47 protein-coding genes and 1 pseudogene (1 of these 48 only partly in view) are annotated in these 54,776 nt (G+C 37.3%); 34 read left to right on the forward strand and 14 right to left on the reverse strand.

Annotated elements, in window-relative coordinates; genetic code table 11:
* Positions 1–343, reverse strand: partial view of a MerR family transcriptional regulator gene (locus tag GHT08_RS11115; protein WP_163581480.1) — the beginning only. Its footprint begins 353 nt before the window's first position; 343 of the gene's 696 nt are visible here — the first part of the coding sequence; it begins with the start codon at positions 341–343; the stop codon falls past the left edge of the window.
* Between the two features lie 428 nt (positions 344–771).
* Here GHT08_RS11115 and GHT08_RS11120 point away from each other — a divergent pair, with 428 nt between their 5' ends.
* The 5 genes from GHT08_RS11120 (at position 772) to GHT08_RS11140 (ending at position 6,697) form a co-directional block, all read left to right on the forward strand.
* Positions 772–2,823 (forward strand): bifunctional metallophosphatase/5'-nucleotidase, encoded by a 2,052-nt coding sequence (locus GHT08_RS11120; RefSeq protein WP_163581481.1) that lies wholly within the window; start codon positions 772–774, stop codon positions 2,821–2,823.
* Between the two features lie 226 nt (positions 2,824–3,049).
* Positions 3,050–4,114 (forward strand): NAD(P)H-dependent flavin oxidoreductase, encoded by a 1,065-nt coding sequence (locus GHT08_RS11125; RefSeq protein WP_163581482.1) that lies wholly within the window; start codon positions 3,050–3,052, stop codon positions 4,112–4,114.
* Positions 4,115–4,309: 195 nt separating this feature from the next.
* Entirely contained in the window at positions 4,310–5,113 is an 804-nt protein-coding gene (locus GHT08_RS11130; protein WP_163581524.1) for a pentapeptide repeat-containing protein, read from the forward strand.
* Positions 5,114–5,183: 70 nt separating this feature from the next.
* Complete coding sequence (locus GHT08_RS11135) at positions 5,184–6,116, forward strand: D-2-hydroxyacid dehydrogenase (protein WP_163581483.1); 933 nt, start codon at positions 5,184–5,186, stop codon at positions 6,114–6,116.
* A gap of 155 nt (positions 6,117–6,271) precedes the next feature.
* Positions 6,272–6,697 carry an ester cyclase gene (locus tag GHT08_RS11140; RefSeq protein WP_163581484.1) on the forward strand — a complete coding sequence of 142 codons (426 nt, stop codon included), beginning with the start codon at positions 6,272–6,274 and terminating at the stop codon, positions 6,695–6,697.
* 171 nt (positions 6,698–6,868) lie between these two features.
* Here GHT08_RS11140 and GHT08_RS11145 read toward each other — a convergent pair whose 3' ends face one another.
* Positions 6,869–7,996, reverse strand: coding sequence for a hypothetical protein (locus GHT08_RS11145; protein ID WP_163581485.1), 1,128 nt, complete (start codon positions 7,994–7,996; stop codon positions 6,869–6,871).
* Positions 7,997–8,075: 79 nt separating this feature from the next.
* On the opposite strand from GHT08_RS11145, the gene GHT08_RS11150 reads away from it, so the two are divergent.
* From GHT08_RS11150 to ppsA, 4 genes are all read left to right on the forward strand, one after another.
* Positions 8,076–8,627 (forward strand): hypothetical protein, encoded by a 552-nt coding sequence (locus tag GHT08_RS11150; RefSeq protein WP_163581486.1) that lies wholly within the window; start codon positions 8,076–8,078, stop codon positions 8,625–8,627.
* Positions 8,628–8,779: 152 nt separating this feature from the next.
* Positions 8,780–9,010, forward strand: coding sequence for a hypothetical protein (locus tag GHT08_RS11155; RefSeq protein ID WP_153834984.1), 231 nt, complete (start codon positions 8,780–8,782; stop codon positions 9,008–9,010).
* A 74-nt stretch (positions 9,011–9,084) separates the two neighbouring features.
* Positions 9,085–9,858, forward strand: a complete 774-nt coding sequence (locus GHT08_RS11160) for a DUF2935 domain-containing protein (protein ID WP_163581487.1) — start codon at positions 9,085–9,087, stop codon at positions 9,856–9,858.
* Positions 9,859–10,103: 245 nt separating this feature from the next.
* Entirely contained in the window at positions 10,104–12,713 is a 2,610-nt protein-coding gene (ppsA, locus tag GHT08_RS11165) for a phosphoenolpyruvate synthase (RefSeq protein WP_163581488.1), read from the forward strand.
* 75 nt (positions 12,714–12,788) lie between these two features.
* Here the strand turns inward: ppsA and GHT08_RS11170 are convergent, their stop codons facing one another.
* Positions 12,789–13,358 carry a GNAT family N-acetyltransferase gene (locus tag GHT08_RS11170; protein ID WP_163581489.1) on the reverse strand — a complete coding sequence of 190 codons (570 nt, stop codon included), beginning with the start codon at positions 13,356–13,358 and terminating at the stop codon, positions 12,789–12,791.
* A gap of 20 nt (positions 13,359–13,378) precedes the next feature.
* On the reverse strand, positions 13,379–13,729 hold the full coding sequence (locus GHT08_RS11175) for a VOC family protein (RefSeq protein ID WP_163581490.1): 351 nt from the start codon (positions 13,727–13,729) through the stop codon (positions 13,379–13,381).
* Between the two features lie 139 nt (positions 13,730–13,868).
* Here GHT08_RS11175 and GHT08_RS11180 point away from each other — a divergent pair, with 139 nt between their 5' ends.
* The 3 genes from GHT08_RS11180 (at position 13,869) to GHT08_RS11190 (ending at position 19,010) form a co-directional block, all read left to right on the forward strand.
* On the forward strand, positions 13,869–14,345 hold the full coding sequence (locus tag GHT08_RS11180) for an SRPBCC domain-containing protein (RefSeq protein WP_163581491.1): 477 nt from the start codon (positions 13,869–13,871) through the stop codon (positions 14,343–14,345).
* A gap of 413 nt (positions 14,346–14,758) precedes the next feature.
* The gene (locus tag GHT08_RS11185; protein ID WP_238343553.1) at positions 14,759–17,494 is read left to right on the forward strand and encodes a glycoside hydrolase family 3 protein; all 2,736 of its coding nucleotides are present in this window, start codon (positions 14,759–14,761) and stop codon (positions 17,492–17,494) included.
* Positions 17,495–17,552: 58 nt separating this feature from the next.
* Positions 17,553–19,010, forward strand: a complete 1,458-nt coding sequence (locus GHT08_RS11190; RefSeq protein ID WP_163581493.1) for a glycoside hydrolase family 30 protein — start codon at positions 17,553–17,555, stop codon at positions 19,008–19,010.
* A gap of 50 nt (positions 19,011–19,060) precedes the next feature.
* Here GHT08_RS11190 and GHT08_RS11195 read toward each other — a convergent pair whose 3' ends face one another.
* The 4 genes from GHT08_RS11195 to GHT08_RS11210 form a co-directional block, all read right to left on the reverse strand.
* A complete protein-coding gene (locus GHT08_RS11195; protein WP_163581494.1) occupies positions 19,061–19,255 on the reverse strand; it encodes a DUF6366 family protein in 195 nt (64 codons plus the stop codon).
* Positions 19,256–19,743: 488 nt separating this feature from the next.
* Complete coding sequence (locus GHT08_RS11200; protein WP_163581495.1) at positions 19,744–21,384, reverse strand: methyl-accepting chemotaxis protein; 1,641 nt, start codon at positions 21,382–21,384, stop codon at positions 19,744–19,746.
* A gap of 18 nt (positions 21,385–21,402) precedes the next feature.
* Positions 21,403–22,380, reverse strand: a complete 978-nt coding sequence (locus GHT08_RS11205) for a BMP family lipoprotein (RefSeq protein WP_163581496.1) — start codon at positions 22,378–22,380, stop codon at positions 21,403–21,405.
* Between the two features lie 200 nt (positions 22,381–22,580).
* On the reverse strand, positions 22,581–23,147 hold the full coding sequence (locus tag GHT08_RS11210; RefSeq protein ID WP_163581497.1) for a Maf family protein: 567 nt from the start codon (positions 23,145–23,147) through the stop codon (positions 22,581–22,583).
* Between the two features lie 123 nt (positions 23,148–23,270).
* Here GHT08_RS11210 and GHT08_RS11215 point away from each other — a divergent pair, with 123 nt between their 5' ends.
* The 13 genes from GHT08_RS11215 (at position 23,271) to GHT08_RS11275 (ending at position 39,902) form a co-directional block, all read left to right on the forward strand.
* Positions 23,271–24,197: a hypothetical protein gene (locus GHT08_RS11215; protein WP_163581498.1), complete on the forward strand. Its 927-nt coding sequence runs from the start codon at positions 23,271–23,273 to the stop codon at positions 24,195–24,197.
* Complete coding sequence (locus GHT08_RS11220; RefSeq protein WP_163581499.1) at positions 24,198–24,578, forward strand: MazG nucleotide pyrophosphohydrolase domain-containing protein; 381 nt, start codon at positions 24,198–24,200, stop codon at positions 24,576–24,578.
* 153 nt (positions 24,579–24,731) lie between these two features.
* On the forward strand, positions 24,732–27,116 hold the full coding sequence (locus GHT08_RS11225; RefSeq protein ID WP_163581500.1) for a type 1 glutamine amidotransferase family protein: 2,385 nt from the start codon (positions 24,732–24,734) through the stop codon (positions 27,114–27,116).
* Positions 27,113–28,045 (forward strand): ABC transporter ATP-binding protein, encoded by a 933-nt coding sequence (locus tag GHT08_RS11230; protein ID WP_163581501.1) that lies wholly within the window; start codon positions 27,113–27,115, stop codon positions 28,043–28,045. Before GHT08_RS11225 ends, GHT08_RS11230 begins: the two co-directional genes overlap by 4 nt.
* Positions 28,046–28,927, forward strand: a complete 882-nt coding sequence (locus GHT08_RS11235; protein ID WP_153835000.1) for an ABC transporter permease — start codon at positions 28,046–28,048, stop codon at positions 28,925–28,927.
* 3 nt (positions 28,928–28,930) lie between these two features.
* Positions 28,931–30,532 carry a GumC domain-containing protein gene (locus tag GHT08_RS11240; protein WP_163581502.1) on the forward strand — a complete coding sequence of 534 codons (1,602 nt, stop codon included), beginning with the start codon at positions 28,931–28,933 and terminating at the stop codon, positions 30,530–30,532.
* 2 nt (positions 30,533–30,534) lie between these two features.
* On the forward strand, positions 30,535–31,533 hold the full coding sequence (locus tag GHT08_RS11245; protein ID WP_163581503.1) for an AAA family ATPase: 999 nt from the start codon (positions 30,535–30,537) through the stop codon (positions 31,531–31,533).
* A 37-nt stretch (positions 31,534–31,570) separates the two neighbouring features.
* The gene (locus tag GHT08_RS11250; protein ID WP_238343554.1) at positions 31,571–32,452 is read left to right on the forward strand and encodes a DUF58 domain-containing protein; all 882 of its coding nucleotides are present in this window, start codon (positions 31,571–31,573) and stop codon (positions 32,450–32,452) included.
* A gap of 4 nt (positions 32,453–32,456) precedes the next feature.
* On the forward strand, positions 32,457–34,286 hold the full coding sequence (locus GHT08_RS11255) for a BatA domain-containing protein (protein WP_163581505.1): 1,830 nt from the start codon (positions 32,457–32,459) through the stop codon (positions 34,284–34,286).
* Positions 34,267–37,065: a VWA domain-containing protein gene (locus GHT08_RS11260; RefSeq protein ID WP_163581506.1), complete on the forward strand. Its 2,799-nt coding sequence runs from the start codon at positions 34,267–34,269 to the stop codon at positions 37,063–37,065. Before GHT08_RS11255 ends, GHT08_RS11260 begins: the two co-directional genes overlap by 20 nt.
* 297 nt (positions 37,066–37,362) lie before the next feature.
* A complete protein-coding gene (locus GHT08_RS11265) occupies positions 37,363–38,325 on the forward strand; it encodes an arabinan endo-1,5-alpha-L-arabinosidase AbnA (protein ID WP_163581507.1) in 963 nt (320 codons plus the stop codon).
* Between the two features lie 91 nt (positions 38,326–38,416).
* On the forward strand, positions 38,417–39,661 hold the full coding sequence (locus GHT08_RS11270) for a CYP152 family fatty-acid peroxygenase CypC (protein WP_163581508.1): 1,245 nt from the start codon (positions 38,417–38,419) through the stop codon (positions 39,659–39,661).
* A 19-nt stretch (positions 39,662–39,680) separates the two neighbouring features.
* A complete protein-coding gene (locus tag GHT08_RS11275; RefSeq protein ID WP_163581509.1) occupies positions 39,681–39,902 on the forward strand; it encodes a hypothetical protein in 222 nt (73 codons plus the stop codon).
* A 76-nt stretch (positions 39,903–39,978) separates the two neighbouring features.
* Here the strand turns inward: GHT08_RS11275 and GHT08_RS11280 are convergent, their stop codons facing one another.
* Positions 39,979–40,821 (reverse strand): aldo/keto reductase, encoded by an 843-nt coding sequence (locus GHT08_RS11280; RefSeq protein ID WP_163581510.1) that lies wholly within the window; start codon positions 40,819–40,821, stop codon positions 39,979–39,981.
* Between the two features lie 124 nt (positions 40,822–40,945).
* Between GHT08_RS11280 and GHT08_RS11285 the strand changes: the two genes are divergently transcribed.
* From GHT08_RS11285 to GHT08_RS11295, 3 genes and pseudogenes are all read left to right on the forward strand, one after another.
* Entirely contained in the window at positions 40,946–41,476 is a 531-nt protein-coding gene (locus GHT08_RS11285) for a DUF6241 domain-containing protein (RefSeq protein WP_163581511.1), read from the forward strand.
* 379 nt (positions 41,477–41,855) lie between these two features.
* A pseudogene (locus GHT08_RS11290) lies at positions 41,856–42,327 on the forward strand (response regulator transcription factor).
* A 15-nt stretch (positions 42,328–42,342) separates the two neighbouring features.
* Positions 42,343–43,059 (forward strand): AAA family ATPase, encoded by a 717-nt coding sequence (locus tag GHT08_RS11295; RefSeq protein WP_163581512.1) that lies wholly within the window; start codon positions 42,343–42,345, stop codon positions 43,057–43,059.
* A 160-nt stretch (positions 43,060–43,219) separates the two neighbouring features.
* Here GHT08_RS11295 and GHT08_RS11300 read toward each other — a convergent pair whose 3' ends face one another.
* The 3 genes from GHT08_RS11300 to GHT08_RS11310 form a co-directional block, all read right to left on the reverse strand.
* Positions 43,220–45,391: an endo-1,4-beta-xylanase gene (locus tag GHT08_RS11300; RefSeq protein ID WP_163581513.1), complete on the reverse strand. Its 2,172-nt coding sequence runs from the start codon at positions 45,389–45,391 to the stop codon at positions 43,220–43,222.
* Positions 45,392–45,755: 364 nt separating this feature from the next.
* Positions 45,756–46,583 (reverse strand): ABC transporter permease, encoded by an 828-nt coding sequence (locus tag GHT08_RS11305; RefSeq protein WP_163581514.1) that lies wholly within the window; start codon positions 46,581–46,583, stop codon positions 45,756–45,758.
* A gap of 13 nt (positions 46,584–46,596) precedes the next feature.
* Positions 46,597–47,520, reverse strand: a complete 924-nt coding sequence (locus tag GHT08_RS11310; RefSeq protein WP_163581515.1) for an ABC transporter ATP-binding protein — start codon at positions 47,518–47,520, stop codon at positions 46,597–46,599.
* 95 nt (positions 47,521–47,615) lie between these two features.
* Here GHT08_RS11310 and GHT08_RS11315 point away from each other — a divergent pair, with 95 nt between their 5' ends.
* From GHT08_RS11315 to GHT08_RS11325, 3 genes are all read left to right on the forward strand, one after another.
* On the forward strand, positions 47,616–48,068 hold the full coding sequence (locus GHT08_RS11315; RefSeq protein WP_163581516.1) for a MarR family winged helix-turn-helix transcriptional regulator: 453 nt from the start codon (positions 47,616–47,618) through the stop codon (positions 48,066–48,068).
* A 98-nt stretch (positions 48,069–48,166) separates the two neighbouring features.
* Positions 48,167–49,126: an alpha/beta hydrolase gene (locus GHT08_RS11320; protein ID WP_238343555.1), complete on the forward strand. Its 960-nt coding sequence runs from the start codon at positions 48,167–48,169 to the stop codon at positions 49,124–49,126.
* Positions 49,127–49,522: 396 nt separating this feature from the next.
* A complete protein-coding gene (locus tag GHT08_RS11325) occupies positions 49,523–50,374 on the forward strand; it encodes a hypothetical protein (protein ID WP_163581517.1) in 852 nt (283 codons plus the stop codon).
* Between the two features lie 130 nt (positions 50,375–50,504).
* Here the strand turns inward: GHT08_RS11325 and GHT08_RS11330 are convergent, their stop codons facing one another.
* On the reverse strand, positions 50,505–50,996 hold the full coding sequence (locus tag GHT08_RS11330) for a GbsR/MarR family transcriptional regulator (RefSeq protein ID WP_163581518.1): 492 nt from the start codon (positions 50,994–50,996) through the stop codon (positions 50,505–50,507).
* Positions 50,997–51,244: 248 nt separating this feature from the next.
* Here GHT08_RS11330 and GHT08_RS11335 point away from each other — a divergent pair, with 248 nt between their 5' ends.
* The 3 genes from GHT08_RS11335 to GHT08_RS11345 all read left to right on the forward strand — a co-directional run bounded on the left by GHT08_RS11335 (position 51,245) and on the right by GHT08_RS11345 (position 54,331).
* Positions 51,245–52,441: a quaternary amine ABC transporter ATP-binding protein gene (locus GHT08_RS11335; protein WP_163581519.1), complete on the forward strand. Its 1,197-nt coding sequence runs from the start codon at positions 51,245–51,247 to the stop codon at positions 52,439–52,441.
* Complete coding sequence (locus GHT08_RS11340) at positions 52,434–53,270, forward strand: ABC transporter permease (protein WP_163581520.1); 837 nt, start codon at positions 52,434–52,436, stop codon at positions 53,268–53,270. The genes GHT08_RS11335 and GHT08_RS11340 overlap by 8 nt, the downstream gene beginning before the upstream one ends.
* A gap of 149 nt (positions 53,271–53,419) precedes the next feature.
* Entirely contained in the window at positions 53,420–54,331 is a 912-nt protein-coding gene (locus tag GHT08_RS11345) for a glycine betaine ABC transporter substrate-binding protein (RefSeq protein WP_163581521.1), read from the forward strand.
* Between the two features lie 212 nt (positions 54,332–54,543).
* On the opposite strand, the gene GHT08_RS22190 is transcribed toward GHT08_RS11345, so the two are convergent.
* Positions 54,544–54,776 (reverse strand): hypothetical protein (locus GHT08_RS22190; protein WP_238343556.1); only part of this gene is annotated, 233 nt, incomplete at its 5' end.

Genomic DNA, 54,776 nt, shown 5'->3' on the forward strand with positions numbered 1-54,776 from the left:
TTTTAAGAGGGACTTTCTCCGGATTTTCTAGTTCCAACACTTCAATTACTTTTTCTGTTTTTTCTTTTTCTTTGTGTAGTTCTGCTTGTTTTTCGTTTACTAGCCATAGAACTTCGGTTAATTTCTTTTCTTGAACAAGTGGCATGATTTCTTTGACAAATCCCATACCAAAGCCAGTATTCAAGGCGCGTATACATTCAAAATAGGCGACATGTTCCTCTGTATAAACACGATAGCCATTTTCTTTCCTTTCTGATGGAGGCACGATCCCCCAAGTCTCATAATGTCTAAGAGCACTCGTAGTAATCTTCAGTTTTCTTGCAATATCAATCGGACGAACCATGTTATCCCCCCCCTGTCATCATACAACTATTATCTATATTTTTCTGTGCTTTTTCAAACTTTAAAGAAAAACCTTCGACTATAAGTGACTGGAATTTACCCAAACAACAATACTGGTTCCAATCAACCTTATAACTTGCATGAATGTAATAGAATAGTAAAGAAGAATTGGGGTTATAAAAGCCAAAAGGTAACCAGAGTTGGTCACCAATTCTTTCTATCGCCTTAGTATCATTTACGTAACGCTTCTAAGACATTATAATTGGTATAGATTTACATATTCTTTACGATATTTTAATTCTAAGTTAATAGTAGATTTCTAGAATGAAAGTAGGTAGATGTTGTCACTTGTTCTGTAATACTTACATCTAATGTTTTAACATAATAGGTTTAATAGAAAACAATAAATATTTAGGAGGTAATCATTATATGACAAGTAATAAGAGATTCGGCTTTTCTTTCAGAATGGTTGCTATTATTGTCTTAGTATTAACGATAGTCTTACCTATGAGTACATTGGCTGCTGAGGATGACAGTGATTTTTCATTAACGATCATGCATATGAATGATACACATGCACATGTAGAACCATTACCTCGAATGTTAACAGCTGTAAAAGAAGTGCGAGCTGATAATCCTGATGCACTGTTACTTCATGCTGGGGACGTTTTTTCTGGTACTTTGTATTTTAACCAGTTTCACGGAAAAGCTGATTTGGCCTTATTAAACATGATGGATTTTGATGCAATGGTATTTGGGAATCATGAGTTTGATTTGGGTTCAGGTGAAGACGGACATAAGTCTCTATCAGAATTTGTAGCGGAAGCACAGTTCCCATTCCTTGGAACTAATATTGATTTCTCAGGGGATCCATTTATGACATCTTACATAGATGAAAACGCATTTTCTGACTCACCAGATAATGGATCTGTCTATGATGGCATTATTAAAGAAGTTAATGGAGAACAGGTTGGTATTTTCGGGCTGACGACAGAAGATACAGCGAATATTTCGAGCCCGGTAAATGTTCAATTCTTGAATTATCTTGAAGAGGCCGAACGAGCTGTAGCGGCTTTCGAAGAACAAGGAGTGGACAAGATTATTGCATTAAATCACATTGGCTATGATAGCACACCAGATATAGGAAATGACCTACAGCTTGCAGCAAGTGTCGACGGGATTGATGTCATTGTTGGTGGACACTCTCATACGAGATTAGATGAACCAACGATTGTATCAACAGATGAGAATGGAGCAGAAAAAGATCCAACCGTTATCGTTCAGGCACACCAATACGCACAGCTACTGGGTAAATTAGATGTTAATTTTGATGAAAATGGTGTAGTTGTAGGCTATGATGGTCAACTAATCGATATTAACGAAAAAGAAGCTGATCCAGAAGCTGAGGAAGTACTGTCTTCCTACAAAGAAGAAGTAGATGAGCTAACCAATCAAGAAACAGGCGCAGTGGCGATGAAAGATATTCCAAATCCCCGCTTAGGTGATAGTGACGTTAGTGTTCGAGCAAATGAAACAGAATTAGGAAATCTTATCACTGATGCAATGCTAGCAAAGGCTCGAGAGAAAAGTCCAGAAGTTGTGATTGCCATGCAAAATGGTGGTGGAATCCGTGCGGCCATTGATGAAGGTCCGATTACTGTTGGAGAAGTAATTGCCGTATTACCGTTCGGAAATGATCCAGTTGTTGCAGAATTAACAGGAGCGGAAATTAAAGAAATCTTAGAGCACAGTGTCCGACAAGCACCTGCAGAAAGCGGTGGATTTTTACAGGTTGCTGGTATGAAATTTAACTACGATAGCACTAAAGAACCTGGATCCCGAATTGTTACGATGGAAGTAGAAGTAGATGGTGAATATGAGGATATTGATGTAGACCAAACTTATTTAGTAACGACAAACAATTTCACAGGTAAAGGTGGAGACGGTTTTGAAGTCTTTGCTCAAGCGTATGATGAAGGACGAGTAAGAGATATCGGTGAAATTGACTGGGAACAATTACGAGATTATATGGTAGAAGATTTAGGTGGTGTGGTTGATCCGGTTATCGAAGGTCGCATAAATGACTTATTAGGGGAAGAACCAGAAGCGCCTGAGAAACCTGAAGAGGACAATGATGGAACTCCTGATGAAGAAGGTCAAGATGATGGCGGCGACAATGGTGAAGGAACTGACAACAACGGATCTAATGATGGAACAGATAACGGTAAGGACACAGAAAAAGATACTGACAAAGTAGGTTCTGAAGATGAAGAAGATAAAGTAGATTCCGAACAAAAAAATGGTCAAGAAACTTCAGAAGATAATAACAATGAAGTAGGCTCTGGTAATGAAAGTAATCAAGAAGAAGGAGAGCGTCTCCCGGATACGGCTACTAATATGTATACATTTCTCTTATTAGGAGCAATCGTCCTGATTATAGGAATAGGTTTCCTAGTATATAGAAAAGTAAAACTGTCATAAACTAATCGAGCATTTAAACAGCAACTCATTATAGGTCTGTGCTTTGCTATATTTTAGCATGCACAGACCGTATTTTTTGATAGTAACGAGCACCAGAACACGTGAATCCTTGAATAGAATACATTTTAATCTATAATGATTTCTCAAAATTTCTAAGTAACATATTAAAATGGATAAATATGTTATACAATAGTTCTAAGATGTTTGTAAGAAAGAGGTGTAGATAATGCTTCGTAATGAAATGACAGAACATTTGCATATTCAATATCCGATTATACAAGCACCAATGGCAGGTGGAATAACAACGTCAAAGTTGGTAGCTGAGGTTTCAAACAATGGTGGCTTGGGCATGATTGGAGCAGGTTATATGTCTCCTATTCAAATCCGTGAACAGATTAGAGAAATAAAGGAGTTAACCCTCAATCACTTTGGCATCAACCTATTTGTTCCAAGAGAATTTGATGTGACAGAGAATGAAATGAATACAGCTAATCGATTATTGCAGCCTATTCGTGAGCAATTGGATGTAGAAACTGATATGGAAATTTCGACGTTTAATAAAGTAACAGAAACATTCCAACAACAAATAAAGGTTATTATAGAAGAAAGGGTTCCTGTTTGCTCTTTTACCTTTGGTATTCCTTCTAAAGAAATAATTGAGAGGTTAAAACAACAAAACATTATTTTGATGGGAACCGCTACAACAGTTAATGAGGCAATTGAAGTGGAAAAGAGCGGGATGGATATTGTTGTTGTGCAAGGTAGTGAGGCAGGTGGTCATAGAGGTACATTCTTGGATGAGGAGCAAGAAAGCTTGGTAGGATTAATGTCTTTAATCCCACAGGTTGTTGATCATGTAAGTATTCCTGTTGTTTCCGCAGGGGGAATAATGGATGGAAGAGGCTTAAAGGCTTCTATATGTTTAGGAGCTCAAGGTGTTCAAATGGGAACCGCTTTTTTAACCTGTTTGGAAAGTGGTGCTAATGCAATACATATAGAAGAAATTCTTCATGCGACAGAAGACCAGACAGTTTTGACGCGAGCCTTTTCGGGAAAATCGGCTAGAGGAGTTAACAATAAATTCATTTCCAACATGAAACAACATGAAACATCTTTACCAGATTTTCCTGTTCAAAACAGTTTAACAAAAGGAATTAGAAAAAACGCTTCTTTACAAAAAAATCGTGATTATATGTCGCTTTGGTCTGGACAAAGTCCACGATTAGCTAAAAGACAAACAGTTAAATCGTTAATTCAAAATATTATGAAAGAGGTAAATGAAAGTAATTAATAACACTTGATCAATATTATATTCCAATAAAAAAAGCAGGGAAATGATCCTGCTTTTCCCTCGCCTTAATTTTCCGTATCGAATAAAAACGTTACTCCGAATTTGTCAGTTAAGCTACCATATCCAGGACTAAATCCTTTTGCTCTTTTCAAAGATTAATAATTCACTTTCAAAAATATGGAGGAACTATTGAAAATGCTAAATGATCTTAAATCAGATTGTAAAAACTGCTTTGCTTTATGTTGTGTGGCTTTACCCTTTAGTAAGTCTCATGATTTTCCCTTCACTAAAGATGGTGGAAAACCATGTCGAAACTTATGCTCCAATAATATGTGTTCGATTCATGACCAATTGAAAGACAAAGGCTTTAATGGTTGTGTTACGTATGAATGCTTTGGTGCAGGCCAGCGTGTTTCACAAACTATCTATGGCGGGAAAGACTGGCGTGAAGATAGTAAACATGCAGAAGAGATGTTTGCTGTGTTTCCTATTGTTCAGCAACTACATGAAATGCTTTGGTACCTCAAACAAGCATTAAAAATAATGGAAACAGAACCATTAAATGACCATCTTCAGCAAATTTATAATGATACTGTAAAACTAACTAATAAGTATCCAAAAGATATTCTAGAATTGAATATTATGGAACATAGAAGTATTGTCAACAGTCTGTTGCAAAAGACGAGTCAATGGTATCGGAAAGACTTTATGAATAAAAATAAAAGAATAATGGAGACAAGTGATTTAATAGGTGAAAGTTTAGTAGGGGCAGATCTTAAAGGAGAGGACTTTCGCGGGAAGCTATTAATAGCAGCAGATTTGAGCAATTGTGATTTAAGAAAAGTAGATTTTATTGGGGCTGACCTTCGAGATGCCAAGTTATTTGGAGCAGATTTGACAAGTGCTCTTTTTCTTACACAATCTCAACTTAATTCAGCAAAAGGAGATAGCCGTACCAGCATTCCAAGTTATTTAGAGAAGCCTAGTCATTGGCGGTAATACATAGATTAACGGAATGTATCTTGCCCCCTCTTTTGACAAGACGTTCATTATCGAAAGGAGAACACCAATGAAAATCAACCATATTTTATTTGTAAGCCCTTTGAATCAAGAATTACAAAATCTGATAGAAGATTATAAACTAGACAAGGAATTTCGTTATTTGACAGAAGAAGAAATAAGAGATGAAGATTTAGGCTGGGCTGATGCGTTTGTATCTTTCAAAACTAGAGCAAGTTATGACTATAGTAAAGTGAAATGGGTTCATTCTTTAGGTGCAGGTGTAGATAGTTTCTTATTCAAAAAAAAATGGAATGACGATGTAATCTTAACCAGAACGATATGTTCGTTTGGAGAAAGAATTAGTGAGTATTGCCTTAGCTACATACTAAAAGACTTACAGTATCATGATCAATTCTTTCATCAGCAAGCGGAGAAGCATTGGAAACCTACCACACCTAAGATGTTAAATGATTCAAAAGTAATGATTTATGGTACAGGAGAAATAGGTCAAAAAATAGCACAAGTCCTTTCCTTTTTTGGTGTAGAAGTTTACGGAGTATCATGGAGTGGTGAACAAAAAGAGTATTTCAAAGAAGTATTTACAGTTAACTCGCATTCTGCATTTTTGAATAAAATGAATTATCTAATTAATACCTTGCCATTAACGGAAAAAACAGAGCATTTATTTAATAAGGATATTTTTTCAGGTTTATTGAGTGTCGGTTTTATCAATGTTGGCAGGGGCGAATCTGTTAGTGAATTAGACCTCTTGCATGCATTGGAAATTGGTCAGGTCAGGTTTGCTGTACTTGATGTATTTCAAGAGGAGCCACTGCCACAAGACAGTCCATTGTGGCAACATCCAAACGTGATGATTACACCACATATTTCAGCTGTGACAACTGCTAAAGAAGCGGTAGAATGTTTTGTTGATACACTTGAAAGTATAGAAAAGGATAATTCTTTACCTAATAAAGTAGATGTCAGAAAAGGATTTTAATAGCGTACAAAAATAATCCCTTAACAGCTAGCTAATGAAATATACTACTCATAGATGATAGCTAGTTTAGTATAAGAAGAAACGGACCATTTTGTAGAGTAATTGAAGAAAGAACTTGAATATAGTATAAAATCGTATTTTAGGAGGTTTTTAATTTGACTGTATTAGACGAAAATCAAGTTTATGAATTATGGGTAAAAGCATGGAACGAGGATGTTTCTATACTTGATAAGGTAACAGCTTCTGCTTGCATGGTTCATCAGGCAAGAACTGACGGAAAATCTTCAGCTGATAAAAAGGGAGCAGAAGCCTTAAAGGGAATCATTAAGGATGCTAGCGCCTTTTTTGAGGATGTTGATATGAAGGTAGTAGTAGGTCCTATCATAGACAGTCCGTATGTCTCGGCACGCTGGCAATTTACAGGAGCTTATAAAGGAGGCATGCCAGGTGCTAAGGCAGAAGAGGGAAAGATAATAAGCTTTAACGGTATGGATATTATGCAAGTTGAAGATGGAAAAATAAAAGGTTATTGGGTATCTTCTGATGGCGTACACTTAATGGAGAAGCTAGGGGTATTTTGATTTGGTTTTCACCGCCGGGTATTCGAGAAAAGGGCGCATCTTGAATAACATATTTAAATAGAACTAGTGTAAATGATTAGGAATTGGCTAAATCAATAAAAGTCAAGAAACAAAGCAGTCATAGCTATTGTGTTTCTTGACTTTTATCTTTAGTTGTTTTGCATTTTGACGTTATGTTGGATTATTATTTATTTTTTTTACAATTAAGTAAGGTATCCACACCACCAGTGGGAATAACATAGCCATGCCCAGTACACTCACTGAAATCTCTGAAGCAATCGGTTGATTTTCTTCTTCAAAACTCATAGTCATGGCAATCCCAAAAATAAAAGCATTCACAATGAATACTAACATAAAATACCAACGTAAAACGCGACGCAGAATGAAGAAAAATAGTAGACTGATAACAAAAAACATAACAAAAATGGGCCAGGGATTTTCCTCAGCAAACCATCCGTATTTATAAAGCTCTATTAGTCCTAAGGTTATTGTTAACATTAGTGCATAGCTTAATAGAACAGCATTTGCAATTGGTCTGAATAAGGAATTGTCTTTCTCAACAGGTTCTATTGTATATTCTTTTGGTGGATATGTTCGAGACCATTCTCGATATACTTCTTTCTGCTGCTTCTTCCAATTACCTTGATGTTCAATTGGAATCTCATGAATATTGGATTCTAAACGTCTTATCCTTTCTTGATCTGTAAACATATCTCGCTCATAACTAAAGAGTACTTCTGTTGTGAATTGTACGGGTATATTTCTTTTTTTGAAATAGGTTAACCAGATATTAATATTCTCGTAATTACTGGCAAATGGAAGCTTCAACAATTCTTTAGTTGAATTTACTTCGTGAATAATGTAAAGTATATAACTTTTCTCGATATGCTTTGTTCCATGTCTCGTTAGATATTCATTTATGATATATGGAGCAACAACCACTTTCCGTATAGCAGAAAGCTCTACCTCCAGCTTGGTAGGCTCTCTATCATAAGTATTTTCCCATTTATTTAATTGAATGATATCCGGATATAAGTTGTAAGTAGTGAGATGGTTATTTCGCCAGATTAATCCGCGAGCATAGGCAAACACTTTGGTAGCTAGCCAAATTCCTAGTGGGACAAGTAGCATAAGCAGTACGGACCATATATTGGTAATATTGCTGAAGACTATTATCGGCCCTACTACCATCGTAATGCATAGCAGAAAAAGCACGGAAATGATATAGGAAAATGTTATCCACCAGAAGGGATCGAATTTCTTCTCTACGTATTGGTACATAACCTTACTTGATTCCATATTTCCCTCCCAAAATGTAGTTAGATAAATAAATATTTGCTAAAATAAGTATAACAAAAAAAAGAAAGTTGTGAAGATATTGGATATTGTAAATGATATTATCTTTTCAAAATGGCAATGGGTGACAGTGTTTTTTTCTGTAGTTGCATTTACGGCGATGATACTTGGGAGATATCCAGTAAAGACGACTGTGAAATCGGGAATATTAGCATTTTTATTTAATTTTGTATTTGTCTCATTTTTTATTTATATGAATGTATCTGCTGAACAAACTCAGTTGAATGATATAGAAGTAGCAACTCCAGCTAATGATGCGTATATAGAGGAAAGATTAAGTGAAGTTTTTGAAGAGAATAAAGAACGGGCACAAAACAAGGAATTAGTTGGATTAGTAGAACCACTCAGCGAAAATGACAATGTCACATCTTATGTTTACGCTAAAAACTTCCATGAAGAATGGGAGTTTCATGGGAAGATAAGAGTTGCGATTTATGATGATAATGAGGACATAATTAATGATAAGGTGTTTGATATTTCATTGGAGCCGGGTGAGACGAAACAAATCGATACTGATTTTGGTGATCCGAATTTTTCCTGGTTTCGTTATGAGTTTTATCCAGAAGAGAGTTAATGGGAATTCCCTAAATAAAAAGTGATAAAAAAGACAGAAATCCAAATAATGAATTGGATTCTGTCTTTTTATCTTTCATTATCAATTTTGTTCATAGAATGTAGCTTCTCGCTATAAAATAAATTACTGAACAAATAAGGAAAGGTGAGATCATGACGTTATATGAAGCTATTTTAGAATGTTTCATTGAAAAACAAAAGCCAATGACTATTCAAGAAGTTGAAATATATATCGGTCAGCAATATAAACAAAAGTGGAAAGATATTGGCACTACTTTAGCAGATATGGTTCCGGTTAATTATGGTGGGAATTCTTCTTCGTCTGTACCAGCAGAATATAGAAGATTAAAAAGACTAACTAGAGGAACATACACGTTAATCTGAGAGTATTTCGTTAATATTTCCCCTGTTTACCGAATACAATAAATCATCATTGCATAAAAAAGGGGATGTCTGGTATGAAATCCAATTATTTAAAAAGTGCTATATTTGAACATCAATTTTGGCTGCAGGTGCTCGGAGATCATGCTCGGTTTATTCATGATTCCCTTTATCCATCACAAACCGAGGATATTGAAAAAGCCAAAATGTTTCGCACACAGTATGATCAATTGCTTGCTCAATCAAGTGCTATTGATACCTCCAATGCCATTTCATTCTCGATTATGGTGGAGGATCTCACAAAGCAATTCAGAGACTTCAAGCTTTCCATTATTGAACGGCACTTGACCGGTCAAATGGGGATTCATTTGACACCTACATTTTTGAATCACATGGTCAATGAATTGGAAGAGTATTTATTAATATTAGGCTATCTGAAGCAAGGAGAGGTACCACCTATTTTCCATGAATTACATCATCACCTTGTCTGGTTATTGGATGCATCCGGTCATGCGGGCGCGATTAATGATGAAATGGATGGTGTCGAGAAACGTTTAAAAGAGAAAAGTCATGCTTTCACAGAGCATTTTAATCAATTTTATTTAAAAGCAGTAGAACTGACCGGTTATTTACGTTCCAATGTTAACGCATTCCCCGCATTAAAAAAGTTTAATAATGATGTGGAGGTAGAAATAAGTTTATTTAAAACTTTTTTGCATGAATTGGAAGAAATGGAGCTTAGTGCGGAGGTATTAAGTACATTCACTGCTTCAATGGCTGATCACATGGCCCGTGAGGAACAATATTACTTAATGAAGGTGGCCCAGTCCAAGCAGGTTACTGGAAATTGAGTTAGTCAATTATTAACACTGAATAAAACAATAGATTTTAATACGAAAGAATTAAAAAAACACCTCAGTTCTATGAATACCATACGAAACGAGGTGTTTTTATTCTTTTATTAGAAGTGGAGAACTTAAGGCACAGTACTCTTTCTACTTTAATTATAGCATATAAAAAAAGGGAAATATAGACTATTTATTCTCGTTTCCTACTGCTAAAATCAATAGTACTTTAATGGTTAGGAGTGATGCAGATGAGTTCTTCGGTTCTAGATTTTCAGGAGATAGAAAAAACTCAGCTTATGCTCGTTGGTGGAAAAGGTTTGAATTTAGGGGAATTATCAAAAATTCAAGGAATACACGTACCAGAAGGATTTTGTATAACAACAGAGGGATTTCAAAAAGCCATCGGCCAAAATGAAACGTACCGTGCTTTGTTGGACCGACTAAAAAGGTTAAAGGTAGAAGACCGAGAACAAATTGCTGCAATCAGCAAGAAGATACGACAACTCATTATGAAAGTAGAAATTCCTTCCGAAGTTGTGAATACAGTTACTCACACTCTCTCCAAGTTTGGCGAGCAACATGCTTATGCAGTGCGTTCTAGTGCGACGACTGAAGATTTACCATACGCCTCTTTTGCTGGTCAACAAGATACCTATTTAAATATCATCGGCAAAGAAGCAATCTTACAGCATATTAGCAAATGTTGGGCTTCCCTATTTGCCGATCGCGCAGTAATATACCGTATCCAAAATGAATTGAATCATAATCAAGTATATATGTCCGTTATCGTTCAAAGGATGGTTTTCCCACAAGCTTCAGGGATATTATTTACCGCTGATCCAATTACCTCTAATCGAAAGGTACTATCAATCGATGCTAGTTTTGGGCTTGGAGAAGCACTGGTATCTGGATTGGTATCGGCAGATTGTTATAAAGTACAGGAAGAGGAAATCATCGATCAGATGATAGCTACCAAAAAAGTGGCTATTTATCCATTAAAAGAGGGCGGGACAGAGAAACGGCAGATCGATCCTGAAAAACAAAAGACTCAAACACTGATTGAACAACACATTTTACAACTGGCGCGCATTGGAAGACGGATTGAAGCTTATTTTGGTTGCCCACAAGATATCGAATGGTGTTTGGTGAATGATGCATTTTATATTCTTCAGAGTCGTCCAATTACTACTTTATACCCCATTCCAGAAGCCAATGATCCAAATAATCATGTCTATGTATCAGTTGGCCATCAACAAATGATGACTGATCCCATGAAACCATTAGGATTGTCTTTTTATCTCTTAACGACACCTGCCCCTATGCGTACAGCTGGTGGCAGATTGTTTGTTGATACCACCGATAATTTGGCTTCACCCGACAGCAGAAAAGCGGTAATAGATTCCCTAGGGAAATCCGATCCACTCATCAAAGACGCACTCCTAACTATCGTAAAGCGAGAAGGGTTTATAATATCATCATCGGAAGAAAAAGAACTTAATCCCAGTAAAAGCAATAAAATTATATCGTCTTGGGACCAAGAACAAATCGAAAATGATCCGACAATCGTTTCTGATTTGATTAAGAGTAATCAGATTTCTATTGAAGAGTTAAAACAAAATATTCGAACTAAATCCGGATCAGATTTATTTGATTTTATTCGAGAAGATATCCAACAATTAAAAAAGATTTTATTTGACCCACAAACTTCTGTTGTACTGATGACTGCTATGAATGCTTCATCATGGATCAATGAAAACATGAAGAAGTGGCTAGGTGAAAAAAACGCAGCTGATGCGATTTCCCAATCTGTACCAAACAATATTACATCGGAGATGGGTCTAGAGTTATTGGATGTGGCAGATGTAATAAGACCTTATCCAGAAGTAATTGATTTTTTACAACACGTAAAAGATGAAAACTTTTTGGACGAACTGTTGAAGTTTGAAGGTGGACAAAAAATCCGAGACGCAATAATTACTTTTCTCAACAAATACGGTATGAGGTGTGTCGGAGAAATCGATATTACTAGAAATCGTTGGAGCGAAAAAACAATTACACTTGTTCCCTTGATTCTTAATAATATTAAAAACTTTGAGCCAAATGCTAGCGGTCGGTTATTTGAGCGAGGAAGACAAGAGGCTTTGAAAAAAGAACACGAGTTATTAGAACGACTAAATCGACTGCCGGATGGTGAACAAAAGGCCAAAGAGACAAAACGAATGATCGATCTAATCCGGAATTTCAGCGGGTTTAGGGAGTATCCAAAATACAGCATGATAAATCGCTACTTCGTTTATAAGCAGGCTTTATTGAAAGAAGCCGAACAACTCGTACAGGCCAACGTTATTCATGAAATAGAAGATATATACTATCTCTCTTTTGAAGAGCTTGGTGAAGTCATACGCACAAATAAACTGGATTACCAGGTCATCAACATGCGGAAAGAAGAGTACAAATTATATGAAAAATTAACTCCTCCACGTGTTTTCACGTCTGATGGAGAAATCATTGTTGGTGAGTACAAACGAGAAAATCTTCCAGCTGAAGCCATTGCAGGTTTACCAGTTTCTTCTGGAGTTATAGAGGGGCGAGCACGTGTCATCTTAAACATGGGAGATGCCGATTTAGAAGATGGAGATATATTAGTCACCTCTTTTACAGACCCAAGTTGGACACCATTGTTTGTATCCATCAAAGGTCTAGTCACCGAAGTTGGTGGGCTGATGACCCATGGAGCAGTTATCGCGCGTGAATATGGGTTACCAGCAGTTGTTGGAGTAGAAAATGCTACCAAGCTCATAAAGGATGGACAACAAATTAGAGTGCATGGAACAGAAGGGTATATCCAAATCTTATAATTAATCAGTAACACCGCTCCAGTAATTACTAGAGCGGTGTCTTACAAATTTTTCAGGGATTAACAAGCTGCTTTTTCAGCCTTGTGCAGCAAATTCCTCTCTCAAAATCGAATAGATTTTTACATCCCAATGTTGCCCTTTGCCATATACTGCTTTTCTTAATATTCCTTCAAACATCATACCTGCTTTCTCCATCACTCTTGCTGAACCGATGTTTTCTACTAAACATTTTGCCTGAATCCGTTCTAAGTCCATACGGTTGAAACCAAACTTAATAACTTCTTTAACAGCTTCCGTGACAATCCCTTTGCCCCAATAGTCTTGAGAAATCACATAGCCGATTTCTGCAATATGTTGCTGTGTATCCCATGAGACAAAATCAATCGTTCCTATCATTCTCTGCTGATCTTTCCATTCGATTGCCCACGGAGCGAGATAATTACTTTCATATCTACTAATAATATATTCGACAAATGCTAGTGTTTCATCTAAAGACTGGTGCGTTTCCCATGTTACATATTTCGATACTTCCTTATTAGAACCATAGGCATAGATATCACGCACATCCCCTAAAGATACCTTTCGTAGTAGTAGTCGATCCGTTTCCAAGATCGGAAAATCACTAAATATATCTTCCACTTCCATTGTTCCACTACCTTTCATTTCTATCGTTTACATACCATCATGTGGTTACCATCTAGATCTTTAAATGTGAAAAAATGGCCAAATTGAATAGTTGAGAGTAATTCTACACCTTTGCTTTCCATATACTGATAGGCCACTTCAATATTATCTGTATTAAAATGGAAGGCAGGTGTTTTCAAAATCGTTTCTTCCCGGTAAATTTTACTGTCCAAAACGACATTTAATCCGTCTAATTCGAGAACATAGAGGTGTCCTCCAGGAAAGTCATCGTGAGGTTCTTTATCTAGCAAATCACAATACCAGTCACGAGCTTTTTCAATATTCTTCACGGGAATAAATACAGCGGTAATTCTGTTATTTAATGGATTCATACCAACAGCTCCTCTTTTTTGTAAGCTTTAGTAATATAACCATATTATGCTGCAGGAAACTAGTCAATGCTAAATAATGCTTTTGTAATACTAGTGCTAGTTAATGTGTTAAAATAGCTTGCAAAAGGAGGTTGTTCCAATGAATTACGGTACACTTAGCCAGCATGATGAACGATATTCATTAACATTTGAATATGAATTCCCATTTTCCTCAGAAAAAGTATTTGCTATCTTAATCGACCCGGCTTTCTTTACCCAATGGTATCCATTCGCAACAACGGAAATGGATGTAGAAGTCGGTGGTAAGCTGAAGTTTGATGATGAGGAAGGTTCTGTTTATGAAGGAGAAGTATTGGAGTTAAAGGCACCGCACACATTTGTTTTCAAAGAAGTAGACGATTTACTAGATATGCGAATAACGGGTAAAGAAGATGGATGTCTTTTTACATTTAAGCATTCTTTCGATGACGCATCTATGGCGATGTATATGGCTGCAGGGTGGCATCGCTGTCTTGAAGTATTTCAACAACTTGTATATGGTGAACCAGTTGAGTGGAAGGATAATGCTGAAGCGTTGCGTCAATACTATAAAAACTCCTTTGAAGAAGGAGAGTAGTGTGCCTGCGAAACTGCGCAATTCTGTGTTTAATAATCAAAATCGTAAAAAAAGTGTCGGTAGAAATTTTCTATCGACACTTTTTTTGTGACTCATATTTAGAGAGAAAATATTGGATTGTATATTACAGATATTTTAAAAGAAAAGGTGAAAAGCACTATTCTTAGTTAAGAATTGTTAACAAACATTTTACTAAACACGGAAATATTACAAAAATAAACTCATTGAATTATGTGGTTGTAATAAGAGATGTTACATATAAGTGTTTAGAACGATTTTAAGAAAAGAGATTAATCCCTTTCATTATTTTCGTGAGCGTTTTCTCTTCCGATGTTATGAAGGGTATTAGGACGTTAGACATTAATCTTTTCATGCCTGATGCAAGTTTGACACCGTGTTTAGCAGAGTTTAGATTGAAAAAGGTAACAACAAAAGAAAGGTGGGAAGAAATTCAGCAGCCGAAAAAAATATATAATAATAGAAATGGAGCTAGCAGAATGATAAAAACATCGACAATATTTCAATTCTTGACAGTAGCATTAATTGTTACACTTATCATTACACCTTTTAGTTCTGTTGCAGCTGAAACCACTCAACAGTGGGAGGATAAATCTCTTTCAGCACAAGAACGTACTGAGCTATTACTTAAAAATATGAGTTTAGAGCAAAAGATTCAATTAGTAACAGGGAATCTTAATAATTTTTATGGCTTTTATAATGAAGAAATGGAGGACTTAGGTATTCCAGCATTAACAATGGCTGATGGTCCTGCGGGAGTTCGTATTGCGAATCCTGACATTCAAGACAAAAAGTCAACTGCTCTTCCTGCACCGATTGCCCTTGCAGCTACTTGGGATGTGGATGCAGCGAAAACTTATGGCGAGCTTTTAGGAAATGAAGCTTTTAACACGACACATAATGTGGTCTTAGGACCTGGGCTTGATATTGCACGTTTTCCTTGGGGAGAGCGAAACTTTGAATCATTAGGTGAAGACCCATTATTACAATCAGAATTAGCTATTCCATATGTAAATGGTATTCAAAGCTATCCTGTAATGGCAACGGCTAAACACTGGATATTGAATAACCAAGAAACAGAACGCTTTACTATTAATTCCGTAGCAAGTGAGCGAGCACTTCAAGAAGTATATGCACGTCCATTTGCGGAAGTAATCGAGCAAGCTGACTTAAGTGCTGTTATGTGCTCATTTAATCAAGTAAATGGTGTCAATGCTTGTGAAAGTGAAAATGTACTTACAAATTTATTGAAGGAACAATTAGATTTTGATGGTTTTGTGATGAGTGATTATGGCGCCAATTATTCAACAGTTGAATCTGCCAATGCTGGATTAGATTTAGAAACTCCAGGTGATCCTAATGGTTATTGGGGAGACGACTTGCTTACAGCAGTTGAAGAAGACGAAGTAAGTGAAGAAAGAATTGATGATATGGCTACTCGAATCCTAACAGAGATGTTTAGTAAAGGCTTATTCGATCAGCCTACTGTTAATAATCAAATTCCAGCAAAAGAACATGGAAAGATTGCCCGTGAAATAGCGGAACAAAGTATGGTCCTAATGAAAAATGAAAATAATGCATTACCATTAGATAGAAATGAATTAGATTCGGTTGCAGTTATCGGACCAGATGCTGATAATGCTTCAGCAGCTGGTGGAGGTAGTTCATTAGTAATCCCTACTTATACAGTTAGTCCATTAGAGGGTATCCAAAATGAAGTTGGAGAGAATGTAGAGGTGTCCTATGCACCAGGCACTGATCCAATTAGTGCAGGTGATATTTTACCAGGGCCTTCAGCGGTACCATCTTCTTTATTAAGTCCAGTTAACGGGGAAGAAAATGAGCATGGATTAACGGCAGAATATTGGTCCAATATTGATCGTGAAGGTGAACCATCATTAATTCGTACAGACAATCAAGTAAACTTAAATCTTGGATTCTATAACTATGATGGATTAAATGCAGATTCACCAAAACTAGAAAGAGTACCAGGTGAATTTAATAGTGAAATGTCCGCACGTTGGACAGGTCAGTTCACCGTACCTGAATCAGGTGAATATACGCTTTCTCTTTCAAGTCTAGGATCAGGTAAATTATACATTGATGATGAGCTTGTCATTGATAATCAAAGCGAGAGGTTAAAAACTTCTAAAAAGGCCCTTTCTTTTGTTGAAGGGGAACAACATGATATTCGTATTGAATATAGTTCAGGAGAATCTGGTGGACAGCAAGACTTTGGTGGAATGATTCGTTTTGGTTGGGAGCCACCAAAAGATGCAGTAGATACGAAGATTCAAGAAGCAGTTGATGTAGCTAAAAAATCAGATGTTGCAGTAGTTGTAACGCGAGTTTATGATAGTGAAGGTTATGTAGATAATTCAAGCCTTGATTTACCAAATAACCAGGAACAATTAATCAAGGAAGTGACGAAAGCAAATCCTAACACAATCGTTGTACAAATGAGCGGTCGAGCAGTACAAATGGATACATGGCAAGATGATGTACCTGCCATTGTACAAGCTTGGTTCCCGGGACAAGAGCAGGGTAATGCTATTTCCAATGTGTTATTTGGTGATGTGAACCCATCTGGTAAACTACCAATGACATTCCCAGTTGATGAAGATAGTACACCAGTATCAGACGAAAATCAATTCCCAGGAGTAGATGGGGTATCTGATTATTCTGAAGGTGTATTTGTAGGTTATAAGGGATATGAAGAAGAAGGAATTGAGCCGGAATACGCATTTGGACATGGTTTATCCTATACAACATTTAATTACCGAAACGTTAAAGCAAAAGCAAAGACTAAAGGTAAAAACAAAGAACTAGAATTATCAGTTAAGCTTAATTTACGTAATACTGGTGATGTATCTGGTTCAGAGGTTGTTCAGGTATATACTGGTGAATTACCCACTGATATTGATACACCCGCAAAACAATTAGCAGGGTTTGAAAAAGTGGAGTTAGAACCGGGTAAACAAAAACGTGTTAAAATGGAACTTGACCCGAAAGCATTCTCTTACTGGGATGAAGAGAATGATGAATGGGTAACACCAAGTGGAGAGATTCCAATTTATGTTGGTAGCTCTTCAGAGGATATTCAATTAGAAACTTCTGTAACTATTAAGTAAGAAAAAAGTTGGGGTATCGTCATGCCCCAACTTTTCTATTAACTTTTTTTTAGGGGGGATGATAATTATTTATAATAAAAAAGGATATTTTATCCTATTAGTAGGTATTTGTATCACTATTATTCTTTTAGTCTTACCAACAACTGCTAAAGAAGAAAAAGTGAATCTATGGTTAACCACAGCAGATCAACAAAATCTACTTACAGAGCAAGAGCCTATAATTTTTGACGATATAAAAGCAACGGATGATCCAGTTATTCAAGTTGATCCAAATGTTGAGTTTCAGACAATGGCGGGATTCGGAGCCGCGGTTACCGGATCTTCTGCATACCTTATCAATCATCAACTAAATTCGGAACAAAAAGATGTACTGTTGCAAGACTTGTTTTCAAGCAATGGCATTCATATGAGCTATATCCGTCATACGATTGGTGCATCAGATTTTTCGGTAGATCATGAAGGTAACCCAGCAAGCTACACATATAATGATATAGATACAGGAACAGATTATCATTTAGATCATTTTTCTATTGAAAAAGATAAAGATGTTATCCGTCTGATTCAGGATATTCGTTCGCTAAACAAAGAGATAGGTATACTAGGTACACCATGGACTGCTCCGGCATGGATGAAATATAACAACCAGCAGTTAAATGGATCGTATTTAAATTATCAAGAGCAACGTGTTTATGAAACATATGCTGATTATTTTGTGAAATACATTAAGGCTTATGCAGACAAAGATATTCCGATTGATGCAATAACTATTCAGAATGAGCCAGAACATACGTCAGAATCATATCCAACGATGAGTATGAGTGCTAAAGAACAGGCAATGTTTATTAAGAATTATTTAGGACCAGCTTTTTCACAAAATCAAATTCCAACCAAAGTATTAGCATATGATCATAACTGGGAAAATGGGATAGACTATGCGAAGACCGTTTTTAATGATGAGGAGACAAGTAAATACACAAGCGGCATAGCTTTTCATTGCTATGAGGGGCAGCCAGAAACGATGACAAAGGTACATGAACAATTTACTGACAAAGACATCTATTTAACAGAATGTAGTGGAGGGGACTGGAGTCCGGATTTTGGCAATAATTTAAGTTGGTATATGTCCAACCTGATTATTGGTGGACCGCGGAATTGGGCAGGGGCTGTATTACTTTGGAATATTGCGCTTGATAACAATGGTGGTCCCACTAATGGAGGTTGTACGGATTGCAGAGGTGTTGTAACGATTGACAGGGAAACTGGCGAAGTGACAAAAAATAGTGAATATTATGCATTAGGGCATGCCAGTAAATTTGTCGAACTTGGTGCAGTACGAATTAGTACCTCACATTATAAAGGCAGAATAGAAACGGTTGGATATAAAAATCCTGATGATTCGATTGTTTTAATTGCCGCCAATACAAGTGCTGATTCTCAGTCATTTCAAGTCAATTTTCAAGGGGAATCCTTTACGTATACATTGGAACCGAATAGTACGGTAACGTTTAAATGGTAGGAATGGGATAGGCTTAAAATACCTGTCCCTACTGCATTATTCGAGTATAGTTACTGAAAGAAAATAGTGTAAATGATAAAACCTAGAATAATAAGGAGAATAAGTATACCAGTACCTTTCCAACCTAAACTGCCGACTAAATCAAGTAACCCACTTCGATAAATACTTCCAGAGGGATTCTTCTTTAATTCTTCTTGTCTCATTCGTTCTCTTCTTCTTTCTGGAGTTTCCTTTTCTTCTGTCATGTTAACACCCTTTTATTAAAATTTATCGCTCCATTTAACCCGAAGATCTAGCCTTTTATCTCAAAAATTTTTCGATAACCAGTTGATGGAAAAGGTTCTAGTTCCCATAAGGCATCCAGAGTAGAATAAAGAACGGAATCACCTGAGTTTACAGTTACTATAGGTTTGAGATGTTTTGAAAAAGAACCATGGAGAGTTTGTTTTTGAGGATCTATATGGTAGGTAGTCATGTGAATAGCTCCTAAAGATAAATTTGGTATCTATGAGATGTATCAACTCTTGTAAAACGTATATTATCCGATTATAATACCTATTACATTCCGTTTGGATATCCTTTTTATATCCTACTCTGTTTTCACAATACCTTAGGTTTATTTTAACACAAAAATGGAGTTAATCCTAAAATATACCATCTCCTATGAAATAAAAAATAGCATACCAATCACCAATCTAATTGGTATGCCATAACGTATAGCAATCTATTTTTCCTAGATTTTAAATCGACTTACTTTATCCTGCAATTCTTGTGCCATTTCTGCTAACACTTTAGTAGCGGCTGATACTTCTTGAATAGAGGCGGTTTGTTCCTCCGTCGCACTAGCAACTTCCTGAGAGTGATGAGCAGTTTTTTCAGTAATGGTTGAAACGCGATTCATTGATGTAACGAGTGTTTCGTTATTGTTTTTCATTTGATCAAGAGAAGTCGTCACTTCCTCCATTCGTTCCTGAACATCTGTGACAACCTTTGTAATACTTCCGAATGCATCACTTGCTTCAGATACAAGGGAGGAACCTTGTTTCACTGCTTCATTTCCTGCTTCCATTGATTGTACTGCTTTACCAGTTGTTTGTTGCATCACTGCAATTAAGTCATTAATTTGACGAGCGGATTGACCGGATTCTTCCGCTAATTTTCTCACCTCATCAGCTACAACCGCAAAACCTTTTCCGTGTTCGCCGGCACGCGCTGCTTCAATTGCTGCATTCAGTGCAAGTAAATTGGTTTGCTCAGCGATATCGGTTATCATATCGACGATTTTATTAATTTCTTGAGAATGATTATTTAGTCCTTCGATTACTTGGCCAGTGTCTTCGGTGTTTTGATTGATAATCGCCATTTGTTCGCTAACACGCTTCACTGTATCCATTCCTTGCTCAGATTGTTCTGAAGCATGATTGGAAGATTCTGTTGCACGTGAAATGCGAGTTGAGATAGCTTCCATATCTTTTGAGATCTGTTCGACATTTCGGTTAGATTGATCAACATTATTAAGTTGTTGTTCAGATCCATCTGATACCTCTTGAATGGAATTGGCAATTTGCTCAGTAGCTGTTGACGTTTCATCAGCATTAGCACTTAATTGTTCTGCAGAAGCAGCGACACTTTGCGCTGTTTCTAATACATTAGCAATTAACTCTTTTAAATCTTGATTCATCCGGGCGAAACTATTATGTAACTGACCAACTTCATCTTTCCGTGCTGTTTCTGCTATTGACCTAGTAAGATCACCATTGGAAATAGCATCAGCATGATCGGTAAGTGTATAAATTGGTTTTACGATCCGATTTGTCATGATAAAAGAAAAACTGCCTGTTCCTAGGAGCAACACTATACCTGAGACAATCGTAAACAAGATGACCGAATCAATCTTTGTTTCTAGTTGTTGTTGTGCTTTTTGGTAGTTTTCCTCTACGATTAATTGTAATAAATGAATATCGTTTTGAATGCCCCGAGTTCGAATCGACTGTTTTTTAGCCTCTGCTGCATCTTTTTCATCTAGAGCTACAGTGATATCATCGTTTAAGATTGCTAAATTTTCTTCAATCCTGTGTATTTGATCTTCAGCTCTTTTGGTATTTGCTAATTCTTCTAAAATATCCGAACTCTTCTGTAAGCTTAATTGCACAGACTCTGCATCTGCATCTGTTTTGTTTAGAGAAAAACTGCTTAAGCCTTGCTCAACGGAGATTATCGCACTATTTAGTTTCTCGACATCCACAAGTTGCTCGACATTGTCATTATTGGAAGAGTGAACCTGTGTCATCTGAAACGCGATAAACCCGATAATAATACAGGCGATAGTCAAAGGTAACAGAGAGTTTAATCTTAATTTTTGCTTTAAATTCATGTGTTTCACCCTTTCTCCTTATTCGTTTACCGTAATCTCATTAGAGTTGATATCGTCTGTCAGCTCATTCAGCTGATTCTCTTCTTCTGATGTGAGAGAAAGAACACGAATAGGAGCTAATCCAACCCCGTCATCACTTAAACCTAATTCTAAATGTTCACTTGTTAGTTCACCATTTTCCACCAGTTCGGTAGCTAATGTGTACATCGCCACATCGATATTTTTCATCATAGATGTTACCACGGTATCTTCACCTAAATAATATTGATCAGAATCGACGCCAAATGAATAAATACCTTTTTCTTGTGCTTGGTTAATTACGCCAACACCTGTGAAACCTGCAGATGGATAAATATAATCTGCTCCTTCTTCGATTAGTTCGGCAGCAATTTCTTCACCAAGTTGATCATCACCAAAGTCTCCGGCAAACTGGTCTAACACAGTTGCATCAGGATTTGTCGCAGCAACACCTTGTTTATAGCCGTTCAAAAATTTGCGGATGAGTGGAGTATCTTCACCACCAACAAATCCGACGATATCAGATTCAGTCTTCATACCGGCAATAGCACCGATCAGAAAACTTCCTTCATGTTCCTTAAAAGTTACGCTTGTTACATTTGGTAAATCTATCACACTATCAACAATAACGAACTGTTGATCAGGATATTCTTCTGCAGCTTTCTTTAAATCTTCTTCAATCATATATCCGAGACCGATAATTAAGTCATTGCCTTCCTCAATTAATTGGGTTAAACCAGTTTGATAGTCTCCGACATCTGCCAATTCACGATAATCAAAAAGTATACCTAATTCATCACGTGCATGTTCTAATCCGTAAAAAGCAGAGTCACTAAAGGACTGGTCACCAAGTCCGACGTCCGACAACATAACACCGATTTTAACTTTGTCATCTATTGGAGATGAGTCAGTTTGCTCAGAGCAGCCTGCCATCACGATAAAAAGTGACAAAAATAATACTAAAGTCCATTTTCTCATTTGTTAACCTCCGGGATGTTAGAATTATATAGCTTGTTTTAAAAGGTATTTATACCTAAAACAACACACTCTAAAATAACATACTTTTTACTCGTGATTCTATTGTTATCAGTAAAATGTAATAGAATATTTACATGTAAACGCTTATTTGCATAAAAAAAGGAAAGTGACATCACTTTCCTGAGAAGATTACCTATAGCTTATCGGGGAAAAATATCAAACTTACTTAACTCTCGTACAACACGAGAAATAGGTAGACCGACAACATTATAATAGTCACCAATAATGCCTTTTACAAACATCGCACCAACACTTTGGATTCCGTAGCCACCAGCTTTATCATATGGTTCATTTGTTTCATTATAGGATATGATTTCTTCTTCTGTTAATGGCCAAAATTCCACCGTAGTACTTTCAACAAATACAACTTCTTGATCTACAGAACGAAGCATCACACCAGTATATACTTCGTGTTTTTCACCGCTCATCGCTTCAATCATTTTATAGGCTGCTTGCTTATCTGCCGGTTTTTCGAAAATATTTTGTTGAAAGGAAACAACCGTATCCGAAGATAGTATTACTTCATCTTTGTCTTGAATCAGAACTTCTTCTCCTTTTAACATAGCAAGCTGTTTAACCTTTTCTGCTGGATCGGTTTCAGTAATTTGTGATTCATCGATATTAGGTTTCCTTATGGTAAAAGGGATATGTACTTGCTGTAATAATTCCTGTCTTCTAGGTGAGGAAGAAGCTAAAATTAGTTTCATGAATATACTCCTTTTTGGTTAATGATTTGTCTTTATCATAATTCCTTAATGAGTAAATCGCAACTTCACATCAATATGTTACAATATTTGTTAAAAGAGATTTTGTAGAGGGGAGGGAAAAGAGTGGAGAAGGAGCGATCCATCAAAGGTTTTCGGTTATTTATTCTAATAGCACTAATAGTAAGCTTGGTTATAAATGTTATGGTAATTTCTAAAATAACAAGTATGGAAGAAGATATTCGCTTTCTGGCAGATAATCAATCAATGATAAGTAATAATGTGAACAGTCAATCTGATGTTATTCGGCAAGAATTAGAGCATTTTATCGAGGAGCAGAGCTGGATCAGTCCAATCTCAATGGAAAGAAATGAGAAACAATTAGCAAATGGGAGTCCGGATGTAACTTTTTCCTGGCAGCTCAAAGAATTTCATCAAGATGCAAAAGTAATGTTTCATTATAAATATGGGGAGGCAAATGAGTTCACGGAGATACCAGCAAATGAAGAGGAAGCGGGCATGTTTCAAGTACAGATTCCAGTTGAAATGGATCTGAAACCTGAATGGAAGGTGAGTATAAGTGAATCAAATGTCAGTTCTCATTCATCTAGTCAGGTAGAGGTTAGCGGTCAAACAACCGAATCTGTAAAGAAAGAACCGGAAAATCAAATAAACTATTTTGTATCTGTTTTCCATGATGGAGTCATCAAACAGAGTGAACAACAATCGGAACATGTAGATTACTTAGGAGCGAATAAATATGGTTCGTTGCATACTGATATACATTTTAAAGAAGATGAAGTGAGGCTACAAGTATACTATCACAATACATCCAGCCAGGAAAATATCGTTGAGGAAGTAAATCTATTAAGATATCAAAATGATACACTTATGGAAGAAGAACAATTGACACTTCAAGACGAAGAAATGAGAGATAGACCATTTGATCTTGAACCATTTGAACAATATGACAATATGCGGTTAGTGCTTGAAGTTGAGTATACGGATGGTACAGTATTTGACAAACAAGTTTATCCAAATGAGGTGGAATAGATGAAAGAATTACAGAAATATATGAAAACATATCATGAGGAAATGAATTGGGAAATTAGTGGTAATCATTATGAAGAAGCGAAATCATCGTTATTACATAATTACATGCTTTTTTCTACAGAGGTAGCAGAAGTAGCGGAAGAATTAAGAAAGGCATTTAATCAAACAAATAAATGGATCAATCAAGGAAAAGGTGAAGCAGAAGCCTTCGAAATTGCGAAAGCAAATATACAAGAAGACATCGGCAAAGAATTGGCGGATTGTCTAGCGTATATGATGAAGTTTGCTAATTATTTTGAGATTGATATGGAGGATGCCTTTTATAAGAAGATGGAGGAAGTGAAACAACGGCAAAATAAAGATGTTGGTATTTCAAGGTGAATAAGGTGGTAATCAAGCTAACTCATTTACTCTGATTTTATAAAGTGAGTATATGTTGTTAGTTTTTTAAAAAAGCAAGAAATAATTCTGAATCAGAAATAAGAAACTTATATCTATTTTTTTTCGTCTATAAAGATAAGAAGGGGGAGGAAGATGAAGAGACTAATTAATATCATCGGATTATTTGTGCTCATTTTTATGTGTTTAACCTATAGCGATACATCTACAGCATATGCCGATGAACAGGACAGACTGGAAATAAAAGTTGAGGCAGGCATAGATGGAAAAGCGAAAGAGGGTAAAGGATATCCTGTCACGTTAACGATTACGAACAATAAGGAAGATTTTAACGGGGATTTGGTTATTACACTTCCGGTTGTTAACAAAGTACTACCTGTAGACATTGCGTCCGGGACAACTAAAACTATTTCGTTCTCTATACAGGAAATGCAAGAAATGATGCATTATCAACCAAATGCTAACCAGAATGAACAGCTATTCCACTTATATGAAGGGGATTGGAAAGACGGGAATGAAGTAACGCTTGATTCTAATTTGGATTTAAATCCTACATACATACAACCGGATAAGTTAGTGATTGGTGTACTCTCTGATCGCCCAGATAGCTTGAATTACTTAAAGTTAACTTCTTTTTTTGGTAGTGATCCAGAGGTTATAAATTTAGATGAAAGTATGATAACTGATGACTCGTTAGGATTGGATATATTTGATCTACTTGTTGTCAATGATTATTCAATTGCACAATTGCCCAACCAAAAGCAAGAATCGATTAAAGAATGGGTGCAAAATGATGGAACACTTATTACAGGCAGTAAGCCAGGGATAAAACAACAGTTTGGATCACTTGCAGATATATTGCCATTAACCATTACAGGTCAAGAAGAGGTTGAACAGATTCGAGGATTTGAGGCTATATCTCAAGAACCAATTGAAGCGGATCGTATAGAGCTATTTACGGGAGAAGTCGATGAGGAAGCTGCTGTCTTGTATCAAGAGGGAGATATCCCGTTAGTAATAGAAAAGAGGTTTGGAAAGGGAGCGGTTACACAAGTTGCTTTCGATTTAGGACTTTCTCAACTAGCCGATTGGCAAGGAAATGATCCATTATGGCAGTCTATTGGAAGCGATAATGGTAATGTCGATGCTTATATGAATAATATAGGTATACGTACTGTTGATCGTTTAAGGGATATCTCAAGAACTTTTCCAACCATAGCCAACCTTAAAGTTTCAACACTGGCTATCTTATTTACAGTATATTTGTTAGTGATTATTCCAGTCCTTTATTTTGTGTTAAAACGAATGGATAAGCGGGAATGGGCGTGGATTATTATTCCTGTATTTGCCATTGTGTCAAGCGTTGGCTTATATACTATTGGGGCAAAAGACCGTGGTGGTGCTATCAAAACGAATGTAATGTCTGTGATTTCCTTAGATGAACAGGGAATGGGTAGCGGTGAAGGAGTTATATCAATGCTATCGAAAGGATCCGGCTCTTACACGTTATCCATGGATTCTACCTTTAATCCAATACCATCTGAGGATTTATATGGTCCGCAGAAAACGTATGCTGATCTACCTTTTCTCGAAACAGAAGAAAATAAGGAAAACGTACACTTTCAGCAAATTGAGTTTTGGTCACCTCGAAGTGTAGCATTTAATCAGCCTGTAAAAGAATATGGTCAAATCTCATCTAGTTTTTCGTTTGCGAATGGTACTATTTCTGGTCAAGTTACCAGTAATTTTGAATTTGATTTGCATGATGTATATTTAATTAGCGGTCAGAACTATCAGGAAATAGGTGAATTAGCTGCTGGAGAGACTAAAGAAGTAAGTTTTAGTGCGGAAAATCAGGACTATTTCCAACAACCCACAGAACAAGTCGCATATAACTTATTTGGTCATCCTGGTCAAACAGGGCTACAAAATGAAGAGCAAATAAAGGCTGAACTTTTATCTGTGGCAATTCGTAACGAAATCGATCGTAATGTGAATACACCAATGTTAATCGGCTTTACAGATCAGTCACTTGTTCCAGTAACGATTAATGGAGATGAGACAAATCAAAATAATCATCACCTGATTATGCAGCCAACTACGATTGATTTAGCAGATGATGAAACGAGCGCTTTATCCATAGATTTGCAGATGCCAACCGTATCCATTGATCAGGGTCAAATTTATCATAATGGTATCGAACAGGGCGATCCGTTCATTGAAGTAAGTGCTGGCTCTTACTTATTAACGTATGAGCTTCCGACGGTATTACGTGAGCGTTCTTTTCAAATGGATGAATTAGCTATCCGTTTGCCAAACAATCGTAATGGTCTAACATTCTCCTTATATAACAAACAAAGTGATTCCTATGACAGTATCGATCAGAATTCCGTTTCTTATGATCAAAATGCTGCTACAGATTATCTAAATCAAAATCAAATTCTCATTCAAGTTAGTGCAGCGTCGGATAGTCCCATTGATGTGCCAACTGTAACGTTGGAAGGAGTGATAAACCCATGATTGAAATCCAAAATTTAACGAAACGATATGGTTCATTTACAGCACTTGATAACCTTAATCTGAGCATCGATAAAGGTACGGTTTTTGGGTTTGTTGGTCCGAACGGTGCTGGTAAGTCAACAACTTTTTCTATTTTAGCTACTCTGCTAAGACCGAGTGAAGGAACGGCATATATCAATGGCTATGATGTCACCAAAGACCCAAAACAAGTTCGTAAATCGATTGGGTATGTGCCGGACTTCTTTGGAGTGTATGACCAATTTAAAGTACATGAATATTTAGATTTTTATGGTACCAGCTATGGTATTCCAAGTGCAGAAAGAAAAGTGATTATTCCACAATTATTAGAATTAGTCAATCTAACAGAAAAAATCGATGCTTATGTTGACTTGTTATCAAGGGGGATGAAACAACGCTTGTGCTTAGCAAGGGCATTAATACATGATCCGGAAATATTAATACTGGATGAACCAGCTTCTGGTCTCGACCCGCGTGCTAGAGTTGAAATGAGAGGGATATTAAGAGAACTGAAAAATATGGATAAAACAATCATCATTTCATCACATATTCTCCCGGAATTATCAGAATTATGTGATGAATTAGGTGTTATTGAACATGGACAATTAATTGCCCATGGTAATGTGAGCCAAATTGAAAATCAATTACAAGCACAAAAAGTGTTGCTTGTTACAATGAAAGACAATGTAGAACAAGCAATATCCTTTTTTGAAAATGATGCAAATGTGCTTGAAGTTGATCATGATGCAGAAGATAATCAACTCTTACAATTATCTTATCAAGGAACAGAAGATGAGCAGGTGACATTATTGAAACAAGCGATCGAACATGGGTTACCGATTTTAACCCTTTCACAAAAGCAAACCAATTTAGAAGATATCTTTATGGAAATAACTAAGGGGGGTGAGTAAATGAGTCGATTACAATCCATGTTAATTAACCCGGTCTTAAACAAAGAAATAAAATTGAGGTTTCGTTCGTTTAAAAATTTTCTAGGTATCTTTTTATTTCTAGCTATTTGTGGAGCGGTGTGTTTAGCATTTATTTATATCGAAACTCAGTTCTCGCACGATGGTTTTACAGCATCAGATAGTAGAAATTTATTTATTCTGCTTTCGATGGGACAGCTTGGCTTAATTGTCTTTATTACTCCCGGTCTGACAGCAGGTGCTATTAGTGGAGAAAGGGAAAAGCAGACGCTCAATATAATGTTAACGACACAACAATCATCGACATCGATTATCTTAAGTAAACTGTTTTCCTCGATTTTATTTTTAATTCTCATGCTAGTGGCATCTTTACCATTGTACAGTATCGTTTTTCTTTATGGTGGTGTTTCACCCCAAACGGTATTTGTCATGTTTGGTTTTTTATTGTTAACTATGTTGACTATTGGAAGCATCGGTATTATGTTTTCGACGATAATGAAAAGAACCATAATCTCTACGATTACCACTTATGGAGTTATGTTATTTTTACTGGTAGGAACATTGATTATTTTTTTAATAGTGCTGCGCTTAATTTTAGGGTTTTCGCAAGGAACACCAGGCACTGGACAAAGTAATAATATCCTTCCATACTTTGTGCTCATGCTTAATCCGGCTGTTTCGATGTTTTCGTCGTTACAATCAAATATGTTTATGTATGAATTTCAACAATTAGGGATTAATTGGCCGTTGTGGGTCGGTTATACAATTGCTTATATCGTCATTTCATTGTTTTCTTTACTAATTGCGATTAACAAGCTACGACCTAATATGAAAGCCAAGTCAAAAAAGATGAAGAAGGGATAATGTATGAATCAGCACGATCATTTTTTTCGGTTGCTAAAAGAAGTGAAAAGAAAACTATGGATCCAAGCATTGATTCATAGTTTATATCTTGCACTAACAACTTGTGCAGGTATTACTTTGTTATGGATTTTGGCTAGTCGATTTTTTGTTATTCCTTTTTTAGAGAACAAAATCGTTATTACTATAGGTATTGTGATTGTCGCTTTATTCCTATATCTTGTATGGAAAAGGCCGACCAATTTGGATGCAGTTAGGAAGTTGGATCAATATGACTTGGATGATCGGGTAATGACTACTTATCACTTTATGGATGAAACATCGGCTATTGCAAATTTGCAGCGAAAAGACACACTAAACAAAATGCGACAAGTCATACCTACTATCAAAGCAGAGAAGATTGCTTGGTTCCAATGGAAGAAACTAGCTGTTACAGGCAGTCTGCTGTTACTCGTATACCTCGGATCGGCATTTCCTAATGATGTTATGGAAACTGCAGAGAATAGGGAAGAAGAAATTGAAATAGTAAAAGAAAACAAAGAAAAAGTCGAACAGTATACAGAAAAACATAAAGAAAAAGTTGGTGAAGAAGCAGAAAAAGAGCTAGATGAGCTACTTGAAGAAGTGGAACAGGCAAAACAAGCAGAGGAAATCAATAAGGAACTGTTAAAAGCAGAGGAACAACTGAACGAACTGAAAGAAAAAGCTGAAACGAGTCAAAATCAATTAAATGAGTTATCAGAACAATTGCGGCAAGAAGGGCTAAATAATCTTGCACAAGCTACCAGTAATCGTAATGTGGATCAAATCGAAAAGCAGATGGCTGAACTGCAGGATCAATTGGATGATTTTAGTGAGGAAGAATTACAAGCATTACAGGAAAAGTTACAGTCCATAGCGGACGTCATGGGAAAAGATAGTGAAGCATTGGCGGAAGGGACGTTATCCAAGGAACAACTAGATGAGTTAATCTCAAACTTGGAAGGTGACTTAAAGAAAATAGTAAATTCTGCTGAAAATCAAGCGATGCTTGCAGAAGCACAACAAGATCTTCAACAACTTGCAAAAAATATGAATGGACAAATGACAACTGCTGGTCTCACTCCTTCAAGTTCACTTTCATTTTCAAGCGGAAGTCCGTCATCGGGTAATAGCGCTGGAGGAAGTGGACAATCAACTGAGAATGACCAACAAGAAGGTTCTAGTTCACAATCTGGAAATGGAAGTGGATCTAATTCAGGAAGTGGCAGTGGTTCCGGATCTGGGAATGGCTCAGGCTCTGGAACAGGCTCTGGCTCTGGCACCGGTTCAGGATCTGGTAACGGTGCTGGTTTAGGCGATGGTAATCGTCAACTATCGGTACCTCAAAACTTAGATGGTGAACAAAATCAAGAAATAGATAATGGAGAACTTGGTTCTGGACCTAGTGAAAAACAAGTTGCGCCAAATGCACCAATACTGCCTGGTGAAGTTCGTTCATATGATGAAGTGTATCAGCACTATGAAAATACGTATCGTCAAGCGTTAGAACGAAATGATTATCCTGACCATTTACAAGAGATAATTAAGGAATACTTTTCTGACATTAAGCCAGCGGAGGAGAACTGAAGATGGAAGAAATAAATGAACAAGAATTGATTGAAGTAAAGGAAAAGATAGAATTAGTCAAAAAGGAGATTCGTCGCTTTATCGTAGGGCAAGATGATGTGATCCAACAGCTCTTATGGGGGATATTTGCTGAAGGGCATGTGTTATTAGAAGGACTACCTGGTCTTGGGAAAACAATGCTCGTTCGGAAAATATCAGAAGTAATGGACTTAAGATTTTCGCGGGTACAATTTACTCCTGATCTAATGCCATCAGATATTACGGGTACAAACATGATTCAACCTAATGAGAATGGTGGGCAGTCTTTTGTATTTCATCAGGGACCACTTTTTTCGAATATTGTATTAGCGGATGAAATTAACCGTGCTACACCTAAAACACAGAGTGCATTGCTTGAAGCGATGGGGGAGAAAACGGTGACCGTGATGGGAGAAATGCACCGATTACCAAAACCATTTTTTGTCCTTGCTACACAAAACCCGATTGAGTTGGAAGGAACTTATCCATTACCAGAAGCACAGATGGATCGCTTTGTGATGAAAATTAATGTCGCTTATCCAACTCGTGAAGAGCTAAAAGAAATTGCCAATCGGACAACTGGTTCAACCATTCCTCCATTAGAAAAAATAGTTGATGACTCCTATGTTGTCCATGTCCAACAACTAGCGAAACACATATTGGTAGCAGATAACGTATTAGATTATGCTGTCAATCTGACTATGGCAACACATCCTGATTATGAACTTGCAATAGAAAATGTCCGTAAATATGTGGATTACGGTTCAGGACCAAGAGGGATGCAAAGTTTAATTAGTATTGCAAAGGTTCGCGCTTTGTTTGATGGACGTTACAATGTTTCCATTGGTGATATCAAAAAAGTGGCACACTCGGTATTAAGACATCGCCTCTTTTTAAATTTTGAAGGGGAAGCTAGTCAAATCAATAAAGATGAGTTAATTACAGAATTACTTGAATCGATTGAAGGGGATGCACGTAAATAATGAAATGCTTCTCGTGGAAAAGAAAGGTTGTGATCCGATGAACGCGCTTCTATCACCAGTTTTAACGAAGCGTCTTGCTAACTTTAAACTTACCTCCAAGCAAATAGTTAGGGGAGGGCATAAGGGTGAGCGTCGATCACAACGGCTTGGCTCATCATTAGAGTTTTCCGACTATCGATTGTACAGTCCTGGCGATGACTTAAGACAAATTGATTGGAACACATTTGCAAGAACAAACAAATTTTATATTAAACGGTTTTTGGATGAACAAGAGCTTTCCGTTTCGGTTTATTTAGATTGTACGAAATCAATGGGAATCGTTAAGGGGAAATGGTTAAGAGCCAAGCAACTTGCAGCAGCATGTTCTTTTTTGACATTGGCAAATGCGGATCGTCTACGTTTTACACCGATTGCTTCTCCTTCTAACACGTATCCAGATACGAAAGGGAAAGCCATGATCAACCATGTCATTGATTTTATCGATCAGGTATCTATTGCATCTGATGTAGAACGGTTTGGTCAACAACTACTGCACAAATCTCGGGCTGGGAAAAAAGGATCTTTAACTATTTTGATTAGTGATTTTTTAGATGATCCAGATAATTTGTTCTCGGCATTGAAACAAATGCAGGCACGTCATCAACAAGTATTACTTTTACAAGTTGTTTTACCAGAAGAAATGAATCCGGACTATGTAGGCGATTTGCAACTGATTGATATTGAGACGACGAAATATCGAGAAGTATCCATGTCCCAAAAGGTGATTGATCAATACAAGCAACTATTTGAAAATCATACTAACCAAATTAAGTCATTCTGCCAAAAACGAGGGATGGAATTGATTGTTTGCCCTACCTCCCAAAGCGTAGAAGAAACAGTTTTTTCGACATTGATGCATAAAGGATGGCTCAGGAGGTGATGAGATGGGTTTTTTAGCACCAATTTCTTTCTGGTTTTTTAGTGCTATTCCGATTTTACTTTTATTTTATTTTTTTAAGAAGCAATTTGATCAACAAACTATCTCATCTATATATCTTTGGGAGCGAACCTTTCAGGAGTGGGAATCAGATCATTGGTGGCACAAGTTGCAGAAAAACATCCTCTTGTTGTTGCAACTTCTGATTCTATTATTTCTTATTTTTGCGCTCACTCGTCCTTATCTGGAAAGTGAAAGGGTAAGTGGTGATCATTTGGTGATTGTCTTTGATACATCTGCGACAATGATGACAGAACAAAATGGAACAACAAGGTTAGCGGAAGCAAAAGAGCAAGCAGAGGAATTAATCGATCAGTTAGGGGCAGGTCATCAGGTAAGTGTGATACATGCTCAGAAAGATCCAATCATACTTACTGCTAACCAGACAGATCATCATGCTGTTCGTGATTCTATCAAAGAGTTAGAGGTATCCTTTCAGACTGAAAATCTTCAAGATAGTTTGCAACTAGCACAATCTCTGATTCAACAGGGAACAGGTGAGATACATATTTATACGGATAGCTTGGACAAAGAAAGTATAGCTGATCAACATCTGACGCAACCTGTTACCGTCCACAACAGTGATGAAATCTCTAAAAATATCTCTCTGCAAACGTTTGGGGTAAAGCAAGGAGATGATCACGTCTCTGCGATTATAAACGTTGCAAATCAATCATCACAATCTTCAGAGGTTACGCTAACAATAAGTCATGAAGACAATGTGTTAAAACAAGTAACCGAGGATATCTCAGCAAATGCACAACAAACGATTCGAGTCGATCAGTTACCTGAACATGATTATTACCAAGTTGAAATAGAAGAAGATGCTTATCCGCTTGATAATCTTATCTATGCTTTATTGCCTAAACAAGCGTCCCCGTCTATTTATGTAGCTGGTGAAGCAAATCCGTTTATCGAACAAGCACTACTATCAGCGGGATACAATGTTACGACGATAACAAAGTCTGAAAATGGAGAATACGCATTTCCAGAACATCAACCAGAGAACATTTATCTTTTAGCTGGTGTTGAAGCAGATCAATGGCCTGTCGGACCTAAGCTTATTATTTCTCCTGTAACTGGAGGACCTTTTGAAGTAAAAGCTAAACAGGAATTAGATTTTGGCTTAAAGCAAGCGAGTGATACACCGCTGTTGTCTTTTGCAGCTGTGCGAAACGTATATTTAGGACAGGCTTTTCCTGTTAATAATTGGAACGATTTACAACCACTTGTACAAAGTGGGGACCAGACTATCATCGCGCAAGGATTCTATGAGAACGATCCGATGATTTTTTTTGCATTTGATTTTCAAGATTCGGACTGGCCATTGCAACCAGAATTTCCAATTTTGATAGCAAATAGTATCACAGAGTTAGTAGGAAGTGGATCGACTTTAGGATATTACACACCACAAGAGACGACGGAGATCAATCTTTCCACAACGACAAATGAAGCGACAATTGAACAGTTGGACGGTGAAGTAGTGCAACAAATAGAGCTTGGTGAACGGGAAGTAACAATGCCTAGTAAACCAGGAATCTATCAGCTTCATGAAAAAACGAATATTGGATCTACTCAACGTCACTTTGTCGTGCAGTTGGATCAGGAAGAAAGAATAAGTAAAACAGCTGAATCCTTTTCTATTAGTGGTGAAGGGGACGAGAAAATGACAACAGAGTTATCCAAACAAGAAATATGGAGGATATTTGCTGTACTAGCTTTATTGATATTGTTTATCGAATGGGAGGTGTATCGACGTGGCATTACAGGTCGATAATCCCTTGTGGCTTTTTGGGTTAATACCAATGATTGCCGTTCTTTATTTATATGGCCGCTCAAATGCATTACTTTCTGGTGGGAGAAAAATCGCCTTGCTCGTTTTGCGCACTTTAGTTTTTACCCTAATTATTTTAGCGTTAGCAGGCGTGCAAATACTATCGCCGATTCAACAAATAGCAACTGTATTTGTTGTGGACTCCTCACATAGTATGGTTGAAAAAGAGGAAACGGTGTTAGAACAGGTCAATGCTGCGATTCAGGCTAAAGCACCAGAGGATCAAACAGGCATTGTGTCTACTGGTAAAGAAGCGGTTGTGGAAACACCTCTATCTAGTCAAGTAAATCGTATGGAGTCATTTCAAACAGCTGTCAATCGTTCTTATACGAACTTGGCCTCTGGTCTACAGCTTGCAGGAAGTATGTTTTCTCAAGATGTTAAAGGTCGAGTGGTGTTAATGACAGATGGAAATGAAAATATCAATGATGCTGTCAGACAAGCAAGCTATTTGCATAGACAGGATTATATTGTCGATGTTCTCCCTTTTTCACCTACTTACAAGGAGGATGTGGCGATTTCTTCATTTGATGTTCCAGAAAATATTTATTTAGGTGAACAGGCTACTCTTTCGATGACAATCGACAGCAGTATCAATACGACAACTCAAGTAAGAATCATGATGGATGGAGAAACCATTATTGAGCAAAGCGTTGAATTGAACGAAGGAAGTAATCAACTGTCATTTAATCATCTCATTTCAACGGATGGATTTCATACATTTCGTGCGGAAATTGTCAGTGAAGAGGATCAAGTGATCGAAAATAATCAGTTGTCCGCCTTTGCTGAAACAAAAGGTGTGCCAAACGTTTTGATTGTAGAAGGGAAAAGTGGCATAGCGGCTAACGTGGAAAATGCACTAGATGCTTCAGCTATTCAAATTGAAACCATTCCACCAGAGTTATTGCCTGGACAATTAAGTAATTATTTAAAATACGACTCTATAATATTCAGTAATGTATCTGCTCATACGATTACTGGTCAGCAAATGGAGCTAATTGAACGCGCGGTAAAAGATTTTGGAGTTGGTTTCATGATGACAGGTGGTGATCAATCCTTTGGTGTTGGTGGCTATTTTAAAACACCAATTGAACGAGTATTACCAGTTGATATGGAGTTGAAAGGGGAAAAGGAACTTCCTTCATTAGGGCTATCCATTGTACTTGATAAGTCAGGCAGTATGTCGGGAAATAAAATGGCGTTAGCACGTGAAGCTGCAGCACGATCGGTAGAGTTGTTGAGAGAGAAAGATACACTCGGTGTCACTGCTTTTGATGGGACACCATGGGAAGTAGTAGAACTGGGACCAATTAATGATAAGGAAGAAGTACTAAATAAAATTCGGTCGATAACAGCAAGTGGTGGAACAGATATATTTACACCGCTATCACAATCTTATGATCAAATGAAGCCATTAGATTTAAAGCGAAAACATGTGATTCTATTAACGGATGGACAATCTGCTACTACGATCAATTATCGAAAAATGATCGAAGAAGCTTTTGAATCAGAAATTACATTATCTACGGTAGCGATCGGAATGGAAGCAGATGGACCGTTGTTACAAGAAATGGCAGAGTTAGGTGGCGGTCGTTTTTATGAAGTGCAAAATAACTCTAGTATTCCAACGATTTTATCGAGAGAAACATCCTTAGTAACCCAAACATATATTGAGGACGATCCTTTTTATCCATCTTTAGTCAATGGGTATGAATGGGGATCTTATTTTGAAAAGACCGTCCCACAAATGAATGCCTATATTGCCACAACTCCAAAAGGACGTGCTCAACAAATTTTAGTAAGTGAGAAAGATGATCCAGTCCTCGCTAGATGGCAGTATGGATTAGGTAAAACGATTGCTTGGACTTCAGACTTGTCTGGTGAATGGGCAGGTAGTTGGCCAAGTTGGGAAAATTGGTCTGCCCTTTGGAATGATATGGTCACTTGGACTTTTCCGCAATATCAAAAAGAGTCCTATCAAGTATCGAAAGAGATCGAAGGAAATCAAGTAACGTTAAACGTAACAGCCGCTGATAACCAAGCTGCCAATCTAAATGCCAGCCTAGTTAGTGAAACAGGGGAAGAAGTGGAATTCAACTTACAACCGAAAGCTCCTGGGGAGTATCAGGGCAGTTTTGAAGCAAATGAATCTGGTGTTTATTTTCTGCAAATTACTGAAGAAGAAAATGAGGAAGTTGTCAGTTCATTTAAAACGGGAGTAGTTGTTCCGTATTCAGAGGAATATACTTTTACTCCTACTAACGAACATGTAATCGAAGAAATTGCATCTGCCGGCGGTGGTAAAGTAGTCGAAAATTTAGATGATGTTTTTTCTTCAGAAGGTTTACCGCCTCGTTATGATAAACAAGATATATTTTATTATTTGTTGGCAATAGCATTATTGTTATTTATGTTAGATGTAGCAGTTAGACGATTTCGATTCAATTTTGCTTTTGTAACAAAAATGAGTTCACGTTTTCAAGACGGGCGAAATAAGGTAAATGAAGTCACGCAAAAAAGATCGAGACAACTAAGTCAGTTAAAACAAGCATCATCGAAAAAAACGACTTCGCCACCTAAACAGGAGCGAGCTAAGATAAATGATGTACCATTAGTAAAACCCAAACAAACAAGGCCAAGTGATACATCTAATAAAGAAGGTGAAAGCAGAGAGGAAAAAATGGCTCGATTATTAAATGCTAAAAAACGAGGGTCGAAATAGGTTAGCAACAATTTGAGGTCATTGATTTCGTTATTTCATCCGAAAGCAGGTCATTTGAGGGTTTAGTGTTAAGAGGATATCTGTTGGTTTCCATATTGTTATACCATGCTTTAAATACAGCTTTAGTTATAATTATTAACGTATCAGATATCCTATTGATACTAGTTCTGAAGAAGTATTTTTGACTCCAATAATTAACATATAGTGCAAATAGTGTTATAATCCTCATTAAATAAGTATGCGGTTAACATTGTCAAACAATGAAAGCGCATACTTAACAATAAGGTTAAGGAGTGGATGAGTTTGAAAAGTTATTGGAAAGTATTGTTGTTTGTTTTAGTATTTTTCGGTGTTTCCAGTGTATCGGTATCGGCAGCATTTTGGGAAATGGATGAACATCCGATGATTCATGATCCGTCTCTCATCAAAGAGGGAGATACTTGGTGGACGTTTGGGACAGGAGAGGAAGATGGTAATGGAATAAGGGTTTTATACTCGCACGATGGTTTGAATTGGAATGAGGCACCTGTAGTGTTTCCTGAACCTTTAAGCTGGTGGAGTGATTATGTTCCAAATCATGCAAGCGCACAGTGGGCTCCAGATATTCAATATTTTAATGGGAGATACTGGTTATACTATTCTGTCTCTTCCTTTGGTTCTAATCAATCGTTAATCGGTCTGCTTTCAACAGATAGTATAGCTTCAGGTAACTGGAGAGATGATGGCTTAGTTGTTCGTTCAACAACGTCTGATAATTTTAATGCAATTGACGGTGATTTGGTAATTGATGAATACGGCAACCCATGGTTATCCTTTGGTTCCTATTGGAGTGGTATTAAACTTACGAGATTAGATGCTAATACGATGAAACCGACAGGACAACTATATTCGATTGCAGCAAGACCTGATCATCCAGAAGGTGCAATAGAGGCACCAAGTATTACTTATCGAGACGGCTATTATTACTTATTTGTCTCATTTGATAAATGTTGTAGTGGATTGGATAGTACGTATAAAGTTGCGGTTGGTCGTTCTTCCAACATAACAGGTCCATATGTAGATAAATTAGGTCGAGATATGTTATATGGTGGAGGTACTATTTTTGATAGTGGAAACGACAAATGGATTGGACCCGGACATCAAGATGTATACAATAATAATATTTTTGTACGACATGCATATGATGCGGACAGTAACGGTTTGCCACGATTGTTAATAAACGATTTGTATTGGGATAGTCAAGGTTGGCCGACATATTAAATAACAAGTATGGTCTTTTCCTTTATGGCTGTTTTAAAAATGTATATTAGGGAAAAATATTTGTAGTAAATCAGATCATGGAGGGTTAAAAATGTCAGATCATCAACAACTACCACAAGAAAAAGGATTAGACCATACTTTAGATCTGTTAAAAGAAGGCTATTATTTCATTATGAACCGTTCCAATAAATTTGATTCACGAATTTTTGAAACAAGACTGCTCGGTGAAAAAGCGATCTGTTTAGTTGGCGAACAGGAAGCAAAATTGTTTTACGATAATGAAAAGTTCCAGCGAAAAAATGCAGCACCTGGTCGAATCCAGAAAACACTCTTTGGTAAAGGTGGGGTACAGGGGCTGGATGATCTAGACCACCGTTACCGCAAAGCAATGTTCATGTCGCTCATGACGGACGATAAATTAGAAGAAATTCGCCAATTCATACGAGAAGAGTGGAAAAATCAATTATTTGACGCACAGAACGAAGTGAATGTATATGAAGCGGCGAAGTATGTACTGACAAGAGTGGCTTTACGATGGACGGGAGTCCCTTTTCAGAAGGAAGAAGCAGATCAATGGGTCGATGAGTTTAGTGATTTGTTCGAACATGCAGCAGATGTGGGACCGAAGCATTGGAAGGCAAGGAGATCTAGACAAAAGGCAGAAGAATGGCTGGAAGATCTCGTTCAACAGGTTCGCAAAGAAACGATAAATGTGGATCAAGACCGTGCCTTATATCAATTTTCTGTGCATAGAGATCCTAACGGCGAATTATTAAAACCTACTATCGTTGCGGTGGAGTTATTGAATTTACTAAGACCAATCGTTGCCATTGCTGTTTATATAGATTTTGCGTTTTTAGCGATGCATGATTATCCAGCTGAAGCCGAACGCATTCGTGAAGGTAATGGTCGCGAATTCATTCAGGAGGTACGTCGTTTTTATCCTTTCTTCCCTTTTACAGCTGCAAGGGTAAAACAAGACTTTACTTGGAATAATTACGAATTTAAAAAAGGGACACTTACATTGCTCGATTTATATGGTACCAATCATGACCCTGTTATCTGGGAAGAGCCAAATCGGTTTAAGTCAGAGCGTTTTCAGAACTGGCAAGGCACTCCATTTTCGTTCATTCCACAAGGGGGTGGTGAATTTGATATTGGTCACCGCTGTGCAGGCGAGTGGATTACGATCGACATCTTACATGAAACGGTAGACTTTTTCAGTAAGGAGATTTCATTCGATTTTCCTGAACAGGATTTCGATTACAGTATGAATGATATCCCTGCTTTGCCACAAAGCAATATCATCATTACCAACATCCAGATCAAACAATAAAAAAAGGAAGGTGTTAATGATGGGAGAGGAACGAAAAAATAAACAAGTAGAGCAAAAAGAAACGGTCGATAACAAGCAAAAAAGTGCTAACGATGAGAAGCGGCCAGAACTGTACAAGTTTAAGGAGCAACAACTAGTCGATGATATTCCACTAAGAGATTTGGAAATTGAAGAGAAGAATCTCAAAGATAAGAAGAATAGCCAAAGCACTTCACAATCAGAGGAAAAGTATAAAAGATAATAGTGATGAGTAAAAGAGGGTGCCCTAAAGTTTAGGAGACACCCTTTTTTGTATGAATTAGTACTATTTGGTTGGCTTAAAATTCTTCATATTCTGCTGGGTTCTGGTCGTTAATTCTGCCATCCGGTCTTGTTAGTTTCCCGATCATTTCCATATCTTCATAGTCTAATGCAAAGTCAAAGATAGAAATATTTTCGACCTGTCTGGTTGGTGAAGTAGATTTAGGAATCGTCACCGCACCGAGCTGATAATGCCAACGCAAAATGACTTGTGCGACAGACTTGTTATATTTATGTGCAACGAATTGAAGTGTTTCATTCTCCATCGTATGTTTAGCGCGATAGAGAGGACTCCACGATTCTGTGACAATACCATGCTCCACATGCCATTTTCGTTGCTCTTCCTGGTTAAAGAATGGATGTAACTCAATTTGATTGATGCTTGGGAGGACGCCTGTTTCTTTTTCTAACCTTTCAAGGTGTTCTGGTAAGAAGTTACTTACACCAATAGAGCGAATCAATCCCCATTTCTTTGCATCAATTAATGCTTGCCATGCTTCCACATAGTGATCCTGTTTCGGATTTGGCCAGTGAATTAAATATAAGTCAAAGTAATCTAAATTGGCACGGAATAATGATTCTTGAATCGCTTCTACAGCCTCATCATATTGGTGATAACGTCCAGGCAGTTTAGAGGCAACTTGTAGTTGTTCTCTTGAAATACCAGATCTGCGAATACCTTCGCCAACCGCACCTTCGTTTTCATAATTATATGCGGTATCTATTAACCTGTAGCCATTTGAAATCGCACTAGCAATAGCAGTGGACCCTTGATTTCCTTTCATGTTAGCTGTACCGAAGCCAATAACGGGAATTTCTAGACCATCATGCAATTTAACGGAAGGCACTACATTACTCATTAAACCACTCCTCATTTAAATAATTCATCCTACATAAGTATTACCACCAAATATCAAAGTCAACACATTAAAGAGACTTGATTTTTGGTATAATTTTGGATATGTTAATTATGGGGGTATTGGTATGAAAAGTAAATTATTAGGTATTATTGGATGGGTAGTTACTATTGGATTTGGGATAGGTGTTCTTGGTCTTGCAATATTTATTCTTTTTGCATTATTATCCGAAGATGAAGTGGCAAATGACGATGAGCCACAAGAGGAAACGACAGCAGAAGTGGATATGGAAGTTAGTGAAGCAGATATCGAGGAAGAAGTACAGGAAGTGAACACTGACAGTATTCAAAGTGAAGCTAATTTTAGGGATACTTTACATCATATGACACATCAAAAAATTCATGCTGAAGATAAATGGGGGGCTGTAGAAATCACGGATGAAAGAATAGACTTAATGCTCGAAACAGCAAAAAACTCTGATTTTACCCATCGTGATTTTTATATTGAGGCTTTAACAGCGTGGCAAAACGGTGATTTCAGTAATGCGGTAGAAGTGCATAATTATATTTGGGAACTAAAGAATGGAACCGTTGGCAGAGCATTACGATTGTATACCGAAGAGGAAGAACAACAGTATATAGAAAAATATTTTCGATAATTCGCATAGTGCGGATTATTTTTTTGTCTAGAAAATTAACTATGTGAATAAAAATCGATGCGCTGTCTAAACGACGTGTATTATGTTATCGCGGAAAACTCTTATTCTTCTTGTTAGATTTCCCGGTTATTTCAACTATACCGGGAAATCTTATAAATAGATTCCTCGTTTTCCTTGTAAATCATATATATTTTGTAAGTGAAAACAACCGTGTTATCTTTTGCTATCGTTGTAGAGCATGATCATAGCGAAGGCCGCCCCCCCTGAAAGGGAAGTGGGCAGCCGGCGGTGGTTAAGCTGTTCAAGTATTTCATAATGGATGCTAGAGAAAGATTCAAGGTACGACTATTTATTTTCAATTGAACAAAGGTGAACAAAAATGACCAAGATATTAATTATTGAAGATGAAGAAAGGATTGCAGAATTACAGCGGGACTATTTAGAATTAAGTGGTTTCGAGGTAGATATCGCAACAACTGGTAGCGAAGGTTTAACCTTGGCCAAGCAAGAATCTTATGCACTGATTTTACTAGATTTAATGTTGCCTGAAATTGATGAATTTAAGCTTTGTGAACAATTCAGAGAAACATTAGACATCCCGATTTTAATGGTAACCGCAAGAAAAGAAGATATCGATAAGATAAAAGGATTTAACCACTATATCGTCAAACCATCAGGTATTCACGAAAGAGCACCTTTTAGAAAAAATATGGGGCTTCGATGCGATCGGTGACAATTCCACGGTTATGATGCACATTCGTAAAATTCGGGAGAAGATTGAACGTAATCCATCACAACCGACTTTTATTGAAACGATCTGGGGTGTCGGTTATCATTTTAAAAAAGAGTAGAAAGCTGGTGAGAATATGTATTTAAAACGAATCACACTAGAGAAGGATAAAAATATTGATGATCGTTACCCTTTTTCTATCCCAGTAATAAAAAGGTTAGAGCAATTGGATATCACCAGTAATGTGACTTTTTTTGTCGGGGAGAATGGGTCAGGTAAATCAACATTACTAGAGGCTATTGCTGATAAATGTGGATTTAATACAGCTGGTGGCGGACGTAATAATTATTTTGAGGTACATGAAGCTCAATCAGCATTAGGGGATTATATTACATTGTCATGGATGCCGAAAGTAACAAACGGTTTCTTTTTGCGAGCAGAAACATTTCATCATTTTGCTACCCATATTGATTCTATCGATGAAGGTGACCTTGCCTATGGCGGCAAGTCGCTGCATCATCAATCACACGGTGAGTCTTTTCTATCATTGTTTCAAAATCGCTTTCATCAACAAGCGATTTATTTATTGGATGAGCCGGAAGCTGCATTGTCTCCCCAGCGACAACTTGCTTTCTTAAGGATATTGCATGATTTATCAGCAAATGGCGAAAGTCAATTTATTATCGCAACCCATTCGCCGATTTTGTTAGGGTATCCGGAGGCGACCATTTTTAGTTTTGATGATGATCGTATTCAGGAAGTTGCTTATGAGGATACGGATCATTATCAAATCACTCGTTATTTTTTACAACATCGGGAACGGTTTTTGCATGAGATTTTGGAGGACGAATAGTATAGAAGGAGCATACTCGACAAGTAGAAGAAAAGTCAAATTTAAAATTCTTTTTTCAGATGCAATAATAATGAGCAAAAGTATACCTTATTAGGGATTGTTTTCTTGAGCGGTTAGGTAGAAAATCGGAACAAAGGTCCATCCCTTTGTTCCGATTTAATTATTGTTTAAGCTTTTTTCCTGTAATCAAGAATGAAGATGCTCCGACTAGTAGCAATATCATACCTAATACTAACCAATTAAATGTATTAGTTGAAGTATCAGGAAGTTCATTACCAACATCAGTATCCTCGCCATCAACAGGATCTTCTCCGTCTACTGGATCTTCGCCATCAACAGGATCTCCACCGTCTACCGGATCCTCACCATCAACAGGATCTCCACCGTCTACCGGATCTTCGCTATCAACAGGATCTCCACCGTCTACCGGATCTTCGCCATCAACAGGATCTCCTCCTTCTACTGGATCCTCGCCATTGACAGGATCTTCTCCGTCTACCGGATCCTCACCATCAATAGGATCTTCTCCATCTGCTGGATCCTCATTATCTATCCCCTCTGGCCAATTAACTAGAAGTGTATCGGGCTCATTATTAGATCCAACCTTTTCCACCTTAATCCAGTTGATTGAGAAGGCGTTACCGCCACCGCCTCCGCGAATAGCGATATTACCAATCAGACCATCAGCAGGTTGTGCCCCGTCTAGTTTTATTTCCGTTGTTAAAGTATAGCTTCCCATATTTACCATTCCATTGTTGAAATACGCAGGTATATGCTCAGCCACTTCATTAGCAGAATACTGATAACTGTTTACCTCTGCTCCATCTGCACTAGTATAACCACCATTTGAGTTATCTTTTATCCAACGTACCCGAATAGAGTTAGTACCTTTTGCGGTATAGTTGAAACTTAAACGGTATGTTGCGTCTTTTTCAGGAGTGAAAGCCACTTTATCCTCCTCATCTGTTGTGGACCATGGCCACTGGGATGAATCGTTACCTAGTATGATATTTGCTCCAGACCAACTGTCTCCATCACTCGTATCATACACATAAACACCATCGATTTGTTTTTCTTCTTCCTCTGTAGCAGGTTCAATGTATTCATGGGTTGCAAGAAACTCTTCAGGGTATAGAATACCTAGCAATGCTTTTTTTGCATGTCCGTCATAGTCATACGGCATAGCAAATTCGCCACCCTTCCAGCCATCGCGTACATCTCTCACACCGGCGAGTTTCACTGTTTCGATAACCTTTGGATTATCCGTAGTATTAGCTGGACCTGCAGCATAATTGCGATAGATTTGGAACAATTCAGCATACTTCATACCCTGATTATTCTCATTCTCAGGAGTTAGTTCTCCAGGTGGTAAAGCAATGTCCATCTCAGTAACATGAACCTTGACACCTGGGAGTGTCGCAAACAGTTTAATGTTTTCCTCAATGTCTTGGACATTAGTGGAGAGGTTATAGTGCCCCTGCATACCGATAATTTCAATCAGAGGTTTGCCATTTGGTCGGACATCTGCATACTTTTCATTAATATCTTTTACCATCTTATAAACAACTTGAGCTTTGTCACGAGAATCAAGACCAAAATCGTTGTAGATCAATTTGACATCCCAACCATTGCTGTCAACAACTTCGGCTGCTTTCAAGAAAGCAAGCTCCACCCATTCCCAGTCTAGCGCCATGTACCAGCCTTCTCCTTTGGCTAAGGATGCTTTCCAATCGTCAGGGTATGGGGTTCCAATAGCTTCGTTGACAACATCGATACCTTCAATACGACTACCATAGTAGCCGAGTACATTCTCAATATGAGTATGGAGGTTTTCAAGAGCAGTTTCTCTGTCGAATTCACCAGTCTGATCGTATCTTGCCGGTGGCGCGTCCCACATCCACGTAGGTGTCTGAGAATGCCACGCGAGAGTATGTCCGTAAAAAAGCATATCTGGGTTTCTATCAGAATAGGTTTTCATCGCATTATCCGCACTGGTGTATGTAAAGGTCCCTTTTTCTTTTTGAGTATTCTCAGGCTTCATCTCATTACCAGGAGTATAGGAAGCATAATTGTAAAGCAATCCTTCCATCTCCCCTTTGCCGAAGATACCAAAGGAGAAGTAATCTTTATATTGATCTTTTAGAGCTGGGTAATTTTCGTAAGTTAATCCTGTGGGAGGTAAGTCGTTGCTAGTAGCCGCGTTAGTAGTTAAGATGCTGTTATTTGAGATGGATGCCATCAGTAGTATTGCCAGGAATAGTGACAAGGCTCGTCTAGATAAGGCTTTTTTAGCAACTGAAACGAGCTGTTTAAGAGATAAATTAATCTTCATAAATAGTTTTCCTCCTCTAAAAAGAATTTTCCCTCATTTTATTTTGATCGGTTTTCTCCATCTTCATTAATCGCACTAAGATTAAGCGCTTTCTTTTTTGGTAACTAAGAAAACATGTTTCATCCTCTCCTTTATATTTTTTAAAGTTTTGTTGCTTGTATACTTGTATACCACCTCGAGTAGGGGGTGTCAAGCGTTTTCTGATTTAATACAGCCACATCGGTATTTGCTTGCTCTCAATATCTTTGCAGAGGGTTTGTGTTAAGGCTAATAAAAGTTGTTGGAGTGAAAGAGTTTTGGTATTGGTAATTTAAATAATAGCGGAAAGCATGTAACAAGAAAAACCGGACAAGGTCCGGTTTTTTCACGCATGTGCTCGTTTAAAACTAATTGTTGCAATCGCGACAAAGACGACTGCGAATGCTAAGATAAATAAAATTTCTTCAAACACAGATACAGTTCTGCCAAAGACAGTAATATTTAAGCCCATTGTTTCTTGTACTGTTTGAGATAGACTATCTACGTCAATCATAATTTTCTTCATCACGTCGACACCGTATGTAACAGGATTCAATTTGACAATGACATCGAGCCAACCTGGCATATTACTGACAGGAAATAGTGCGCCAGATAAGAATATCATCGGCATAACAATAATTTGCACAATCAGTTGAAATCCTTGTGTCGATTTAATCATACTGGCAAATAACAAGCCAACACCTGATAATGCCGCACCAAGTAAGAACATAAACGGAATGACTTGAATCAGTGAAATAATGCTGTAGGATAATCCTAGAAAAGGAATAAGCAAAAACAAAATAACACCTTGAATGGTTGAAACCGTTGCTGCTCCTAACATTTTCCCAACAGCAATACTTACACGTGAAATTGGTGAAACCAAAATTTCTTTCATATAGCCATAGTTTTTATCCTCGATCACAGACATGGCGGAAAAGATCGCTGTCATTAATAACGTCATAGCGACAATGCCAGGGAATACAAATTCGACATAATTAAATCCGCTAGATTCTTCTCCAAAACCGCCAGACATCATGGTTTCCATTGTTCCACTTAAACCACCACCGAATATAAGCAGAAATAATATCGGCATCGAGAATGACCCAAGAAGTCGTGCTCGATCACGAAAAAACTTCGTTAAATCACGCTGCCAAATTGCTATGATACCTTCCATCAGAATTACCCCCTTATTCCTTAATTTTTCTTCCTGTAAAAGCTAAAAACACATCGTTTAATGTAGGTTTGCGAATATTTAATTTCGTAATCGGAATTTCTAAGGTTTTGATAAATGAAGAAATAAAGGCGTCACTACTTTCGACCTTGAGATGAATCGTATCATCCTCCACTTTCACTTCGACCGTTTCCATTTTGTCCTCAATTTCTCTTAATGCAGCATCATTATCTTCCGTAGACAATTCAATAATGTCACCACCAAGCTGGTCTGTCAGAGCGGTAGGAGAGTCGATCGCAATAATTTCGCCCTGGTCCATAATCGCCACTCGATCACTAATCTCAGCTTCATCTAAATAGTGTGTGGTGAGAAACATTGTAATACCTTCTTTTTCTTTAAGCTTTAAAATATATTCCCATAGGTGTGCTCTCGTGTTTGGATCCAGTCCAACAGTCGGCTCATCTAGAAAAAGCACTTTCGGATAATGAAGAAGTCCACGCGCAATCTCAAGACGGCGTTTCATCCCACCGGAGTATTCTTCCACACGCTGGTTTTGTTCATCAACCAAATCGACAATTTCTAGTACTTCCTGAATGCGCTGATCTCGTTTGTTTTTAGGCACATTATAAAAACGACAGTGTAATTTCAAGTTTTCGTTAGCTGTTAATTTTTCGTCTAATGTATTTTCTTGAAAAATGATGCCGATGCTTGCTCTAACTTCATCTTTTTGCTTTTTAGCATCGTAGTCATTGATGATAATCTCGCCGGAAGTTGGTTTTAGCATCGTACAAATCATATTGATTGTCGTACTTTTACCTGCACCATTAGGACCGAGAAAGCCAAAAATTTCGCCTTCTTTAACATCAAAGGTAATTCCTTTTACCGCATCTACTTTTTTATAGGTCTTGGTTAAATCCTTCACGGAAATGATAGAATTCAATATGTAACCTCCTTAACAACTAAGATAGTTATGATATAATAACTATTATCCACTGTATATTTAATGAAGTCAATCTATATGAGGGAGCGAAATAGATGGAAGAACGAGATACATTAACAAATGAATTGGTAGAACAGGCATTAACTGTATTACCAATATTGACAAAAAAGATGTTTGGTACATCTCCGATTACGAAAAAAGAAGGACTTCACCCATCCCACTTCCATGTGTTACACATTGTGGAAAACATGGGGCCAATTCAAATGGCAGAGATTGCTAAAAAATTAGATATTAACAAATCAAACTTAACTCCATTGATTCGAAAACTGATGGAGAAGGAGTTTATTATTAAAACGAAGGATGAAACAGATCGCCGGATCACATATATTCAAATGACGGAAAAAGGAAAACAGTTTTCAACTGAGAAAAAACAGATTCTTTACCAAGTAGTGCGAGAACGTTTTACCACATTAGCGGATCAAGATAAAGGAGCCTTAAAAGAAGCATTTATAACCATTAATGAGGTCCTGACATCATTAGAAAAATGAAAAAAATGTCGAAATTTTCCGGTTGTTCCAATAAAAAGTCCCCTTTTCGAAACAAATGCTTGTTATAATATGTATAAAGATGTCGAAAGGGGATTTTTGTGAAGATAGGTAAAGGTTTAAAAATAATGATAGCGCTTATCGCTATTTTATTATGCATAGATTTATTTGCTGGAAACTATTTTTATAACCTCGCGATCAAACGTGAACAAAAGACTTTTTTACAAGGAAATGAAGACTTAGAAGTATCCGCATCAGCGATGAACGTCTTTACCGAAGGCGGATGGCGAGACTGGGTGGCCAGTCAGAGTTTTGAAGGTTGGCAGCTGCAAACTTTTGATGATTTAACTTTAAAAGGATACTATTTACCGGCCACTACTGATACGAACAAAACAGTTATTTTTGGTCACGGTTATTTAGGAAAAGCCACAGATATGGGGTTATATGCGCAATACTATTATGAAGAGTTAGGCTATAATATCTTTCTTTTTGATATGAGAGGGCATGGAAAAAGTGAAGGAGAGTACTTTGGTTTTGGCTGGCATGATCGCCTGGATGTTTTGGATTGGACAGATCAAGTTATTGAGCGTGTAGGAACGAATGCAGAAATTGTTCTACATGGGTTATCGATGGGTGCAGGCACGATGCTGATGGCAAGTGGAGAAGAACTTCCTCCACAAGTACAAGCGGTCATCGCGGATAGTGGTTATACCAATGTATATGACCTTTTTCAATATCAAATGAACAGGATGTACAACATACCAGCATTTCCGGTATTACCTACAACGAGTATGGTCTCTAATATACGTGCCAATTACTCCTTTTACGAAGCTTCCGCTATTGATCAGGTTAAGAAGGCAGAGGTTCCGATTCTTTATTTTCATGGAAAAGAAGATACGTTTGTCCCAGCTAGAATGGCAAATGAACTCTATGAAGAGACTAATAGTCATGCAGAAATCTTTTTATATGATGATGCCGGGCATGGTGAAGCATACGCACTTCATAAGAAAAAATATCAAACTAAATTGTCTGATTTTTTAACAAGATTTATAGATAAGTAGCAGATAGGTGATGAACTCACCTATCTTTTTAATTAGGCCCTTAACTAAAATCGGTCCATTTTTTACCGGGAAAACCTCTCGTTCTATTTGATAGATTTCCCTGTAATTGTATTTTTATCGGGAAAATCAGCCTTTTCTCAGGCGCTTTTCCTGGTAAAACCACTTTCACGGGGAAATCTTAAAGTTTCATTTAGCAGTTTTCTGATTCGTCCTGTCCGTACTTTGAAAAAAGGGTCGTTCACTGTGCAAGGATAAAATGAAATAGCTAAAGATCTCAAGAGATATTGGTAATAAAGCCTTATAGGAGGATGATAAATAGTTTGTTATTATCAAAAATAGGGTATATTATTAATAAGTAATATTTTTGATATTAGATGGAAAATGGGGGAAATCGACATGAAAAAGAAATTATTGTTTGTCATTCTAGTATTGCTGTTATCGTTAGTAGTAATGGCGTGTACGCAAGATGGCAAAGATGTAAATGAAACAGAAGATCCAGAGAATGAAGTAGAAGAACCAGCAGAAGATGCATCTTCCGAGGAAGAAATACCTACACTTGATCAAGAACAAGCAAAAGAGGTGTTGAATGATTACCAAGAAAAATTTATGTCTGTCATAGAAAATACGGAGGATGACGGTACTTTAATAGATTATGATTCAAAAGAAGCACTGAAAGAAGAATTCATGACCGTTATGTCAGAGGATTTAGCCGACTCATTTGTGTCTCACTATTTCGAAGAGGAAAATGATAAGGTATATGTTGTTGCAACTGAGGCACCTGTGTGGTTTAAAGAAGATAGTGATTTTAGTTTTGAACAAGTGAATGATGTAGAATATGAGGTAACACAAGATCAATCAAACGAGTTAATCGGAAATGTAAGAATGACGTATGTGATTACATCAACAGATGATTCCTGGATTGTTAGTGAAGTAAGGTCTGAAGATTTAAACGGAGAGAACAATGAGAGTGAAGAAAGCGAAGAGCAAGTATCAGACGAAAACAATGCTGATGATAACCCGGAAACGGATACGAGTGAAATTACGGACACAATAGCAGAAGATTTAGTAAGAAATCACCTTAATATTTCACAGGATAGTGATCTCCATGTCGTAATGGACCACAAAGAGGATGGCGACTTTGTTGTTCAAGTGTATGAATTAGTTTCCAATGGTGAAACAAGTCATACTGCAACGGTTGGTTGGTATATCGTTGATCAAGAAGATGGGACAGTTGAAGAGAAGATGTAATCAAATGGGACAGCATATGTTGTCCCATTTTTACATATAGTACATATAAATAAAGCTTATAAATTTTAGTAACTCCCATCATTTAGAATATTCATATGGCCAGGATCACTGTGCAATATTAGTACTTAAATTAAAGAAAATCATTCCTCTTAATATTCGAAAAAACCGTTTCAAGCGAGCGATGAAAGGAAATTGCTTCTTGAATTTTATGCTCAAATAATTCCTTTTGTTCATGGGGATAGCGAACTAGATCCTCTTGAATATCTGCTAAGTTGTTAATTTGCAGGTTGAGTGATTCGAGCCAGCGATTAACGTAGGTTTTCATGAACTTCTTATACAAATCCTCACGAGCTTCGTATAAGTCTTTTCGCACACCTTTTTGAAAGACACGTTCGACTAAATTAAATTCCTGTAATCTGCGAACGGCATAGCTCATTGCTGTTTTACTTTTACCTAGGGCATCTTTCATTTGGTCTAAAGTCATGGGAGCTCCATTTAAATAAAGCGTAACAAATAATTGAGCTTCTGTTTTATTTAAAGAAAACATTTCAAGTGTTTTCGAAAACTCCGAAATGATTTGATTGTTTACTCTTTCTAAATTAGCATCAGCTTTTAGTGTCATAAAACTATGATAACTCCTTTCAACCCTCTTATTAATATCTTTACACTACATAAATAAAAAATCAATGTTAATACTAAATAAATGGTAAAGGCAAGGATTTCCATTTGTAAAGTTTAAACTTTACAAACGTAACAAACGGAAAAAAAAGTGTATAAAGCTTGAAATTCATAAGTAAAACCTTTAGCATAGTATAAGTGATGCATAAAATGACGGGAAAAGTCGAATACAAATTGAGGTGATATAGATTCATGTCTGTCATTAGTGTTAAGAATTTGTCGAAAATTTTCGGCAAGAAAACAAAAGAAGCTCTCTCATTATTAGATGAGGGATATGCAAAGGAAGAAATTTTAGAAAAAACAGGATGTACAGTCGGTGTAAACCGGGCGACGTTTGAAGTCGAAGAAGGCGAAGTATTCGTTATTATGGGGCTTTCTGGTAGTGGGAAGTCAACACTTGTACGTTTATTGAATCGCTTGATTGACCCTACGGAAGGTGATGTAGAAGTAGGTGGAGAAAATCTTGCGAAGGTAGGTAAAGAAACATTACGTAAAGTCCGTCGTGAAAAAATGAGCATGGTCTTCCAAAAATTCGGATTATTTCCTTTCCGTACTGTGTTAGAAAACACGGAGTTTGGACTGGAAATTCAAGGGATTAAAAAGGAAGAGCGTGCTGAAAAAGCTAAAGAAGCTTTAGAATTAGTAGGATTAGGAAGTTTTATTCACCAGTATCCCGATCAATTATCAGGTGGTATGCAACAACGTGTTGGTTTAGCTAGAGCCTTGGCAAATGATCCGGAAGTTCTACTTATGGATGAAGCTTTTTCTGCATTGGATCCATTAATTAGAAAAGATATGCAAGATGAGTTATTGGACCTTCAGCAAAAAATGAAGAAAACGATTATCTTCATTACCCATGATTTGGACGAAGCCTTACGGATCGGTGACCGAATTGCACTGATGAAGGATGGTTCCATTGTTCAAATCGGTACGCCGGAAGATATTTTAGTAAATCCGGCCAATGACTATGTGGAACGATTCGTTGAAGATGTTGATCGCTCCAAAGTATTAACAGCTAGTCATATTATGAAGCGACCTGAAACGGTTGATATAGAAAAACATGGTCCAAGAGTTGCGCTAGAAAGAATTCGTGAGCAAGGCTTGTCAAGCATTTATGTGGTGGATCGCTCTAGACAATTAAAGGGTTATGTCACAGCAGATGATGTTAAACAGGCTCGGGATAATGGAGAAAAAGATTTACACAGCATTCTACGTACAGATATGCCTACAGTTGGATTAGAAGCGGCTATTCATGAAATTTTTGAAATTATTCATGATGCGCCTGTACCTGTAGCTGTTGTGGAAGATGGCAAAATGAAAGGCATCATTGTACGAGGTGCAGTAATTGCAGCATTAGCAACTGGAAATGGGGTGATGGAAGATGCTTGATTTTATTCCCGAGATTCCAGTAGCACAGTGGATTAATACAGCTGTTGGTTGGATGAAAGATACATTTCAATTTATTTTTGATCCAATCAAACAAGATTTTGGTCAATTCGTTGAAACTACTGCAGACTGGTTAAATCAAATTCCAGCACTAATTGTAATATTAATCGTTGCTCTTATTGCTTTCTTTGTATCAGGTAAGAAATTTGGATTGGTAGCGTTCTCTATTATTGGTCTCTGGTTTGTCTATAATCAAGGCTTATGGGAAGAATTAATGTACACATTCACACTAGTTCTTTTTGCCAGTTTGATATCCATTATTATTGGTATTCCAGCTGGTATATGGATGTCGAAAAGTAAATGGGCCCAAGCGATTATTACGCCAATATTGGACTTTATGCAGACGATGCCTGCTTTCGTTTATTTGATTCCTGCCGTTGTATTCTTCGGAATTGGGATGGTACCAGGTATTTTCGCATCTGTTGTATTCGCAACACCACCTGTTGTCCGCTTTACCAATTTAGGTATTCGACAAGTATCCAATGAGTTAGTGGAAGCTGCTGACGCATTTGGCACAACAGGATCTCAAAAGCTGTTTAAAGTAGAATTACCGATGGCCAGAAAAACGATTATGGCAGGTGTAAACCAAACGGTAATGCTTGCGTTATCTATGGTTGTAATTGCATCAATGATTGGTGCACCAGGGCTTGGTGATAAAGTATTAACAGCTCTGCAACGTTCACAAGAAGGACCTGGGTTTGTAGCAGGTTTTGGTATTGTTATTTTAGCGATTATTATTGACAGAGTTTCTCAAAACTTAAATAAGGGCTAAGCTTAATAAGCTTTGCTAGATTAGTAGCACAAAGCTGGTTAGAAAATATGTCAAGACACTGTGAAGTTTTTAAAATTAAGGCGATAAACATTTCCAGTTTAGCCTGGGAATGTTTAAATATAACTTTTAAAAAAAGGGGAGGTTTATTCATGTTAAAAACATGGAAGTCTTTTGGATTAATGGCAGCATTAGCTTTAGTATTTGTACTTGCAGCTTGTGGTGCCGATGATGAAGGTGACGACGCTACAGGTGATGAAGGCAATGATGAAACCGCTGCAGTAGGTGAAGGTGAAGAAATTGAGTTAGTGTACGTAAATTGGGACACTGAAATTGCCTCAACACATGTTGTTGGAAAAGTCTTAGAAGATTTAGGGTATGATGTAACTCTTACATCTATTGAAAATGCAGCAATGTGGGAAGCAGTTGCAAATGGAGAAGCAGACGGTATGGTTGCAGCATGGTTACCAGGAACACATGAATCACAATATGAGGAATTTGGTGATCAAGTAGTACAACTAGGGCCAAACCTTGAGGGAGCACAAATTGGTCTTGTAGTACCATCCTACATGGATGTTGACTCTATTGCAGATCTTACAGATGAAGCAGATCAATCGATTACTGGTATTGAGCCAGGTGCCGGTGTGGTAAGTGCTACTGAAAAGGCTCTCGAAGAATATGAGAACTTAAGTGACTGGCAAGTGCAAACATCTTCAAGTGGTGCAATGACAACACAACTTGGAGAAGCAATTGCAAATGAAGAAGAAATCATTGTTACTGGTTGGTCTCCACACTGGAAATTCTCTGATTATGATTTGAAATATTTAGAAGATCCAGAAGGTGTTTTTGGTGAAGCAGAAACAATTGAAACAATGGTTCGTGAAGGACTAGAAGAAGATTTACCAAACGCATATAAAGTGTTAGATCAATTCGAGTGGGCAGAAGAAGACAGTAACTCTGTTATGCTTGAAATTAACAATGGCACAGATCCGGAAGACGCTGCAGCAGAGTGGGTAGAAGCTAATTCAGAAAAAGTTGCTGAGTGGACTGAAGGTGTAGAATAATTCATAGTTGAATTTGAAATCCTCCTCGCAGGAAGAAGCGAGGGGGATTTTTTGTTAAGCGGGCGCTCTGCGCTTTTCTTATCAGATAGTAAAGTATATAATACGCGGCATGATATTGTTTTTGTATCATAGGTGGACATTTTGAAATGATATGTAGACGGAAAGCATCGCTCCGGCTGCCCGCTTCCCTTTCCGTGGGGTTTTACCTTCAGCTAACTTTTCCAAGCAAAAACCGCTTGAAAAATTGGATCTTCAGGTAAAACCGTTTCCACAGGAGTTGAAAGCGGGCGGCCTCCGCTATGAAGCAGCTCTACAACGTAAGTGACAGCTAACTTTGAGGTTTTATACAATAAAAGACGTAATGTCCGTACGTTAAAAAAATGTAGAACGTTATTTAGCGCAGGCGCCCACTTCGACTCCTGTGGGATCAGCGTGATCTGAAGAT

Origin of the sequence: Gracilibacillus saliphilus, from assembly GCF_010994085.1 — a bacterium.
Classification (GTDB): Bacteria; Bacillota; Bacilli; order Bacillales; family Amphibacillaceae; genus Gracilibacillus; species Gracilibacillus lacisalsi.

Excerpts from the sequence above, each read along its gene's own strand:
- GHT08_RS11120 (WP_163581481.1), top strand. The coding sequence starts at position 772 with ATGACAAGTAATAAGAGATTCGGCTTTTCTTTCAGAATGGTTGCTATT.
- GHT08_RS11125 (WP_163581482.1), top strand. The coding sequence starts at position 3,050 with ATGCTTCGTAATGAAATGACAGAACATTTGCATATTCAATATCCGATT.
- GHT08_RS11130 (WP_163581524.1), top strand. The coding sequence starts at position 4,310 with ATGCTAAATGATCTTAAATCAGATTGTAAAAACTGCTTTGCTTTATGT.
- GHT08_RS11135 (WP_163581483.1), top strand. The coding sequence starts at position 5,184 with ATGAAAATCAACCATATTTTATTTGTAAGCCCTTTGAATCAAGAATTA.
- GHT08_RS11145 (WP_163581485.1), bottom strand. The coding sequence starts at position 7,996 with ATGGAATCAAGTAAGGTTATGTACCAATACGTAGAGAAGAAATTCGAT.
- GHT08_RS11155 (WP_153834984.1), top strand. The coding sequence starts at position 8,780 with ATGACGTTATATGAAGCTATTTTAGAATGTTTCATTGAAAAACAAAAG.
- GHT08_RS11160 (WP_163581487.1), top strand. The coding sequence starts at position 9,085 with ATGAAATCCAATTATTTAAAAAGTGCTATATTTGAACATCAATTTTGG.
- ppsA (WP_163581488.1), top strand. The coding sequence starts at position 10,104 with ATGAGTTCTTCGGTTCTAGATTTTCAGGAGATAGAAAAAACTCAGCTT.
- GHT08_RS11170 (WP_163581489.1), bottom strand. The coding sequence starts at position 13,358 with ATGGAAGTGGAAGATATATTTAGTGATTTTCCGATCTTGGAAACGGAT.
- GHT08_RS11175 (WP_163581490.1), bottom strand. The coding sequence starts at position 13,729 with ATGAATCCATTAAATAACAGAATTACCGCTGTATTTATTCCCGTGAAG.
- GHT08_RS11180 (WP_163581491.1), top strand. The coding sequence starts at position 13,869 with ATGAATTACGGTACACTTAGCCAGCATGATGAACGATATTCATTAACA.
- GHT08_RS11190 (WP_163581493.1), top strand. The coding sequence starts at position 17,553 with ATGATAATTATTTATAATAAAAAAGGATATTTTATCCTATTAGTAGGT.
- GHT08_RS11195 (WP_163581494.1), bottom strand. The coding sequence starts at position 19,255 with ATGACAGAAGAAAAGGAAACTCCAGAAAGAAGAAGAGAACGAATGAGA.
- GHT08_RS11200 (WP_163581495.1), bottom strand. The coding sequence starts at position 21,384 with ATGAATTTAAAGCAAAAATTAAGATTAAACTCTCTGTTACCTTTGACT.
- GHT08_RS11205 (WP_163581496.1), bottom strand. The coding sequence starts at position 22,380 with ATGAGAAAATGGACTTTAGTATTATTTTTGTCACTTTTTATCGTGATG.
- GHT08_RS11210 (WP_163581497.1), bottom strand. The coding sequence starts at position 23,147 with ATGAAACTAATTTTAGCTTCTTCCTCACCTAGAAGACAGGAATTATTA.
- GHT08_RS11220 (WP_163581499.1), top strand. The coding sequence starts at position 24,198 with ATGAAAGAATTACAGAAATATATGAAAACATATCATGAGGAAATGAAT.
- GHT08_RS11225 (WP_163581500.1), top strand. The coding sequence starts at position 24,732 with ATGAAGAGACTAATTAATATCATCGGATTATTTGTGCTCATTTTTATG.
- GHT08_RS11230 (WP_163581501.1), top strand. The coding sequence starts at position 27,113 with ATGATTGAAATCCAAAATTTAACGAAACGATATGGTTCATTTACAGCA.
- GHT08_RS11235 (WP_153835000.1), top strand. The coding sequence starts at position 28,046 with ATGAGTCGATTACAATCCATGTTAATTAACCCGGTCTTAAACAAAGAA.
- GHT08_RS11240 (WP_163581502.1), top strand. The coding sequence starts at position 28,931 with ATGAATCAGCACGATCATTTTTTTCGGTTGCTAAAAGAAGTGAAAAGA.
- GHT08_RS11245 (WP_163581503.1), top strand. The coding sequence starts at position 30,535 with ATGGAAGAAATAAATGAACAAGAATTGATTGAAGTAAAGGAAAAGATA.
- GHT08_RS11250 (WP_238343554.1), top strand. The coding sequence starts at position 31,571 with ATGAACGCGCTTCTATCACCAGTTTTAACGAAGCGTCTTGCTAACTTT.
- GHT08_RS11255 (WP_163581505.1), top strand. The coding sequence starts at position 32,457 with ATGGGTTTTTTAGCACCAATTTCTTTCTGGTTTTTTAGTGCTATTCCG.
- GHT08_RS11265 (WP_163581507.1), top strand. The coding sequence starts at position 37,363 with ATGAGTTTGAAAAGTTATTGGAAAGTATTGTTGTTTGTTTTAGTATTT.
- GHT08_RS11270 (WP_163581508.1), top strand. The coding sequence starts at position 38,417 with ATGTCAGATCATCAACAACTACCACAAGAAAAAGGATTAGACCATACT.
- GHT08_RS11275 (WP_163581509.1), top strand. The coding sequence starts at position 39,681 with ATGGGAGAGGAACGAAAAAATAAACAAGTAGAGCAAAAAGAAACGGTC.
- GHT08_RS11280 (WP_163581510.1), bottom strand. The coding sequence starts at position 40,821 with ATGAGTAATGTAGTGCCTTCCGTTAAATTGCATGATGGTCTAGAAATT.
- GHT08_RS11285 (WP_163581511.1), top strand. The coding sequence starts at position 40,946 with ATGAAAAGTAAATTATTAGGTATTATTGGATGGGTAGTTACTATTGGA.
- GHT08_RS11295 (WP_163581512.1), top strand. The coding sequence starts at position 42,343 with ATGTATTTAAAACGAATCACACTAGAGAAGGATAAAAATATTGATGAT.
- GHT08_RS11300 (WP_163581513.1), bottom strand. The coding sequence starts at position 45,391 with ATGAAGATTAATTTATCTCTTAAACAGCTCGTTTCAGTTGCTAAAAAA.
- GHT08_RS11305 (WP_163581514.1), bottom strand. The coding sequence starts at position 46,583 with ATGGAAGGTATCATAGCAATTTGGCAGCGTGATTTAACGAAGTTTTTT.
- GHT08_RS11315 (WP_163581516.1), top strand. The coding sequence starts at position 47,616 with ATGGAAGAACGAGATACATTAACAAATGAATTGGTAGAACAGGCATTA.
- GHT08_RS11325 (WP_163581517.1), top strand. The coding sequence starts at position 49,523 with ATGAAAAAGAAATTATTGTTTGTCATTCTAGTATTGCTGTTATCGTTA.
- GHT08_RS11330 (WP_163581518.1), bottom strand. The coding sequence starts at position 50,996 with ATGACACTAAAAGCTGATGCTAATTTAGAAAGAGTAAACAATCAAATC.
- GHT08_RS11335 (WP_163581519.1), top strand. The coding sequence starts at position 51,245 with ATGTCTGTCATTAGTGTTAAGAATTTGTCGAAAATTTTCGGCAAGAAA.
- GHT08_RS11340 (WP_163581520.1), top strand. The coding sequence starts at position 52,434 with ATGCTTGATTTTATTCCCGAGATTCCAGTAGCACAGTGGATTAATACA.
- GHT08_RS11345 (WP_163581521.1), top strand. The coding sequence starts at position 53,420 with ATGTTAAAAACATGGAAGTCTTTTGGATTAATGGCAGCATTAGCTTTA.